This window comes from Stackebrandtia albiflava, assembly GCF_007994225.1.
GTDB lineage: Bacteria > Actinomycetota > Actinomycetes > Mycobacteriales > Micromonosporaceae > Stackebrandtia > Stackebrandtia albiflava.
On the sequence record NZ_VLLL01000006.1, the window covers coordinates 736,512 to 791,979 of the forward strand.

55 protein-coding genes and 1 pseudogene (1 of these 56 running past the window's edge) are annotated in these 55,468 nt (G+C 70.0%); 26 read left to right on the forward strand and 30 right to left on the reverse strand.

Annotation, left to right across the window (positions count from 1 at the left end):
* Positions 1 to 363: the 3' end of a PP2C family protein-serine/threonine phosphatase gene (locus LX16_RS14290; RefSeq protein WP_147139030.1), read on the forward strand. Its footprint begins 867 nt before the window's first position; only the last 363 of its 1,230 coding nucleotides appear in the window; its start codon lies off the left edge, out of view; its stop codon occupies positions 361 to 363.
* Between the two features lie 175 nt (positions 364 to 538).
* Positions 539 to 1,144 carry a hypothetical protein gene (locus LX16_RS14295; RefSeq protein ID WP_147139032.1) on the forward strand — a complete coding sequence of 202 codons (606 nt, stop codon included), beginning with the start codon at positions 539 to 541 and terminating at the stop codon, positions 1,142 to 1,144.
* Between the two features lie 37 nt (positions 1,145 to 1,181).
* Here the strand turns inward: LX16_RS14295 and LX16_RS14300 are convergent, their stop codons facing one another.
* From LX16_RS14300 to LX16_RS14320, 6 genes are all read right to left on the reverse strand, one after another.
* Positions 1,182 to 1,721, reverse strand: coding sequence for a GNAT family N-acetyltransferase (locus LX16_RS14300; protein WP_147139034.1), 540 nt, complete (start codon positions 1,719 to 1,721; stop codon positions 1,182 to 1,184).
* A 45-nt stretch (positions 1,722 to 1,766) separates the two neighbouring features.
* Positions 1,767 to 2,267 (reverse strand): hypothetical protein, encoded by a 501-nt coding sequence (locus LX16_RS14305; RefSeq protein WP_147139036.1) that lies wholly within the window; start codon positions 2,265 to 2,267, stop codon positions 1,767 to 1,769.
* A 77-nt stretch (positions 2,268 to 2,344) separates the two neighbouring features.
* Positions 2,345 to 2,545, reverse strand: a complete 201-nt coding sequence (locus LX16_RS26635) for a DUF397 domain-containing protein (protein WP_158645601.1) — start codon at positions 2,543 to 2,545, stop codon at positions 2,345 to 2,347.
* Positions 2,542 to 2,745, reverse strand: coding sequence for a DUF397 domain-containing protein (locus LX16_RS26640; RefSeq protein ID WP_158645602.1), 204 nt, complete (start codon positions 2,743 to 2,745; stop codon positions 2,542 to 2,544). The genes LX16_RS26635 and LX16_RS26640 overlap by 4 nt, the downstream gene beginning before the upstream one ends.
* Positions 2,742 to 3,590 (reverse strand): Scr1 family TA system antitoxin-like transcriptional regulator, encoded by an 849-nt coding sequence (locus LX16_RS14315; RefSeq protein ID WP_147139041.1) that lies wholly within the window; start codon positions 3,588 to 3,590, stop codon positions 2,742 to 2,744. The genes LX16_RS26640 and LX16_RS14315 overlap by 4 nt, the downstream gene beginning before the upstream one ends.
* Positions 3,591 to 3,745: 155 nt before the next feature.
* Positions 3,746 to 5,233 carry an MFS transporter gene (locus LX16_RS14320; RefSeq protein ID WP_147139043.1) on the reverse strand — a complete coding sequence of 496 codons (1,488 nt, stop codon included), beginning with the start codon at positions 5,231 to 5,233 and terminating at the stop codon, positions 3,746 to 3,748.
* Positions 5,234 to 5,318: 85 nt separating this feature from the next.
* Between LX16_RS14320 and LX16_RS14325 the strand changes: the two genes are divergently transcribed.
* Positions 5,319 to 5,726, forward strand: a complete 408-nt coding sequence (locus tag LX16_RS14325) for a MarR family winged helix-turn-helix transcriptional regulator (protein WP_147139045.1) — start codon at positions 5,319 to 5,321, stop codon at positions 5,724 to 5,726.
* Positions 5,727 to 5,754: 28 nt separating this feature from the next.
* Here the strand turns inward: LX16_RS14325 and LX16_RS14330 are convergent, their stop codons facing one another.
* Positions 5,755 to 6,309, reverse strand: coding sequence for a hemerythrin domain-containing protein (locus LX16_RS14330; RefSeq protein ID WP_147139048.1), 555 nt, complete (start codon positions 6,307 to 6,309; stop codon positions 5,755 to 5,757).
* A gap of 81 nt (positions 6,310 to 6,390) precedes the next feature.
* On the opposite strand from LX16_RS14330, the gene LX16_RS14335 reads away from it, so the two are divergent.
* The 3 genes from LX16_RS14335 (at position 6,391) to asnB (ending at position 10,390) form a co-directional block, all read left to right on the forward strand.
* Positions 6,391 to 6,858: a GNAT family N-acetyltransferase gene (locus LX16_RS14335; protein WP_147139050.1), complete on the forward strand. Its 468-nt coding sequence runs from the start codon at positions 6,391 to 6,393 to the stop codon at positions 6,856 to 6,858.
* Positions 6,859 to 6,946: 88 nt separating this feature from the next.
* Positions 6,947 to 7,279 (forward strand): hypothetical protein, encoded by a 333-nt coding sequence (locus tag LX16_RS14340; RefSeq protein WP_147139052.1) that lies wholly within the window; start codon positions 6,947 to 6,949, stop codon positions 7,277 to 7,279.
* Positions 7,280 to 7,456: 177 nt separating this feature from the next.
* On the forward strand, positions 7,457 to 10,390 hold the full coding sequence (gene asnB / locus LX16_RS14345) for an asparagine synthase (glutamine-hydrolyzing) (protein ID WP_147139054.1): 2,934 nt from the start codon (positions 7,457 to 7,459) through the stop codon (positions 10,388 to 10,390).
* Positions 10,391 to 10,429: 39 nt separating this feature from the next.
* Here asnB and cds1 read toward each other — a convergent pair whose 3' ends face one another.
* Both cds1 and LX16_RS14355 read right to left on the reverse strand, forming a co-directional pair.
* On the reverse strand, positions 10,430 to 11,539 hold the full coding sequence (cds1, locus tag LX16_RS14350) for an L-cysteine desulfhydrase Cds1 (protein WP_147139056.1): 1,110 nt from the start codon (positions 11,537 to 11,539) through the stop codon (positions 10,430 to 10,432).
* A gap of 80 nt (positions 11,540 to 11,619) precedes the next feature.
* Positions 11,620 to 12,087 (reverse strand): Lrp/AsnC family transcriptional regulator, encoded by a 468-nt coding sequence (locus tag LX16_RS14355; protein ID WP_147139058.1) that lies wholly within the window; start codon positions 12,085 to 12,087, stop codon positions 11,620 to 11,622.
* 126 nt (positions 12,088 to 12,213) lie between these two features.
* On the opposite strand from LX16_RS14355, the gene LX16_RS14360 reads away from it, so the two are divergent.
* Positions 12,214 to 12,411, forward strand: a complete 198-nt coding sequence (locus tag LX16_RS14360) for a BldC family transcriptional regulator (RefSeq protein ID WP_147139060.1) — start codon at positions 12,214 to 12,216, stop codon at positions 12,409 to 12,411.
* 21 nt (positions 12,412 to 12,432) lie between these two features.
* On the opposite strand, the gene LX16_RS14365 is transcribed toward LX16_RS14360, so the two are convergent.
* Genes LX16_RS14365 through LX16_RS14375 form a run of 3 tightly spaced genes read right to left on the reverse strand, consistent with a single transcriptional unit; the run spans position 12,433 to position 14,183 of the window.
* Complete coding sequence (locus tag LX16_RS14365) at positions 12,433 to 13,074, reverse strand: UbiX family flavin prenyltransferase (RefSeq protein ID WP_147139063.1); 642 nt, start codon at positions 13,072 to 13,074, stop codon at positions 12,433 to 12,435.
* A gap of 60 nt (positions 13,075 to 13,134) precedes the next feature.
* On the reverse strand, positions 13,135 to 13,647 hold the full coding sequence (locus tag LX16_RS14370) for a DUF6036 family nucleotidyltransferase (RefSeq protein WP_147139065.1): 513 nt from the start codon (positions 13,645 to 13,647) through the stop codon (positions 13,135 to 13,137).
* Positions 13,644 to 14,183, reverse strand: a complete 540-nt coding sequence (locus LX16_RS14375) for a helix-turn-helix domain-containing protein (protein WP_211354513.1) — start codon at positions 14,181 to 14,183, stop codon at positions 13,644 to 13,646. The genes LX16_RS14370 and LX16_RS14375 overlap by 4 nt, the downstream gene beginning before the upstream one ends.
* A 160-nt stretch (positions 14,184 to 14,343) precedes the next feature.
* Here LX16_RS14375 and LX16_RS14380 point away from each other — a divergent pair, with 160 nt between their 5' ends.
* Both LX16_RS14380 and mqnP read left to right on the forward strand, forming a co-directional pair.
* Positions 14,344 to 15,804, forward strand: a complete 1,461-nt coding sequence (locus tag LX16_RS14380) for a menaquinone biosynthesis decarboxylase (RefSeq protein WP_147139067.1) — start codon at positions 14,344 to 14,346, stop codon at positions 15,802 to 15,804.
* Positions 15,783 to 16,814, forward strand: a complete 1,032-nt coding sequence (gene mqnP, locus LX16_RS14385; RefSeq protein WP_147139070.1) for a menaquinone biosynthesis prenyltransferase MqnP — start codon at positions 15,783 to 15,785, stop codon at positions 16,812 to 16,814. The genes LX16_RS14380 and mqnP overlap by 22 nt, the downstream gene beginning before the upstream one ends.
* A gap of 57 nt (positions 16,815 to 16,871) precedes the next feature.
* On the opposite strand, the gene LX16_RS14390 is transcribed toward mqnP, so the two are convergent.
* The 7 genes from LX16_RS14390 to hemL all read right to left on the reverse strand — a co-directional run bounded on the left by LX16_RS14390 (position 16,872) and on the right by hemL (position 23,348).
* On the reverse strand, positions 16,872 to 17,255 hold the full coding sequence (locus LX16_RS14390; protein ID WP_147139072.1) for a hypothetical protein: 384 nt from the start codon (positions 17,253 to 17,255) through the stop codon (positions 16,872 to 16,874).
* Between the two features lie 111 nt (positions 17,256 to 17,366).
* Entirely contained in the window at positions 17,367 to 18,386 is a 1,020-nt protein-coding gene (ccsB, locus tag LX16_RS14395) for a c-type cytochrome biogenesis protein CcsB (RefSeq protein ID WP_211354514.1), read from the reverse strand.
* Positions 18,383 to 19,948 (reverse strand): cytochrome c biogenesis protein ResB, encoded by a 1,566-nt coding sequence (gene resB, locus LX16_RS14400; protein WP_147139074.1) that lies wholly within the window; start codon positions 19,946 to 19,948, stop codon positions 18,383 to 18,385. The genes ccsB and resB overlap by 4 nt, the downstream gene beginning before the upstream one ends.
* On the reverse strand, positions 19,945 to 20,694 hold the full coding sequence (locus LX16_RS14405) for a cytochrome c biogenesis CcdA family protein (RefSeq protein ID WP_147139076.1): 750 nt from the start codon (positions 20,692 to 20,694) through the stop codon (positions 19,945 to 19,947). The genes resB and LX16_RS14405 overlap by 4 nt, the downstream gene beginning before the upstream one ends.
* 157 nt (positions 20,695 to 20,851) lie before the next feature.
* Complete coding sequence (locus LX16_RS14410; protein WP_425304426.1) at positions 20,852 to 21,403, reverse strand: TlpA family protein disulfide reductase; 552 nt, start codon at positions 21,401 to 21,403, stop codon at positions 20,852 to 20,854.
* Complete coding sequence (locus tag LX16_RS14415) at positions 21,400 to 22,053, reverse strand: histidine phosphatase family protein (RefSeq protein ID WP_147139080.1); 654 nt, start codon at positions 22,051 to 22,053, stop codon at positions 21,400 to 21,402. Before LX16_RS14415 ends, LX16_RS14410 begins: the two co-directional genes overlap by 4 nt.
* Positions 22,050 to 23,348 carry a glutamate-1-semialdehyde 2,1-aminomutase gene (gene hemL, locus LX16_RS14420; RefSeq protein WP_147139082.1) on the reverse strand — a complete coding sequence of 433 codons (1,299 nt, stop codon included), beginning with the start codon at positions 23,346 to 23,348 and terminating at the stop codon, positions 22,050 to 22,052. Before hemL ends, LX16_RS14415 begins: the two co-directional genes overlap by 4 nt.
* Before the next feature lie 144 nt (positions 23,349 to 23,492).
* Between hemL and LX16_RS14425 the strand changes: the two genes are divergently transcribed.
* Together LX16_RS14425 and tilS are read left to right on the forward strand one after the other, a co-directional pair.
* On the forward strand, positions 23,493 to 24,527 hold the full coding sequence (locus LX16_RS14425; RefSeq protein ID WP_147139084.1) for a zinc-dependent metalloprotease: 1,035 nt from the start codon (positions 23,493 to 23,495) through the stop codon (positions 24,525 to 24,527).
* The gene (gene tilS, locus LX16_RS14430) at positions 24,527 to 25,507 is read left to right on the forward strand and encodes a tRNA lysidine(34) synthetase TilS (protein WP_147139086.1); all 981 of its coding nucleotides are present in this window, start codon (positions 24,527 to 24,529) and stop codon (positions 25,505 to 25,507) included. Before LX16_RS14425 ends, tilS begins: the two co-directional genes overlap by 1 nt.
* Positions 25,508 to 25,705: 198 nt before the next feature.
* Here the strand turns inward: tilS and hpt are convergent, their stop codons facing one another.
* On the reverse strand, positions 25,706 to 26,284 hold the full coding sequence (gene hpt / locus LX16_RS14435) for a hypoxanthine phosphoribosyltransferase (protein WP_147139088.1): 579 nt from the start codon (positions 26,282 to 26,284) through the stop codon (positions 25,706 to 25,708).
* A gap of 265 nt (positions 26,285 to 26,549) precedes the next feature.
* Here hpt and ftsH point away from each other — a divergent pair.
* Together ftsH and folE are read left to right on the forward strand one after the other, a co-directional pair.
* Positions 26,550 to 28,475 (forward strand): annotated as a pseudogene (gene ftsH, locus LX16_RS14440) (ATP-dependent zinc metalloprotease FtsH); the annotation flags it as partial.
* A gap of 191 nt (positions 28,476 to 28,666) precedes the next feature.
* On the forward strand, positions 28,667 to 29,305 hold the full coding sequence (gene folE, locus LX16_RS14445) for a GTP cyclohydrolase I FolE (RefSeq protein ID WP_147140785.1): 639 nt from the start codon (positions 28,667 to 28,669) through the stop codon (positions 29,303 to 29,305).
* Here the strand turns inward: folE and LX16_RS14450 are convergent.
* From LX16_RS14450 to LX16_RS14460, 3 genes are all read right to left on the reverse strand, one after another.
* Entirely contained in the window at positions 29,288 to 29,674 is a 387-nt protein-coding gene (locus LX16_RS14450) for an MmcQ/YjbR family DNA-binding protein (protein WP_147139092.1), read from the reverse strand. The genes folE and LX16_RS14450 overlap by 18 nt on opposite strands.
* A 146-nt stretch (positions 29,675 to 29,820) precedes the next feature.
* Positions 29,821 to 30,408, reverse strand: coding sequence for a hypothetical protein (locus tag LX16_RS14455; protein WP_147139094.1), 588 nt, complete (start codon positions 30,406 to 30,408; stop codon positions 29,821 to 29,823).
* Positions 30,409 to 30,438: 30 nt separating this feature from the next.
* Complete coding sequence (locus LX16_RS14460) at positions 30,439 to 32,046, reverse strand: peptide chain release factor 3 (RefSeq protein WP_147139096.1); 1,608 nt, start codon at positions 32,044 to 32,046, stop codon at positions 30,439 to 30,441.
* Between the two features lie 221 nt (positions 32,047 to 32,267).
* On the opposite strand from LX16_RS14460, the gene LX16_RS14465 reads away from it, so the two are divergent.
* The 3 genes from LX16_RS14465 (at position 32,268) to LX16_RS14475 (ending at position 36,778) form a co-directional block, all read left to right on the forward strand.
* Positions 32,268 to 33,659: a class II fumarate hydratase gene (locus LX16_RS14465; protein ID WP_147139098.1), complete on the forward strand. Its 1,392-nt coding sequence runs from the start codon at positions 32,268 to 32,270 to the stop codon at positions 33,657 to 33,659.
* A gap of 331 nt (positions 33,660 to 33,990) precedes the next feature.
* A complete protein-coding gene (locus LX16_RS14470) occupies positions 33,991 to 36,069 on the forward strand; it encodes an ABC1 kinase family protein (protein WP_147139100.1) in 2,079 nt (692 codons plus the stop codon).
* A gap of 7 nt (positions 36,070 to 36,076) precedes the next feature.
* Entirely contained in the window at positions 36,077 to 36,778 is a 702-nt protein-coding gene (locus LX16_RS14475) for a hypothetical protein (RefSeq protein WP_147139102.1), read from the forward strand.
* A gap of 17 nt (positions 36,779 to 36,795) precedes the next feature.
* On the opposite strand, the gene LX16_RS14480 is transcribed toward LX16_RS14475, so the two are convergent.
* The 4 genes from LX16_RS14480 to tmk all read right to left on the reverse strand — a co-directional run bounded on the left by LX16_RS14480 (position 36,796) and on the right by tmk (position 42,772).
* On the reverse strand, positions 36,796 to 37,404 hold the full coding sequence (locus tag LX16_RS14480; protein ID WP_147139104.1) for a TetR/AcrR family transcriptional regulator: 609 nt from the start codon (positions 37,402 to 37,404) through the stop codon (positions 36,796 to 36,798).
* On the reverse strand, positions 37,401 to 38,891 hold the full coding sequence (locus tag LX16_RS14485) for an FAD-dependent oxidoreductase (protein ID WP_147139106.1): 1,491 nt from the start codon (positions 38,889 to 38,891) through the stop codon (positions 37,401 to 37,403). Before LX16_RS14485 ends, LX16_RS14480 begins: the two co-directional genes overlap by 4 nt.
* Positions 38,892 to 39,096: 205 nt before the next feature.
* A complete protein-coding gene (locus LX16_RS14490; RefSeq protein WP_147139108.1) occupies positions 39,097 to 40,266 on the reverse strand; it encodes a DNA polymerase III subunit delta' in 1,170 nt (389 codons plus the stop codon).
* Between the two features lie 103 nt (positions 40,267 to 40,369).
* Positions 40,370 to 42,772 (reverse strand): dTMP kinase, encoded by a 2,403-nt coding sequence (gene tmk, locus LX16_RS14495; RefSeq protein WP_147139110.1) that lies wholly within the window; start codon positions 42,770 to 42,772, stop codon positions 40,370 to 40,372.
* A gap of 148 nt (positions 42,773 to 42,920) precedes the next feature.
* Here tmk and LX16_RS14500 point away from each other — a divergent pair, with 148 nt between their 5' ends.
* From LX16_RS14500 to LX16_RS14520, 5 genes are all read left to right on the forward strand, one after another.
* On the forward strand, positions 42,921 to 44,126 hold the full coding sequence (locus LX16_RS14500) for an alanine racemase (RefSeq protein ID WP_147139112.1): 1,206 nt from the start codon (positions 42,921 to 42,923) through the stop codon (positions 44,124 to 44,126).
* 66 nt (positions 44,127 to 44,192) lie between these two features.
* Entirely contained in the window at positions 44,193 to 45,362 is a 1,170-nt protein-coding gene (locus LX16_RS14505; RefSeq protein WP_147139114.1) for a VLRF1 family aeRF1-type release factor, read from the forward strand.
* Between the two features lie 49 nt (positions 45,363 to 45,411).
* Positions 45,412 to 45,816, forward strand: coding sequence for a DUF2795 domain-containing protein (locus tag LX16_RS14510; RefSeq protein ID WP_147139116.1), 405 nt, complete (start codon positions 45,412 to 45,414; stop codon positions 45,814 to 45,816).
* A gap of 269 nt (positions 45,817 to 46,085) precedes the next feature.
* On the forward strand, positions 46,086 to 46,325 hold the full coding sequence (locus LX16_RS14515) for a ribbon-helix-helix protein, CopG family (protein ID WP_147139119.1): 240 nt from the start codon (positions 46,086 to 46,088) through the stop codon (positions 46,323 to 46,325).
* The gene (locus LX16_RS14520) at positions 46,309 to 46,605 is read left to right on the forward strand and encodes a toxin (RefSeq protein ID WP_147139121.1); all 297 of its coding nucleotides are present in this window, start codon (positions 46,309 to 46,311) and stop codon (positions 46,603 to 46,605) included. Before LX16_RS14515 ends, LX16_RS14520 begins: the two co-directional genes overlap by 17 nt.
* 84 nt (positions 46,606 to 46,689) lie before the next feature.
* Here the strand turns inward: LX16_RS14520 and LX16_RS14525 are convergent, their stop codons facing one another.
* Positions 46,690 to 48,264, reverse strand: coding sequence for a carboxylesterase/lipase family protein (locus LX16_RS14525; RefSeq protein WP_211354515.1), 1,575 nt, complete (start codon positions 48,262 to 48,264; stop codon positions 46,690 to 46,692).
* 132 nt (positions 48,265 to 48,396) lie between these two features.
* Between LX16_RS14525 and LX16_RS14530 the strand changes: the two genes are divergently transcribed.
* Positions 48,397 to 48,966 (forward strand): TetR/AcrR family transcriptional regulator, encoded by a 570-nt coding sequence (locus LX16_RS14530; protein ID WP_147139123.1) that lies wholly within the window; start codon positions 48,397 to 48,399, stop codon positions 48,964 to 48,966.
* Positions 48,967 to 49,026: 60 nt separating this feature from the next.
* Here the strand turns inward: LX16_RS14530 and LX16_RS14535 are convergent, their stop codons facing one another.
* Positions 49,027 to 49,392: a nuclear transport factor 2 family protein gene (locus LX16_RS14535; RefSeq protein ID WP_147139125.1), complete on the reverse strand. Its 366-nt coding sequence runs from the start codon at positions 49,390 to 49,392 to the stop codon at positions 49,027 to 49,029.
* A 125-nt stretch (positions 49,393 to 49,517) separates the two neighbouring features.
* Between LX16_RS14535 and LX16_RS14540 the strand changes: the two genes are divergently transcribed.
* Positions 49,518 to 50,300, forward strand: coding sequence for a helix-turn-helix domain-containing protein (locus LX16_RS14540; protein WP_147139127.1), 783 nt, complete (start codon positions 49,518 to 49,520; stop codon positions 50,298 to 50,300).
* A 71-nt stretch (positions 50,301 to 50,371) separates the two neighbouring features.
* On the opposite strand, the gene LX16_RS14545 is transcribed toward LX16_RS14540, so the two are convergent.
* Positions 50,372 to 50,986, reverse strand: a complete 615-nt coding sequence (locus LX16_RS14545) for a TetR/AcrR family transcriptional regulator (protein WP_147139129.1) — start codon at positions 50,984 to 50,986, stop codon at positions 50,372 to 50,374.
* A 98-nt stretch (positions 50,987 to 51,084) separates the two neighbouring features.
* Between LX16_RS14545 and LX16_RS14550 the strand changes: the two genes are divergently transcribed.
* The 3 genes from LX16_RS14550 (at position 51,085) to LX16_RS14560 (ending at position 55,360) form a co-directional block, all read left to right on the forward strand.
* Positions 51,085 to 53,280 (forward strand): MMPL family transporter, encoded by a 2,196-nt coding sequence (locus LX16_RS14550; RefSeq protein WP_147139130.1) that lies wholly within the window; start codon positions 51,085 to 51,087, stop codon positions 53,278 to 53,280.
* A 65-nt stretch (positions 53,281 to 53,345) separates the two neighbouring features.
* Positions 53,346 to 53,894, forward strand: a complete 549-nt coding sequence (locus LX16_RS14555; RefSeq protein ID WP_211354516.1) for a DinB family protein — start codon at positions 53,346 to 53,348, stop codon at positions 53,892 to 53,894.
* 179 nt (positions 53,895 to 54,073) lie between these two features.
* Entirely contained in the window at positions 54,074 to 55,360 is a 1,287-nt protein-coding gene (locus LX16_RS14560; RefSeq protein WP_147139132.1) for a hemolysin family protein, read from the forward strand.
* Positions 55,361 to 55,468 lie beyond the last annotated feature (108 nt).

Genomic DNA, 55,468 nt, shown 5'->3' on the forward strand with positions numbered 1-55,468 from the left:
ACGATCCGGGAGCTGAGTTTCGAGGTGGATCCGCCGTTCGGTCTGCCGATGGCGGCGAGAAGGCCGTTCCGGGTGCAGGAGTTCACGTTGCGGCCCGGTGACCGGCTGGTCATGGTCACCGACGGGATGTTGGAGCGCGACGCGGCCACCGTGGACCTGGTTGCGCTGTTGAGGGACACCCGGCACCTCCATCCCCGGGAGACGGCGCTCGCTTTGACCACGGCGGTGTTGGAGGCGTCCGGTGGGAGACTCCAGGACGACGTGACCGCGATGTGCCTGGACTGGCACGGTGGCCACCGCACCGAGCGACGCGACGCCGAGACCGGCGCCGACACCGGCCGCGCCTCCGAAGGCCGCCGCTGACGGCCGTCTAGTAGGCGGCGCGTGGTCGATCACCTCGGTACAACGCCGCTTCCCGTGACGACAGGCCCCCGCCGGGATGGCGCGGCGTTCCTACAATCTCGGGCACCGGTGATGGCCGGTGTCCCCGCCGTTCCGCCCCCCGGCGGATCCGGCACGTGAGATTCGAGGTCCTTCCATGTCGAGTAGGCGATTCACACGCCTGGCCGTCGGCCTCGGAGTCGCCGTGCCGGTGGTCGTCCTGCTGTTCGTGGGGCTGACCGCCCTGGGGTTCCCGGGTTCGGGGTTCCTCGGTGCGGCCGGTTCTCCGGAGACGGTCGACATCACGGTCCGGGACGATGACGTGGCCTTCGTGTTGGAGGTTCCGGAGGGTGTCGGGATCGACTCGATCGCGGCCGGACCGGACTGGGACGGCTGTGAACGGATCGGATACGGCTTCGACGGCGCGGGTCTGGTCGTGGAGGCGGTGTCCCGGCATTGTGACCCCGATCCGTCGCAGCAGATCATCAACGGCGACCACGGAACGTATCGCACCGTTAGAGACGTGCCGGAACCGTTGGGGCTCACACGGGTCGACACGTACGCCGGACCCGCCGACGTGTTCACGCAGATCTACACCGAGTACACCAATACGACGACCGAGTACGAGGAACCGGTCGCCATCGTCACCTTCGACCTGCCGGTGAACCCGGACTATCCGACGCTGGTCATCCGCAGCAGCCAGGGTGGGATGGACATCGAGGAGTTCACCACCCTGGTCGAGAACCTCAGTATGCCGAGCTAGCCCCGTATCGGTCCGGCTTCCCGCACCGGGAGGCGGTTCAGTTCGCCGGTTCCGCGATGTAGATCCAGTCGTGGCCGTCGTATCCGTCGCAGTCGAGGTGCTCCGCCCGAGTCAGGCCGGCGCGGACCGCCACGCGTTGGGAGGCGATGTTGGCCGGCCGGACGCGGGCGATCAGCGGCAGGTCGGGAACATGGCGGGATGCCCAGGCGACCACCGCGGTGGCCGCTTCGCCGGCGTAGCCTTGGCCCCAGGCCGAGGTGGCGAAGCGGTAGAAGAGGTTGAGGACCTTCATGCCCTGAAGTTCCATGGGCTTCATCCCGCAGAAGCCCAACTGTCGATCGGAGTCGAGGCGCCGGGCGACCCAGTACCCGTATCCGTGTCGCTGCCACTGCTCGTTCCAGCGTCGATACAGCTCCCGGGCCTCGTCGGGCCGGGCGAGCGCGTCGGAGGGGTTGTGCAGGCAGGTCTCGGGATCATGATGGATCTCGAAGATGGCGTTGATGTCGGCTTCGGCCGGACGCCGTAGCGACAGCCGGGCCGTCCGCAGCGCCTCGGCCGCCGGGTTCCGGTCACTCATGTGAGGATCGTAGATCCGGCTCAGGCCGCCCCGGCGGGGCGGGACTCATTCGGGTCGACCGGATTCCAGCGCCGCGGTGAGGCCGTCGAGGACACCGATCAGTGCGGCGGCGGCGATCTCCACGACGAACACCGCGCCGTCGTGCTCGGGGTGGGCGCGCAGATGGTGTGCGCGCCAGAACCCGAAGGTCAGCGTCACGTGATCGCCGTCCCGGAACAGTAGCGCGGTCACATTGTCGGTCGTCGGTCCCCAGTGCATGGTGGCGAATCGTTGGTACAGCGCGGATCCGTCGTCGTGAGCCGCCATGCGGACCAGCCGTCGGTGGTTCCCCGCCGGGTCCTGCCCGGGGAACGGACGCGGAAGCCCGCTCCCGGAACGCAGCCGGTCGGCGGTGTCGGCCACGGAACGTCGGAACTGTGGGACGTAGACGGTGTTGTCGTCGCAGGTGAGCCGGATTCCGGCCGCCCACAGGTCTACTCGGCGCAGCTGATCGCCTTCACCGATCTCCGCACTGAAACCACGTCGGTCGCCGAACAGGGTGTCCATACCGCAACGGTGCCGTTCTCACCGGGGCGAGGCCATTGAATTTCCGCCGCCACACCGTTCCCAACGTGGACCGGCTGTCAGGCCAGGCCGGTGCAGACCGTCGTAAGTAGAGCGTGGTAGTCGGTGGGGTCGAGGTCGAGGATTGGGCGGGTGCCGGCGTGGCGGCTGTCGGACAGTTGCGGGTGCGTGCCGTGGAGGCGCGCTTCCACACACCCGTTGGATGCGTTCCCACCACTGCGACTCGACTTGCGCCACGGCGGATTCGGTATCCGTGTCACGTCCCGTCCCCCGTCCTCTGGACCGTCGTGAGTAGAGCGTGGTAGTCGGTGGGGTCGAGGTCGAGGATTGGGCGGGTGCCGGCGTGGCGGCTGTCGGACAGTTGCGGGTGCGTGCCGTGGAGACGGGCTTCCACACAGCCGTTGCTCTGGTTTCCGCCACTGCGACTCGACTTGCGCCACGGGCCGATTGCTTTCGTCATGACAGGAATTCTTCCACTGGAATGGACATGTCCCAAGCATCGCTGAACGCCTGCATGAAGAAGGTCGCGCGATGACTCCTCACCGGTAGGAAGCCGCTGCCCCGCGCGGATTTGATCTGGATCAACGGTTCGTCCCCATTGGTGAATTCCAATAGATTCAGTTCCCACCCCATGAGGTCGTATCGGCCCGCGTGAAACGGTACGACGCGAATGTCGGTGAACGGAAGCGCGGCCGATTGCAGCATCCGGTTGCGTAGGTCCTTGGAAGCGGCTTCGCCGAGGTCCACGGCGAATGCCATCTCTCCGATGAGGCACGTCATCGGACGTTGCGATCGCAGCCAGCGTTCCTGGCGGTCGATGCGGAATCGGGATGCGTGATGCCAATCGATCGCGGGTTGGTCGAAGTTGACCCGGGTCGTTCGCCGGATCATCTCTATGTAGGACTCCGGCTGGATCAGTGACGGGATGAAGTTGGAGTCGTGGAACTTCAGGCGGGCGGCCCGGTCTTCGCGTTGCTGGTACAGCCAACCGTCTCTGTCGACGGCTCCGGAGTACGCGTCGGTCCAGTCGTCCATATAGGTCGCGTCGGCGAGCGTGACGAGGTTCTCGATCAGGACCGCGTCGGTCTGGTAGAAGGCGCAGATGTCCCGTACGAGTCCGCGTCTGACCGTGCGTTTGCGGCCCTGTTCGATGTCGAGCAGGGTGCGGCCGCTGATGATGTTCCTCGGTATCTCGGCCTTGGAGTAGCCTCGCGGCAGGCCGGGGCGGGATCGTTCCCGTTCCGTCTTGAGCTGTAGGCCCAGCTCCACGGCCGGGGTGCTCGGTGATCGTGAGTTACCGGTCATGCACCGGAATCTTAACGGCGGTGGACGTCGGCCGGTCGTGCTCGGGTCGCTTGTGGAGGCGGAAGTCTCCGCCGGTCTGGATTTCCGGTCCCGGTTTCCGATCGTGGGTGCCGCGGCCCCGGCACGGTGTTCGTGCCGGGGCCGCCCCCGTACGGTCACCGGGAGGCGGTCTCCAGGACGCGCGCGGGTTCCGGTGTCGCCTCGGCCGGTGTGGCCCGGCGGCGTCGCAGGCCGCTCGCGGCGATCGCGACACCGGCGGCGCCGACGATCACCAACAGGATGAGTCCCGGACGGAACTGCCCGATTCCGCCGCCTTCCAACGCGTCCGCCGTGTGCCGGCCGGAGGTGACGAGCGCGGTGACGACGGCGAGGACCACCGCGCCGCCGATCTGGCCGGAGGTCTGGACGAGCCCGCTGGCGAGTCCCTGTTCGTCGTCGGAGACGCCGCTGGTCGCCTGCGACATGATCGAGGAGAAGCCCAGCATGAAGCCCACGCCCAGCAGGAGCACGCTGGGCAGCATCTCGGTGAGGTAGTCGGGTTCGGGTGAACCGCCCACCGCCAGGAAAAGCAGGTACCCGGAGGTGAGCGAGACGAGCGCCCCGACGATCAGCGGAGTACTGCCGACCCGGTCGATGAGTTTCCCGACGAACGGGGAACCGACGGCCACGATGATGCCCGCCGGGGCGAGCGCCAGCGCCATGACGAGCGGCGGCCAGTGCAGGACCGACTGGAGATAGATGGTCATGAGGAACTGGAAGCTCAGGTAGGTGCCGAACAGTGCCATGATGGCGAGGTTGGCGCGCACGATGGTGCCGATCCGCAGGAGGCCCAACCGGACCAGCGGGTGGGCCACGCGGCGTTCGGCGGCGACGAAGGCCGCCAGCAACGCGGCGGCGACCAGGAACGATCCCACGGTGAGCGGGTGTGTCCAGCCGTTCTCGGGTGCCGTGACGACGGTGTAGACGGCCAGCAGCATGCCGCCGGTGAGTGTCGCCGCGCCGACGAGGTCGTATCCGCCGGTGGCGGCGGGCCGGTCCTTCGGTACCAGGCGCCAGCCGACGATCAGCGCGATGATCGCGAGCGGTACCGGCATGAGGAAGGTCCAACGCCAGCCGAGGCCGGTGAGCAGTCCTCCGAAGATGAGGCCGGACGAGTATCCGGAGGCCCCGAACACCGCGAAGATCGACAGCGCCTTGTTGCGGGCGTGGCCTTCGGGGAAGGTCGTGGTGATGATGGACATCGCGGTGGGCGCGGTGAAGGCGGCGGCGACACCCTTGACGAGCCGGGTGGCGATCATCAGCGGCCCGTCGTCGACGAGTCCGCCGAGGAGTGACGCGACGGCGAAGACGGCGAGCGCGGCGAGGAACACCTTGCGGCGGCCGAGTAGGTCGGCGGTGCGGCCGCCGAGTAGGAGGAGTCCGCCGAAGCCGAGGACGTAGCCGTTGACGACCCATTGCAGTGCGGTGGTGGAGAGGTTCAGATCGGTGCCGATGGAGGGCAGGGCGACGCCGACCATGGAGACGTCCAGGCCGTCGAGGAAGACGACGAGGCACAGCACCGCCAGGACGCCCCAGAGTCGCAGGGGCCAGGGTCCGTCGGTGGGTGTGTGCGCGGATGTGGTCGAGGTGGATGGTGGGATCACTCGGGCGAGATTACATGCGCGTGCATCAGTTGTCTATGCATATTATTGTGACGCATTTAATTCGTGTGCATGTTATGCTCGGTCCATGACGTCACCCACCCACGGTGAACTCGTGGCCCGTTGGCGTGGTGTCCTCGAATGCCACAGCGACGTGTCCTGCGCCCTCGACCGGGCACTTCAGGAGTCGCACGGCATGGGCCTCAGCGAGTTCGAGGTCTTGGACAGGCTCGCCGACGTCGACACCGGGAAATGCCGCATGCAGGATCTCGGCGGCACGATGTACCTGAGTCAGAGCGCCCTGTCCCGTACCGTCGCGCGCCTGGAATCGGACGGCCTGCTCGAACGGGCCATGTGCCCCGACGACCGCCGGGCGCTCTTCGTGCGGCTGACCGACGCCGGTCGCGCCCGCCACGCCGACGCCCGCACCACCCACCGGCGGGTCCTCGCCGAACGCCTCCCCACCCACCTGGCGGACACCGCGACGGCCGGGTGACGGGACGCCACCCGGCCATCCCTGGAGATCACACGTCGCGCCCCGACAGCTTGTCCCGCAACCGGTCGATGAGCCCCGCTCCGGGCGCCAACAACATGTTCGCCGGAGGTGTGTCCGGCGCGCTCGGGTGCGGCCGGGTCGGCGCGATCTTCTTAGCCCGGATCACCTTCTCGCCCAACTCCTCCAACTGTTCACGGCTGCACGCCGCCGCCAGTTTCGGCAGCAGGTCGGACTCCTCCTCCTCGACGTGGTGCCGGATCGCCCCCGTCAGTTCGTTGAGCGTCGTCTCGAAGCCCGGGTCGGTCGCCGGAATGTCCTCCAGCCGCTTCATGATCCGCTCCGCCTCGGCGTGCTCCTCGATCTCGTGGTCGGCGATCTCACCGCCGCCCGGCACGTGTTCCCGCACGGCCGGATACATGTACATCTCCTCCGCCACCGAGTGCCGGACCAACTCCGCGATCACGTGATCGGCGAGGTCACGCCGGTGTTCGGGCGTGCCCAGCCGGCCCTCCAGCTCGGTGAACACCGCCTCGACCTCGCGGTGGTCCTTGGTGATGACGTCGATCAGGTTGTGGCCCGTCATGTCTCCTCCTGTTCGTGGATCCCCATCACGCCTACCCACTCAGGAGCATCCCGACACCGCCGTGCCCGCTACGCTGCCCGGATGCCGATCCGCCGTTACCGTGACACCGACGCCGCCGCCACCCTCGCCGTGTTCCGCCGGGCGGTGACGGTGACCGCCGCAGCCGACTACGCGCCCGACCAGATCCGGGCGTGGGCCGCCGCCGACGAGACCGAGTGGGGCCGCCGCCGCGCCGCCACCCACACCCTCGTCGCCGAGGTCGACGGCCGGGTCGCCGGATTCACCGACGTCGACGACCACGGCCTGGTGGACATGATGTTCGTCGATCCCGGCCACGCCCGCAGCGGCGTCGCGACCGCGCTGCTGGCCGCGGTCGTCGCCCACGCCACGGCGACCGGGCTGCCCGAGTTGACCACCCACGCCAGCCGCACCGCCCGGCCGTTCTTCGAGCGGCACGGTTTCACCGTCACGGAGCGGCGCCACCCGGTGGTACGCGGGGTGCGGCTGGAGAACTTCGCGATGCGCCGCGCGATCGATCCCGCCGGATAGCGGAAGACTTCCGTCGCCGCTCGCGCATACTCGGCGGCCCCGCCGGGTATGCGACGGGGGAGAGGACCCGAGGCGAGGCGGTGGAGTGATGACGCGGCACGGGAACCGCGTCGCGGAAGGCGGCGGGCCGCTCCACACGGCCTGGCCTCGTGAACCCCGTAACGGCCCGCGACGGTCCTCGCCCCGCGACCGGGCCGGCCTGCCCGGCTTCACCGTCGCCACCGTGGCCGTGATCCTGGTGGCGGTGCCGGTCGCCGCGCTGCTGGGTCCGGTCCTCGCCGGACTGTTCGCGGGATTGTTCTCCGGCGACGAGCCGGTCCTCATGCTGGGGACGGTGTTGGCGACGACTCTCCGACTGCTCGGCGCCTCCGCCGTGTTCGGGCTGGTGTGGTGGCTGGTTCGCGGCGTGTCCGCCGGTTGAACGGCCGCCTCCTGGAGCGGTTCGACGCCCGGCACGGCGACGGATCCCGCCAATCGGCTGCGTCGCGGCCCGGAATGGTGTCGGCTGGACTTCAGCATCACCGCGGTCCCGTCGTGGACCGCCACGGACATCGAGGACTGACCGGGATAGGGGCCAGAACCAGGGGGGACGTAAGGAATGTGCGGAATCGGGGGATATGTCGGCTTCATCGACGAGGACGCGATGCCGATGCTGCGGCGCATGGCCGACGCCATGGTGCATCGCGGCCCGGACGGTGAGGGATACGCCGTCGGAAGGGACTTCGGACTGGCCCACCGGCGACTGGCGGTCATCGACCGGGAGACCGGCGACCAGCCGATGTGGAGTCCGGACGGCCGGTACGCCATCGTCTACAACGGCGAGGTGTACAACTTCCGGGAGCTGCGGTACGAACTGACCACACTCGGATACGAGTTCACCACCAACAGCGACACCGAGGTGGTGCTCATCGCGTGGCGGCACTGGAACGACCTCGCCTTCGACAAGTTCAACGGCATGTTCGCGCTGGCCATCGCCGACACCGAGTCGGGGAAGGTCGTACTGGCGCGCGACCAGTTCGGCATCAAACCGCTGTACATCGCGCAACCCCGCACCGGCACCGTCGTGTTCGGCAGCGAGTTCCGGCCGATATTCGCCTCCCACCTGGTGCCACGTGAACCCGACGACGTCACCGTGTACCGGTACCTGCGGTTCCGGGTCCACGACGACACCGAGCGCACCTTCTTCCGGGGCGTCACCCGGCTGCTGCCCGGAGAACGCGCCGTCATCACACCCGACGGCGTCGTCCAGCGCGACACCTACACGCGGCTCTACTCCGACCTGGCGGCGCTCGCCTCGAAACGGGAACCGTACGAGGCGCGCACCGTCAGCCGGTTCGACGCCGAACTGCGCACCGCGATCCGCCGCCGCCTGGTCGCCGACGTGCCCGTCGGCACCGCCCTGTCCGGCGGCCTCGACTCCTCCACGGTCGTCGCCGTCACCAACCAGTTGTTGACCGACGCCGACCGGGACGCCGCCGCGGTCGGCAGCCGGCAACAGACATTCTCGGCGGTGTTCCCCGGCCAGCTCAACGACGAGGAACGGTACGTGGACGCGCTGGCGGCGCGCTGCCGCCACAACCTGCGGGTCCACAAGGTCAACCCGCACGCCGACCGGTTCCTCGCCGACATGAGCGACTTCATCCTCACGCAGGAGGAACCGGTCATCTCCACCGGCCCGTACGCGCAGTACTGCGTCATGCGGGAGGCGTCCCGGCACGTCACCGTCATGATCGACGGACAGGGCGCCGACGAGATGATGGCCGGATACGTCCCCTACCACCTGGTGTACCTGCGGCAGTTGTGGCGCCGCGGGCAACGCGGCCGGGCGCTGCGCGAACTCGCCGGGTCGCTCGACGTGCTGTGGCGGCTCGGCAGGTTCTCCGTAGCCGACCGGCTGCACCGCCGCTCCAGGGTGCCGGTGACCGGCCTGTTGAACCGGGCGTTCGCGCGGCGACACCACGACGAACGGTTCGACGTCATCGACGACGACCTCAAGGCACGCCTGCAGGACGACATCTTCCGGCACAGCCTGCAGTCGCTACTGCGCTACGAGGACCGCAACACCATGCGGTTCTCGGTCGAGGGCCGTGTGCCGTTCCTGGATGCCAACCTGCTGCGCCACCTGTGGCGGCACGACGACTCGATGATCATCAGGCGCGGCTGGAACAAGCGCGCGCTGCGCGACGCGACCCGTGCCCTGCTGCCACCGGTCATCAACCGCCGCCGCAACAAGATCGGCTTCACCACACCCGAGGAGGCGTGGTTCCTGCGGATGAAGAACTCGCTGCACGAGATCTTCACGTCGGAGTCGTTCGGCAGGCGCCGTTACTTCGACCAGGCGGCCGTGGTGCGGGCGTTCCGCGCGTACCTGGCGGGCCGGGCCAGCGCCGAGACCATGACGTTCTGGCGGCTGCTCAACGTGGAACTGTGGATGCGCACCTTCATCGACCAGGACCCGAACGCGATCCGCCACGACATCGAGAACATCATCACCGACGAGGGCTCCCAACCGGGCATGCACCCTCAGGCGCCGCCCAAGAGCGACTTCACCCCCAACGAGGGGAAGGACCTGGTCACCGCCGACGGAAGGTGGGTGCGTTACCCGCTGCGCTGCGACCTGGTCGGAAAGGGAGACAGCGTCACGGGACTCGCCGGGGTCAGGGTGGCGCGGTTCTTCGCGGGCCTGCCCACCGCCGACGCCGCGGCCGTGGCACCCATGACCACGGCGCAACGCTGGTACCTGTTCGTCAGCGAGAAGATCGTGGCGATATCGCAGGGCCGGTCCTACTTCACGTGGGAGATCCACCCCGGATGGTGGGCGCGGCGGCTCGCCCGGCACGTGGTGAAGACGCCGTACGGGATCGGGCTGGGCGACCCGACCACGATGCAACTCGCGATCGACGAGGTCGGGCTCGGCCGGATCCTGGTGGCGGCGGTGGCGTCGGCGGCCGGGAAGGCGATGGGGCGGCGCGGCCTGTTCTACGACATCGTGGGGCCGTCGGTCCGCGCGATCGACGGACCGACCGAGTACTCGGCGTACCCGGCGAACGTCTCGGCCAAGCTCGCGCCCGCCGACCCCTCCGGGGTGGCCCGGCGCATCTCCGCGGCGTTGCGGGCGACACTGCCCGACGACGTGATCGCCAGGTTCGGCGGGACCGTCGTCATCGACGCCAACGACATCGGACGGAACATCCTCGGCCACGACACCGGCCTGTCCGAACCGGCGTTGACGGCGGCGTTCGCCGACAACCCGCTCGGGCAGGGACGACAGCAGACACCGCTGGCGGTGGTGGCGACCGGGTTCACCTCGGAACAGGTACCCGCCGGGGTCGGCGCCCCGCTCACGAGCACCGCCGACCGGGACCGACAGGACTCGTCCGGTGTGGACACCAACCGGCGATACCGGGACGCCGGTGTCGCGGAACTGGACGCCTCGCGGGTGAACCCGCCCGAACGGGTCAACGGCGCGGGCGCGGAGGCCGCGGGATCACCACGCACGTCCGGCGGCGACGGCACCGCCGGGCAGGAATGACCACGACGGCGGCCGGCCCCGACGGGGCCGGCCGCCGTGTCACGTCGTGTGCGGGGCGGGTTCGCGCCAGGTGCCGGTGGCGAAGAACTCCCTGACCGTCGCGGTGTACGGCGCCAGGTCGAGCCCCTGTGCGGCCACCCACTCGTCACTGAAGTAACTGTTGGTGTACCGCTCACCCGAGTCGCACAGCAGGGTCACGATGCTCCCGGTGGCACCGGTCGCCCGCAGCTCCGAGATCAGTGAGAAGGCCGCGTAGAGATTGGTGCCGGTCGATCCGCCGAGGCGGCGTCCCAGGATGTTCGACGCCTCCCGCAGCACCGCCACCGAGGCGGCGTCGGGGACCTTCATCATCCTGTCGACGACACCGGCGATGAACGACGGCTCCACCCGGGGGCGTCCGATGCCCTCGATCCGGGAGCCGCCGGTCACGGCCGCGTCGGCGTCGGCGTCGCGCCAACCGGCGAAGAACGCGGAGTTCTCCGGGTCCACGACGCACAACCGGGTGCGGTGCCGCTGATACCGCACGTACCTGCCGATGGTGGCGCTGGTGCCGCCGGTTCCGGCTCCCACCACGATCCACGACGGGACGGGGTGCCGTTCCCGCGACATCTGCTGGAAGATCGACTCGGCGATGTTGTTGTTACCGCGCCAGTCGGTGGCGCGTTCGGCGTAGGTGAACTGGTCCATGTAGTGGCCGTCGCCGCGTGCGGCGAGTTCCCGCGCGGTACTCACCACCTGGGACGGGTCCTCCACCAGATGACACCGGCCGCCGTGGAACTCGATGAGGGCTATCTTCTCGGCGCTGGTGGTGGCGGGCATGACGGCCGTGAAAGGCAGGCCCAGCAGGGACGCGAAGTACGCCTCCGAGACGGCGGTCGAGCCGCTCGACGCCTCGACCACCGGCGTCCCCTCGGTGATCCACCCGTTGCACAACGCGTACAGGAACAGCGACCTGGCGAGCCGGTGCTTCAGGCTGCCCGTGGGATGTACCGACTCGTCCTTGAGGTAGAGGTCCACGCCCCAGTCCCCGCACAGCGGGAAGCGCAGCAGGTGCGTGTCCGCGCTGCGGTTGGCGTCGGCCTCGACGATGCCGACGGCCTCGCTGACCCAGTCACGCGTCGTCTCACAACAGCGGTCGAGTGTGTCCACGCCAGGAGCCTAACCGGGAGGGGCGCCGTGACCTCGCCCTCACCGGACCGCCGTGTGCGGAAGGGGCCTCGTCGGCCGGTTCACACCGGGTCGGGGACGTCGGGGTCGGTGGGTTGCGGGCGGCCCTCCCACTTCGTGGACAGCGCGATGGTGGTCCGGGTGCCGCCGACGCCCGGTAGCCGACTGAGCCGGGTCACGAGGTGTTCAAGTTGCGCCATGGTGCCCACCCGCACCTTCAACAGGTACGACTCCTGACCGGCCATGAAATAGCAGGACTCGACCTCGGATATCTCCTGGATCGCGTCGGCCACGTCGGAGTACTCGGCTCCCGCCGTCGTGACGATCCCGACGAGCGCCGTGATGCCCAGACCGATCGCCTCGGGGTTGATCTCGGCGCGGTATCCGGTGATGACCTCGTTGCGTTCCAGTTTGGCGACCCGCTCCTGGACCGAGGGTGACGTCAGCCCCACCCGGCGCGCCAGTTCCGCGTACGACATGCGGGCCTGGGATCGAAGTAGTTGCACGATGCGCCGGTCGATGTCGTCCATCTGGCGACTTTAACCTGACCGAAAGATGTTGATGATCACCTGGCAGATTGCCCCGATTGGTGTTGTAATGGGGTCATACGCGCCCGACCAGGGCATTCAGCACGGTTTATGAAGGGTGCTCAGGCCATGGACAACGATCGGCTGTTGACCCCCGGTGAGGTCGCCGCGCTGTTCCGAGTCGACCCCAAGACGGTCACCCGTTGGGCGGCGTCGGGGCGTATCGGCAGCATCCGGACCCCGGGCGGACACCGCCGGTTCCGTGAGTCCGAGGTACGTGCCCTCCTGCAGGGCGAACTGGGTGACGCCTCGCCGGTCGAGCAGTGATCTCGGTCTCCGATTGAGAGGCTACCCCGTCGCGGAATCCGCGGCGACACCGCCACCGAGTTCCCCCCGCCATCGCGTGTAGAGGGTGTGCGGGACGTCGACCGCGTCCAGCACCCGCCCGGCGACGAAGTCCACCAACTGCTGCAACCGCGACGCGCCCGCGTAGAACCCCGGCGACGCCGGAAGCACCACCGCGCCCGCGTCGTGCAGTGACAACAGGTGGAGCAGATGGCTCCGCGACACCGGAGTCTCCCGTGGCACCACCACCACCGGCCGGCGTTCCTTCAGGTTGACGTCGGCGGCCCGTTGCAGCAGGTCCTTGCTCAGGCCCTGGGCGATCCCGGCACAGGCGGCGGTGCTGGCCGGGACGACGAGCATCCCCTTCACCCGGTACGAACCGCTCGACGGCCCGGCCGCGAGGTCGCCCGCGGGCCAGTACCGCAGGTCGTCGCCGGTCACGTCCCGTTCCAGCCACGCCGCCAGGTCCTCACTCCAGTGGCCGTCCCGGAACGACAGGCCGGTCTCGTCGAGGATGGTGAGCCGGGCGGCACGCGACACCACGAGGTCGACGGCGGCGCCCGCGTCCAACAAGCCGGTCAACACCGCCTTGGCGTACGGCGTCCCCGACGCCCCCGACACCCCGACCACCCACGGTTCCCGCATCCCCCAAGAGTGCCCCATCGTCCGGGCCCCGACGCCATGGGTCGTGGCCCGACGCGATCGTCACCCCAGGAGTTCTCGCACCAGGAAGCCGGTGCGGGGCGATATCAGATGCGGCGGATAGTGGTCCGATATACAGTCCAGCGCCTCTTCCACCGAGGCGAAACCACACAACCGGTACAGCGCCAGCAGGTCGGTGGCGTCGCGTTCCACGCGGGCCGCCATCGCCTTCATGGCGAACAGATACGGGGGCGAGGCCACGCGGACGGTGATGCCCGGATGGTCGAGAAGCACGACGGCGTTCGGGTCTTCCCCCGGTAGGAAGCCCTTGACGCCATCGTTGAGCCAATCCTCCGGGAGATTCCGTGCGGCACCGATCCGTGCGGCGGCTCGGTACACGACCGATTTCGGTTCGAAGACGGCGGCCAGATCCCGGGTGGAACGACGAGTGTCGTATGCCAATGCCATGGCTGCGCCCCCCACGAGGAACAGTTCGGCGCGTCTTCCCTCCGTCACCAGTTCCGCGCCCAGCTCCTTCAGCAATCCGGTGATCTCGTCCTTGGTCAGGAGTCTCATACGCTCTCCAGGGAATGCCTGTCGAGGAACACTCCACGTGCGGCCAGTTCCTGGACCGGCGTGGTGTAGGCCATGGCGGCGAGGCCGGGAACCTCGCGTCCGAGGACGTCCTCGATCACGAACCAGAATCGGCGCAGGAAACGGCCGGGAGCACTGGGCCATCCCGGCATCGACATCCCGTGTCTCCGGCAGGCGTACTCGGCGACTCCGGCCAGCAAGGCGTCCCACCGGGGGTCTCCCGTGGTGACCGGCTCCTCGGAGAGCGCGGCGGGTCGTTGTACGGCCGGAACGTCACGAAGATCGTCCAGGAACTGGATCACGTGACGCAGCCGCTCATCCGCCGAGTCGGCCGATGCGATGTCATGTGCCACCCCGTCGAGCGTGGTGGGCGGTGCCAGCGTTATCGACATCTCGCTGCCGACCGCGGTGGCGTATCGATGAAGCGTGCTCCACCGGGGGTCCGTGCCGGCGGCCTCCATGCGGGCGACGGCCGACTGTGTGGTGCCGAGCAGTTCCGCGATCCGAGCCTGTGACATGCCGCGTGCCACTCGTATGGCGCGTAGTCGATCAATCAGCGACCCATCTTCGCTCACCCGGGAATGATAGCATATTCGCTATGCGGGTCGGTCGGGTGGTCAGGTCACTGCGGTCGGGCCGGGCGTGATCACCACGGGCGGCGTCGGGTTCAATGATGTCGTGTCTGCTGCCAAATTCCCGTACGCCGACCTCGGCGAGTTCATCACCGCGCTGGAACGCGACGGCGACCTCAAACGGGTCACCGCCCCCGTCGACCCCACCCTGGAGCTCTCCGAGATCACCCAGCGGGTGGTCAGGGCCAAGGGCCCCGCCCTGCTGTTCGAGAAGCCGACCCGTGGGGACATGCCGGTCGCCATCAACCTGTTCGGGACGCCGGAACGCACCGCGAAGGCGTTCGGGGTCCGAGACCTCGACGAGATCGGCGCCCGCATCGGGGAGCTGGTGAAGCTGGAACTCCCGGTCGGGTTCGGGGGCATCCGGGAGGGCATCGGGAAACTCCTGCAACTGAAGTCGGTGCCGCCGAAGAAGGTCAAGTCCGCGCCGTGCCAGCAGGTGGTCTACAAGGGAGACAAAGTGGACCTCAACCGGCTGCCCGGTCTGCAGACCTGGCCCGGTGACGGCGGGATCTTCCACAACTTCGGCCTCACCCACACCAAACACCCCGAGACCGGCAAACGCAACCTCGGCCTGTACCGGTTGCAGCAGCACGACCACCGCACCCTCGGCATGCACTGGCAGATCCACAAGGACTCCACCGCCCACCACGCCGTCGCCGAACGCCGCGGCGAGCGGCTGCCCGTCGCCGTCGCCATCGGCCCGGACCCGGTCGTCGCCTACGCCGCCGGTGCCCCGCTGCCCGGCGGCATAGACGAATACCTCTTCGCCGGATACCTGCGCGGCGAACGCGTCGAGATGGTCGACTGCCTCACCGTGCCGCTCCAGGTCCCCGCCAACGCGCAGGTCATCCTGGAGGGCTACATCGAACCGGGTGAACGCCGCCCGGAGGGACCGTTCGGCGACCACACCGGCTTCTACACCCCGGTCGAGCCGTTCCCCGTCATGCACGTCGAATGCATGACCACCCGCAAGAACCCGGTGTACCACTCGATCGTCACCTCCAAGCCGCCGCAGGAGGACTACGGCCTCGGCAAGGCGACCGAACGGATCTTCCTGCCACTGCTGAAACTGCTGATCGGTGACCTGGTGGACTACAACATGCCGGAGCCCGGCGTGTTCCACAACTGCCTCATCGTGTCCATCCGCAAGCGGTACCCCAAACACGCTCACCAGATCATGAACGCGATCTGGGGCGCTCACATGATCGGCATGAGCAAGCTGATAGTCGTCGTCGACGAGGACTGCGACGTCCACGACCTCAACGAGGTCGCCTGGCGCGCGTTCGGAAACGTCGACTACGGACACGACCTCGTCGTCAACACCGGCCCGGTCGACCACCTCGACCACGCCTCCTACCAGCAGTTCTGGGGAGGCAAGGCGGGCGTGGACGCCACCCGCAAACTGCCGGGCGAGGGATACCTGCGCGGCTGGCCGGACGAGGCGGTCATGCCGTCGTCGGTCAAGGCCACCGTGGACGGCCGCTGGCGGGAGTACGGCCTGTGAGTGGTGTGCTGGGGAGGACGCGGGCGTTCCTGCGCCTCGTCGCCATCGAACACTCGGTGTTCGCGCTCCCGTTCGCGTACCTGGCCACGCTGGCCGCCATGTACGACCAGGCCGTGAACCGGCGCGACGAGGCGTACCTGGAGTCGAAGCTCGGCCCCGACTTCACATGCCCCGGCGGTGCCGACAGCTGCGGCGTGTCGTTCGTCACCGTCGGCGACACCGGTGGGATACCGCCGGTGACCGGGTGGATCCAGTGGGACGTCCTGCTGCTGGTGACCGTGGCGATGGTCGCCGGCCGCACCTTCGCGATGGCCGCCAACCGGATCATCGACCGGCACATCGACGCGCGGAACCCCCGCACCGCCAACCGGGAACTCGTCACCGGCGCGGTCTCACTGCGCACCGCCTACATCGGCAGCGGCGTCTCACTGGTGGTGTTCTTCGCCGCGGCCGCCGCGCTGAACCCGTTGTGCCTGCTGCTCTCGCCGCTGGCGGTGATCCCGTTGGTCGTGTACCCGTACGGGAAGCGGTTCACCGACTTCCCGCACGCGATACTCGCGCTCGCGCAGCTCGTGGCACCGGTCGGCGGTTGGCTCGCGGTGACCGGCACCTTCGACGGCTTCCTGCCCTCGCTCGTGCTCGGCCTGGCGGTGGGACTGTGGATCGGCGGCTTCGACCTGATCTACGCCTGCCAGGACGTGGCTGCCGACCGCACCAACGGGGTACGGTCCTTCCCCGCCCGGTTCGGTATCAAGGCGGCACTGTGGACGTCCAGCGCGGTCCACGTCGTCACCTTCGGACTGTTCGCCTGGTTCGGTGTACTGATGGAGTTCCCGCTGCTGTACTGGATCGGCCTGCTCGTCACCGCGGCCGTGTTCGTGTACGAGCACCGGATCGTCAGGCCCGACGACCTGTCCCGCGTGAACCGGGCGTTCTTCACCGCCAACGGGGTCATCGGGATCGTGCTGTTCTGTTTCGCGCTGGGCGACCTGCTGTTCCTCATGGACTGACCCGATGCGAACGGGGTCCGCGCATCGCGCGGACCCCGTTTCACTGCGCGCGGGGGGTTACAGCACGTCCCCGCACTTGGCGTCGATGGTGTCGAACGAGGACGTGTCGGTACCCAGGGCCGCCATGGCCTCCTGGTCGCCGGACTTGAACGCCTCGATCATGGGCGGCAGCATCTCGCCGGCCGTCGTGACCGCGGTACCCAGTTCCTTGTCCTCGAAGCTGGGGCCGTTGTCGACCATCCACGCGCCGAGGTCCTCGATGTCGGCCTGGTCGACCGAACCGAGGTCGGCGTCGGCGGCGTAACCGTAGGAGTCGAACTGCGCCTTGAGGTCCTCACAGGTCAGCGACGCGCCGCCGAACAGCGAGCAGCCGGTCAGGGCCGCCCCGAGCACACCGGCGGTGGCGGTGGAGGCCAGGACACGGCGAAGAGAGATGGTCATCGGGTTCCTCGTCTGGTGAGCGATTGAAGAGGGCATGACAGTACACCGGTGCCGCCTCCGGCCCGGCGGGCGCCGGGGACTCCGGAACCGGCCGCTCGCCGTGGCCCGTCGTCAGACGCCCGCGTAGGAGTGCAGCCCGTCGATGAACAGGTTCACACCGAACAGGTTGAACAGCATGACCGCCCAGCCGACGACCGCGATCCACGGCGCCCAGCGCCTTCCCGCGCCTCCGGTCGCCCGGGAGTGCAGGTAGGCCGCGTACACGACCCACGCCACGAACGACCACACCTCCTTGGGATCCCAACCCCAGTAGCGGCCCCAGGACTCGCGCGCCCAGATGGCACCCGCGATGATCGCGAAGGTCCACAACGGGAACGCCATCACGTGGAGCCGCCACGTGATCCGGTCCAGCTTCTCGGCCAGTGGCAGCCGGGGACCGAGCGTCATCGGGAACCGGATCACGGCGTCCCGCGCGGACAGCTCGGCGTAGCGGCGGCTGATCAGCTGCAACACCACGGTCACGAAACCGACCATGAACACGCCGGTGGCGACGATCGCCGCGAAGACGTGGATGGCGATCCAGTACGAGTCGAGCGCCGGCACCAGCGGGGCGGCCTCGGTGTAGACCCGGGTCGCCGCGCCCAGCATCAACACGGTCGCCAGCATCGCGAACAGGCTGAGTCGCCTGGCGACCCATCCCTTGGCGACGACGGCGATCCAGGCGATGACGCCGACGAGGCTGACCGCCACGATGAACTCGTACATGTTGCCCCACGGCCACCGGCCGACCGCGGCGGCGCGCAGGCCGAGGGAGGCCGCGTGCGCCACCGCCCCCAGGACCATCGCGACCAGCGCGATCCGGCCCGCCAGCACGGCCTGCCGGAAACTCACCCCGGGTGTCACCGGTGGCGGCGCGTCGTCGTCCTCTTCGGACTCGTCGACGTGCTCCGGCGAGGCGGGCCCGGTGCCGCCTCCGGCGGTCACCAGTTCGCGGGCGGGGGCCGCCACCGTCTTCGCCCGCCGGGCGAAGGCGTACTCGACGGCGTAACCGAACATCGCCACCGCGTACAGCAGGATCATGGCCACGAACGCGGTGTTAGACGCGTCCGCCAGAGCCGGATCGGTTGTCATGACTCGATTCCAATCTTCGTCTTCGGTCGTTCACCACGTGCGTGCGACAACGCGTCGCCGATCCGGTCGAACTCCTCGGCGAAACCGTCGTACTCGGTGCGGGCGAGTCCGCCCATCTCGGTGCCCCCGTCGGTGACCCGTACCCACACCCGCCGCCGTTTGACGATCAACGCGGGCAGCAGCCCGGCCAGGATCGCCACCGCCGAACCCAGCACGAACAGTTCACCGGGATCCTCCCGCACCTGGAGGGTGGCGTAGGGGACGAGGTCCTCGAAGGTCACCGTCGTGCCGTCGTCCAGTTCCATCGACTCACCCAGCGACAGCACCTTCGGCTCGATGTCGACGACCTCCAGCGAACCGTCGGCGATCTGTTCGGCGTCCACCGAGTAGACCGACTGGGGCTGCCCGTCGTCCAGGCCGGTGTCACCCCGATAGGTCACCAGCATCAGGCCCGGGTTGTCGGCCTCGGGGCTGACGGAGGTCGTGAACGGCGGCTGCTCGGGCGTCGTCGGCATCAGGATCCCCTCGAACGCGACCTCGGCGTCGGGGTCGGCCTCGCCGGTCTCGGGATCGACGTTGGCGTCGGGGAACACGGCCGCGCCGGTGCTGGTCAACTGGGCGTCCTGAGCGAGGAAGGCCGTCGTGGAGACCTGCGTGACCCCGTAACGGTCGGTGTAGGAGATGACGGGGGCGTAGCCGTGCCCGAGCAGGAACACCGACGCGCCGTCCAGTTCCAGCGGGTGGTTCACCTCCAGCCGGTACGTGTCCTGCGGCGCCTCGCCGCCCTGGCCGTACCGGACGTCGGCGATGAAGTCGGTGGGTTGCCCGTTGTCCAGGAACTTCGCGGTGAAGTCGTCCAGTTGCAGGCAGAACGGCGGCAGGTCGGTGGAGTCGACGTTGGGTCCCAGCCCGTACTCGTCGTACTGCTGCAACGTGTTGCAGAACGCCCCGTCCTCGCCCGCGACCAGGATCCGGTTCCCGTACCAGCCGTACAGTGAGCCGTACGCCATGCCCACCAGCAGGCCCAGCAGCGAGAAGTGGAACAGCAGGTTCCCGGCCTCCCGCAGGTAGCCCTTCTCCGCGCTCAACGTGACGCCGGCGTCCGTCGTCCGGGTCGTGACCCGGAACCGGTTGTGCCGCAGCACCTTCGCGACCCGGTCGGGGTCGAGCCGTTCCGGCAGTTCCCGGTGCTGCGGCAGCAGGCTCATCCGGGCCGGTGCCTGCGGCGGCGGGGTGCGCAGCGACTTCACGTGGTCGCGGAGCCGGGGTACGAGGCAGCCGATCAGTGAGGTGAACAGCAGCAGGTACACCGCCGCGAACCACGGCGAGGCGTAGACGTCGAAGCCCCACAACCGGTCCACGACCGGGGCCAGGTCGGGGTTGGCCTCGTAGTAGGCGCGGACCTGTTCGATGTTGAGGCTGCGCTGCGGCAACAGGGAACCGGGCACGGCCGCCACGGCGAGGATCAGCAGCAGCACTAGGGCGGTGCGCATGCTGGTGAGCTGCCGCCACCAGCGGCGGAGGGTGGCGACGATCTTCCGGCGGGGGGCTGAACTGGTCATATTCCGATCACTCCGGTGCCTACGGTGGCGCGCAGCCAGTTCATCAGAACGGTCCAGTAGCCGGTGACCAGGGTCAGTCCGACCAGGATCAGCGCCACACCCCCGATGCGGGTGATGAGCCGGGAGTGACGCTTGAGGAAGCCGAACGCGGTCATGGACTTGCGGAAGCCCAGCCCGAACAGCAGGAACGGCAGCCCCAGCCCCAGGCAGTAGGCGACGCCGAGGGTGATGCCCCGCCCGGTGCCGTCCTGCACCATCGACAGGCCGAGGACCGCGGTCAGCGTCGGCGACAGGCACGGCGTCCAGGACAGCGCGAACACGATGCCCAGGATCGGCGCCGCCAGCAGCCCGGCGCGCGGCAGGTGCTGCACCCGTACGAGACGGTCGAAGCCGGGGATCACGCCGAGGAAGGCCAGGCCCATGACGATGATGAGGGCGCCGACTCCCCGCTCCAGCCACTCCTGGTGGGTGGCCAGCACCCTTCCCAGCGAGCTGAGGGCGAAGTTCAGCAGCACGAACACGAGGGTGAAACCGGCGATGAACAGGCTGCACCCGGCGAGGACCCTGCCGCGGCGGCCGGGGGACTGGAGGTCCGCTCCGGCGAGGCCCGTGACGTAGGAGAGGTAACCGGGGACCAGCGGGAGGATGCACGGCGACAGGAAGCTCACCAGCCCGGCCAGCGCCGCGACTCCGACGGCGACCAGCAGCGGGCCGTCGAACGCGATCGCGGCGAACGGGGTGTCCATAAGGCGGCCTTCACATCATCCATAGTGGGTTTTCCACAGTCGTCCGGTCATCCACAGGGGGGCGGTATCGAAACTGACAGCAGGATTCTACGGGGTGTAGAATCACAGGTATGGGGCGGAGGTTGGAGGCCCCCGCGACATGTCGGCGGGACCGGCCCTACCGCGGCTCGCCCGCCACGTCCTCCACCGCGTCGACCAGCACGTCCGCCGTCAACTCCTGACGGAACACCGCCGCGATCCGCTGCTCCCGGTCGATGATGATCGTCGCCGGGATCGTGTTCGGCGGCACGTCCTCGAACTGCAGCGCCAACCGCCCCGACGGGTCGAACAACGACGGATACGGCACCGCCAGGCCCGTCTCGAACGCCACCGCCTTGTCCCGGTCGTCACGGATGTTGATCCCCAGGAACGTCACACCCCTGTCGGCGGTCCGTTCCGCAGCCGTCACCAGCTCCGGGCCCTCCCGGCGGCACGGCGCGCACCACGACGCCCAGAAGTTCACCACCACGACCTGCCCGGCCAGCTCACCGCCGTCGAACGCCTCACCCGTCAGGTCCTCACCCGACAGGTCCGGCGCGGCGGGCCGGTCCGCCGGGTCCGTGTACAGCACCGTGCGACCGTCCCCGCCGGCGGCCGCCGAGTCGTCACCGCAGGCGGCCAGCAACAGGGCCGCCGGAACCAGCCCGAGTACCGCGCGTCGCCGCATCACGCCCCCTTGGCGCGCGCGGCCGTCGCCGACGTCGCGATCAGTGCGGCCGCGGGCTCGGTGTAACTGACGTTGACGACCCGGTGCCCGACGAAGTGGAACGACGTGAGACTCGCCAACGCGCACTGCCGGCGGCGCGGATCGTGCCACAGGCGCTTCCCCGTCATGAAGCAGCGCAGGATCCAGATCGGCAGTTGGTGTGACACGCACACGGCCTCGTGACCCTCGGCGGCCTCCCGCGCGGCCAGCAACGCGGCGGTCATGCGTCGCGCGATCTGGATGTACGGCTCGCCCCAGGAGGGCGTGAACGGGTCCCGCAGCACCCACCAGTGCCGGGGATTACGCAACGCGCCGTCACCGACGGAGACGCGCCGACCCTCGAAGTAGTTGAGCGACTCCAACAGCCGGTCGTCGGTGTGCACACCGGCCCCGGCCAGTTCCGCGAACGGTTCGGCGGTCTGCACCGCCCGCTCCAACGGGGACGACACGACGTGGGTGATGTCGTGACCGTCGAGGGACTTGGCGGCCATCTCCGCCATCTGCACTCCCAGCGAGGACAGCCGGAACCCGGGAATCCGGCCGTACAGGATCTTGCCGGGGTTGTGCACCTCACCATGCCGGAGCACGTGCACGACGGTCTGTGGTTCGCTCACGACTCGACCCTAGCCGCCGCCTCCGCGGCCGCGGGCAATGCGGCCGCGATCCGCGCGAACGCGTCGTCGTCGAGCACCGTGGAGACGAACCACGCCTCGAACGCGCTGGGTGGCAGATACACGCCCCGGGCGAGCATCGCCTGGAAGAAGGCCGCGTACGCGGCGGTGTCCTGTCGCGACGCGGTCGCGTAGTCGTACACGTCCTCGTCGGTGAAGAACACGCTGAACATGTTGCCCGCCGACGACACGCGGTGCGGGACACCCGCGGCGGTCAGCGCCTCGCCCGCCAGCTTCCGCAACCGGTCCGCGGCGGCGTCGAGCCGCCGGTACGCGTCGTCGTCCAGCCGCCGCAGTGTCGCCAGGCCGGCCGCGCACGCCAACGGGTTCCCCGACAGGGTCCCCGCCTGGTACACCGGTCCCGCCGGGGCGAGCCGTTCCATGACGTCGGCGCGCCCGCCGAACGCGGCGGCGGGCAGCCCGCCGCCCATCACCTTGCCGTACGTGTAGAGGTCGGCCCGGTCCGCGACACCCGCCGGGCCCACCCGGAAACCGGTCATGACCTCGTCGAGGATCAGTAGGGCGCCCGCCTCGCGGCATTCGCGGTACAGGGCGGCGTTGAAGTCGTCGCGGGGTGCGACCACGCCCATGTTCCCGGCGGCGGCTTCGGTGATGACGCACGCGATCCGGCCCGGGTGCGCCGCGAACGCGGCCCGGACCGCGTCGATGTCGTTGTACGGCAGGACGAGCGTGTCGGCGGTCGTCGCGGCCGGGACGCCGGGCGAGTCGGGCAGGCCCAGGGTCGCCACGCCGGAACCCGCCGAGGCGAGCAGTCCGTCGACGTGCCCGTGGTAGCAGCCGGCGAACTTCACGACCATGTCGCGCCCGGTGAAGCCGCGCGCGAGGCGCAGCGCGCTCATGGTGGCCTCGGTACCGGAGTTGACCAGCCGCACCGACTCCACGGGGGTGCGGCCGGTGATCTCCTCCGCCAACGCGACCTCACCAGGGGTGGGCGCGCCGAAACTGGTGCCCAGTGCCGCCGCCTCGGTCACGGCCGCCACGACGGTCGGGTCGGCGTGGCCGAGGATCAGCGGACCCCACGAACCGACCAGGTCCACGTACTCGCGGCCGTCGGCGTCGAAGACCCGACATCCTTTGCCGCGCACCATGAATCGCGGCACGCCGCCGACGCTTCGGAACGCCCGCACCGGCGAGTTGACTCCGCCGGGCACGACCTTGCGCGCCCGGTCGAACAGTTTTTCGGAGGCGGGAGCCGCCAGGTCGTACTGGTCCGTCACGACGACCAGACTGGCACATCGTCCGCACCGGGGGCTGCGACCCCGCCGTCACGACGCGGTCGGTCACTCCCGGCCCGGACTCCGGAGGGGTGCGTGGCACGCCGAAGCCGTTCACGGTCCGGCCGTATCGCATACCGTTGAGCCATGACGCAGTTCGTGGACTGGGAACTGGCCACCGCCACCGCCAGACGACTCGGCACCACCGGGCCGAGCATGGGCCTGGAGGAGGCCGTCGAAGAGGTACGCCGGCTGCGGGACGACGCCGAACGCGCCACCGTCCATGTGGCGGAATTCACCTCGTTGACGCCCCGGACGCCGCCGGTGGTGCGGGTCGTCGACCGCGCCGACTGGTCGGCGGCGAACGTGGTCGGGTTGCGCACCGTACTGGACCCGTTGGCGCACCGGGTGTCGGGTGAACCCGGACCGTTGGCGCGCAGTGTGGGCTCCCGGGTCGCGGGTGCCCAGATCGGCGCCGTGTTGGGTTACCTGTCGGGCAAGATCCTCGGCCAGTTCGAGATCTTCGGCGACTCCGGCGGCCAACTCCTGCTGGTGGTGCCGAACATCGTCACCACGCAGCGCGAACTCGACGCCGACCCGGCGGAGTTCCGGATGTGGGTGTGCCTCCACGAGGCCGCCCACGCCGCGCAGTTCGGCGCCGTGCCGTGGCTGCGGGACCACTTCCTCGCCGAGGTCGACAGGTTCGCCGCCGCCGAGTCCCAGGACGGACCGGACCTGCGCGAGCGGGTGCGCCGGGGGGCGGCACTGCTCGCGGAGTCCGTCAAGGACCCCGACTCCACCGCCAGCGTCATCGACCTGGTCGGTTCGCCGGTGCAACGCGAGGTCATGGAACGGTTGACGGCGTTCATGACGCTCCTGGAGGGACACGCCGACTACGTCATGGACTCGGTGGGGCCGCAGGTCATCCCGAACGCCGTGGCGTTGCGCCGCCGTATGGACCACCGGCGCCGGGAGGCCGGCGTGGCGCAGCGGCTCATCCGGCGCCTGCTGGGCATGGACGTGAAGCTGCGGCAGTACACCCAGGGCCGGGCGTTCGTGGACGCCGTCGTCGGGAGCGTCGGCATGGAGCGGTTCAACCGGGTGTGGGAGGCGTCGGAGCGGCTGCCGACGATGGCCGAGATCCTGTCACCGGACGACTGGGTGCGCAGGGTCGCCGACTGATGCCCCGACTGCATCCCGCCGTGGCCGCCGTCCGGTCGGCGGTGCGGACGGCACTGGCCGGCCTTCCCCCCGGTTCCCTCGTCCTGGTCGCCTGCTCCGGCGGCGCCGACTCGCTCGCACTGGCCGACGGCTGCGCCTGGGAGGCACCCCGGGCGGGGCTGCGGGCGGGACTGGTCACGGTCGACCACGGACTCCAGGCCGGATCCGACCGGCAGGCCGCCCGGGTCGCCGACTGGGCACGCGACACCGGTCTCACCCCGGTCGAGGTGTCGCGCGTCGAGGTGGACGTGCGCCGCGGCGGCCCCGAGGCGGCCGCCCGTACCGCCAGGTACGCCGCCCTGGAGGACGCCCGCAAGCGGCACGCGGCCGCGGCCGTACTGCTGGCGCACACCCTGGACGACCAGGCCGAGACGGTGCTGCTGGCGCTCGCGCGCGGCGGCGGCCCGCACGGCCTGGCGGGCATGCCGGCCCGGCGGGGCCGGCTGGTCAGGCCGCTGCTCGCGGTGTCCCGGTCGGAGACCGAGGCCGCGTGCGCGGCCCGGGAGCTGCCGGTGTGGCGGGATCCGCACAACGACGACACCGGGTACACGCGGGTGCGGGCGCGGCGGGCGATGCCGCTGCTCACCGAGGCGCTGGGGGAGCGGGTGGTGGCGAACCTGGCGAGGACGGCGTCGCTGGTCGCCGACGACAACGCGGTGCTGCAGGAACTCGCCGACGACCTCCTGGAACGCGCGATCGACGCCGGCGCACCGGGGGAACCCGCCGCCGTGGTCCTCGCCGACGCGCCCAAGGCGTTGCGGTCCCGGGCGATCCGGTTGTGGTTGCGTCGCGCCGGCGTCACCGGTGAACTGAACCACCGCCACCTGGCCGCCGTGGCCGCGTTGGTGACCGACTGGCGCGGGCAGCGCCCCGGCCGGGTGCCCGGCGGTCGCCGGGTGGGCCGCACGGCGGGGCGACTGTGGATCGACCCGCCGTCCTGAGGGCTCACCACACCGTTCCCCGTCGTCTCGCCTTGGGTGGGCGCAGGCCCATCGATATGCCTCGAATCGCACTGTTCGTCCGATTTCACGGGTGCCTCAGACCACCCAAGGCGGGCCTCAGACCACCCAAGGCGAACGGGGTGAGGTGGGGAAGGGGGCGGCGGGCGGTGTCGGGTCACACGCCGCCGGGCACGGAGGTCAGGCGCCGCCGTACACCGACGCCTTGAGCACGCCGACGAACGGCAGTTCCCGGTAGCGTTCGGCGTAGTCGAGTCCGTATCCGACGACGAACTCGTCGGGCACGTCGAATCCGACGTACTTGACCGGCAGGTTCGCCTCCAGGGCCTTGGGCTTGCGGAGCATCGACACCACCTCCACCGAGGCCGGGTACCGGCTGGGCAGGTACTTCAGCAGCCAGCTCAGCGTGAGGCCGGAGTCCACCACGTCCTCCACGACCAGCACGTGGCGGTCGCGGATGTCGGTGTCGAGGTCCTTCAGCACCCGCACCACGCCGGAGGAGGTGGCCCGCGCGCCGTACGAGGACAGGTCCATGAACTCCAGCTCGACGGGGATCGTCAACGCCCGCGCCAGATCGGCCATGAACATGACCGCGCCCTTGAACAGGCCCACCAGTAGGAGCCCGTCGGTCTCGGCGTAATCGGCGTCGATCCGCTCGGCCAGTTCGGCCGTCTTGGCGGCGATGTCGTCGGCGGACAGGATGACCCGTTCGATGTCGGCGTCGTACCACGGGGCTGAAGGCTCAGCGGAAGGCGTCATGGGGGTCAGCCTGCCAGTCCGTTCCCCGCAATCGGCGGCGACCCCGGCCGATGTGGCGTGACGATCCCGGTGACATGATGCTGAGATTCCGCTGAGAGTGCAGCCCACCACAACAACGGTTGGTGGGCCGGTACGGTGTACCTTCGAATACCACCAACGAACATCACCAAACTAATGGTCGTGCGGTCCGCCCTAGGTCGCACACTCACGGCCACACACGTCGAGTGCAGGAGGGGACGGGCGCGAAGGCCGCGCCTGCAACAGTATGGAGCGTACGCGATTGTTCCGCAGGCCACTGGTCTGGATCATCCTCATCATTCTCGGCGCCATCATCGCGGGGAGCCTGTTCACCGGCGGCAGTGACTACGCGGAGGTCGACACCGTCGTCTCCGATCAGCAGATCGCCGACGGCAACGTGGACAAGGCGCTGCTGAAGAACAAAGAGCAGATCGTCGAACTCGACCTCGCCGAGCCGATCCGGGTCAACGGCGAGGGCCAGGTCACCGACGACGGCGAGGCCACCGACAAGATCCAGGCGTACATCCCCGCCGAGGCCACCGACGAGGTGTGGCAGGCCATCAGGGAGAACGTCGACGACTACAACACCGAGGTGACCCAGGAGAACGTCCTGGTCGCCCTCCTGATCAACCTGCTGCCGATCGCGATCATCGTGATCCTGCTGCTGCTGTTCATGTCGCAGATGCAGGGCGGCGGCTCCCGGGTGCTCAACTTCGGCAAGTCCAAGGCCAAGCAGATCACCAAGGACACTCCCAAGACCACCTTCGACGACGTCGCCGGCGCCAACGAGGCCATCGAGGAACTGAAGGAGATCAAGGACTTCCTCCAGAACCCGGCCAAGTACCAGGCACTGGGCGCCAAGATCCCCAAGGGCGTTCTGCTGTTCGGGCCGCCCGGTACCGGTAAGACCCTGCTGGCGCGCGCCGTGGCGGGTGAGGCCGGTGTGCCGTTCTACTCCATCAGCGGCTCGGACTTCGTCGAGATGTTCGTCGGTGTGGGTGCCAGCCGGGTCCGGGACCTGTTCCAGCAGGCCAAGGAGAACGCTCCGGCCATCGTGTTCGTCGACGAGATCGACGCCGTCGGCCGTCACCGCGGTGCCGGCCTGGGCGGCGGCCACGACGAGCGCGAGCAGACCCTCAACCAGTTGCTCGTCGAGATGGACGGCTTCGACAACAAGGGCGGTGTGATCCTGATCGCCGCCACGAACCGGCCGGACATCCTCGACCCGGCGCTGCTGCGGCCGGGCCGTTTCGACCGGCAGATCCCGGTGGACGCCCCCGACATGGAGGGCCGGAAGGCGATCCTGCAGGTCCACGCCCGCGGTAAGCCGTTCGCGCCCAACGTCGACCTGGAGACGATCGCGCGCCGTACCCCCGGTTTCTCCGGTGCGGACCTGGCCAACGTCATCAACGAGGCGGCGCTGCTCACCGCGCGCAGCGACGGCAAGGCGATCGGCAACGAGTCGCTGGAGGAGTCCATCGACCGGGTCATCGCCGGGCCGGAACGCAAGTCCCGCCTGATGGGTGACAAAGAGAAGAAGATGACCGCCTACCACGAGGGCGGCCACGCCCTGGTGGCGTTGGCGTTGCCGCACGCGGCGCCGGTGCACAAGCTGACGATCCTGCCGCGCGGCCGGTCGCTGGGTCACACGCTGGTCCTCCCCACGGAGGACAAGTACTCCCAGACCCGCTCGGAGATGATCGACACGCTCGCGTACGCGCTGGGTGGCCGGGCCGCCGAGGAACTGGTCTACCACGACCCGGGAACCGGCGCCTCGGACGACATCAACAAGGCCACCGCGCTGGCGAGGGCCATGGTCACCGAGTACGGCATGAGCGCCAAGCTGGGCGCGGTGAAGTACGGGACGTCCAACTCGGAGCCGTTCCTGGGCCGCGACATGGGCCACCAGCGCGACTACTCCGACGAGGTCGCCGCGACCATCGACGAGGAGATCCGCGCGCTCATCGAGCTGGCGCACGACGAGGCGTACGAGATCCTGGACCAGTACCGTGACGTGCTGGACCAGATGGTCGTGGAGCTGCTCGACAAGGAGACCCTGACCCAGGAGGACCTGGAGCGGATCGCCAAGGACGTCGTGAAGCGCCCGCCGATGTCGCCGTTCAACGGCACCGGCAAGCGCCGCCCGTCCAGCCGCCCGCCGATCGAGCTGCCCGTACCGTCGCCCGACGCGATCGACCCGGAACCGCCGGTGCTCGACGAGTCCTGAGCGGATCACGCCGAACGGCCGCCCCGGAGCTCCGGGGCGGCCGTTCGGCGTATAAGTGGTACGTGATACGTCTCGCACCGTTCGGGTCGCTGCGGACCCGCCCGTCCGCATAGGCTGGTCCGGTGACAGAACTCGACATGGATCACGAGGCGGCACGGATCGTCAACGGGCGGCTCGGTGGCGGTCCCGTGGAGGACCGCGTCGACATCCCGCGCATCGAGGCGGCCGTCAGGGAGATCCTGATCGGTGTCGGCGAGGACCCCGACCGCGAGGGGCTGCGCCGCACTCCCGCCCGGGTGGCGCGCGCCTACGCGGAACTGTTCGCGGGTCTGCGCGTGGACCCTTCGGAGATCCTCACGACCAGCTTCGCCGAGGAGCACGAGGAGATGGTCGTGGTCCGGGACATCGAGGTCGCGAGCTTCTGCGAACACCACCTGCTGCCGTTCGTGGGTTACGCGCACATCGGATACATCCCCGGTGAGCACGGCCGGATCACCGGCCTGTCGAAGTTGGCGAGGCTCGTCGAGGCGTACGCGCGGCGGCCCCAGGTGCAGGAGCGGCTCACCTCGCAGATCGCCGACCGGCTGCTGGAGACGCTGGAGGCGCGGGGCGTCATCGTCGTCGTGGAGTGCGAGCACATGTGCATGTCGATGCGGGGCATCCGTAAGCCGGGCGCCAAGACGCTCACCTCCGCGGTCCGCGGAACGTTGCGGGACAACGCGAAGTCGCGCGCCGAGGCGATGAGCCTCATCCAGATGTCACGCGGCGACCGCTGACCCCGCTAAGCCGACCGGATCCCGTTGCGCGGCCAGGTCGAGCAGTCCGGGGGACGTGGTCATCCGGTGCGAGTCGCGCAGCAGCTCGGTGAGTTCCGTCCAATCGCACCCGTCGTCGAGCCAGGCTCCGAGCCAACCGTGTCTGCCCACATAGCGCGGTGCGAAGAACCCGGGCGCGGAGGTCAGGAGGCGTTCGCGGGTCTGGGGGGTGGCCTTGAACCACACGGCGTATCCGTCTCCCATGTGGTGGCCGGTGGCGAAGGTCTTCCCTTTGACACTGAAAATCGGATCGTCGGCGGCACCGGCCTCAGTGGTCTCGGGGAGCGCCAGGCAGATGTCGCGAAGGTGATCGAGGGGAGACGCATACATAAGGCGTCAAGTGTACCGCTTTCCCCGTATGGGCGCGACCACAGTTCGCAGTCGTCGCAGGCAGAACTGTTAGAAAGCCTTACCGAGGCCGGGCCGGAATCCCGCGCGTCCCCGACGTCCCGATGAGGACCGTCGAAAGGGGCCGGCTAGTGCTCCACCCACGCCAGGTGGATCAACGCCTCGTCGATCCGCGGCGCCTTACCGGTTCGCGCCCACCGGTACCAGTCCCGTTCCGCGCAGACGTTTATCGCGATGTCCCCTTCGGAGTTCTCGAACGCCTCGCACACACAACGCAGATCCGCCAGGAACTCGCCCGAACGCCACACCCAGACCCGGCGGCCGGTCAGGCCGTGAACGTCACTGGCGGGCACCGGATACCGGGTCGGCGGGGACTCGTTGTCCACCAGTCTCTCGAACAGGTGCGGCGGCGCGGTCCTGCGGTCCATGGCCGGATCCGCCTGCTCCACCCACACGGTCTCCACCGGATGGAGTGCCGCGATCGCCTCGTCGCCGTCGTCCTCGGACCGGTAGAACTCGCTCTCCGGCAGCACCGGGACCCACAGCTCGCCACCGCGCATGATCGGGTCGTCCGCGCGCAGATCCCCGCGCCAGCCCCGACCCGCCGCACCGACGATCACCCGCGCACCGCGCATGTCGAAGCACTGCACGGCGGGGACCGCCTTGGTGGGCGGGGGCGGATCCGGGAACTCGTAACGCGATCCGTCTGCGGCCAAAGGTCCCTCCTGCGAAGAATCGCGATCAGACTACCCGGCCGGTGTGGCCGCCTGATCGGTGTCGGCGAGCAACGGCTCCAACGGCACGTCCGGGTGGTCGTTGGCGACGGTCTGCAGGCGCCAACGGTTCGGGAAGGCCGCAAGGACCGCGCCGTCCCGCGCCCGGGTGAACGTCTCCACCCCGGGCGCCCCCCGCAGTGCCAGCGCGCCGTTCGCGTCGGTGCGCCGGGCCATCGAGAACGGTAGACTGTCGACGGTCACCGGAACCGAGAACTCCTGCTGCAGCCGGTGTGCGGCGACCTCGAACTGCATGGGACCGACCGCCGCCAGCACCGGCGCCTGTTCGCCGCGCAGATCCGAGTAGAGGACCTGGACGACGCCTTCGGCGTCGAGTTGCGCGATCCCCTTGCGGAACCGCTTGGCCTTGGAGGTGTCGGTGGTCCGGATCGCCGCGAAGTGTTCCGGCGCGTACGAGGGGAGCGGCGGGAACGTCACCTTGCGATCGACGTAGAGGGCGTCGCCGATCGACAGGTTGGTGGCGTTGACGAGCCCGATGACGTCACCCGGGTACGCCTCGTCGATGGTGTCGCGGGACGACCCGAACATCGCCTGGGCGTACTTGGTGGTGAACGGCCGCCCGGACGGGCCGTGCGTGACGACCATCCCCCGTTCGAACCGGCCCGAGCAGACCCGCAGGAACGCGACCTGGTCGCGGTGGGCGGGGTTCATGTTGGCCTGCATCTTGAACACGAAACCCGAGAACGGCGCCTCGATCGGCCGCGGCTCACCCGACACGTCGGGGGTCGGCGAAGGCGGCGGACCGAGTTCGATGAGGACGTCGAGGAGTTGCCGGACACCGAAGTTGGCGACCGCCGCACCGAACAGGACCGGTGTGGTGACCGCCTCCAGGAACAGCTTCTGATCGTGCGCCTGATCGGAGGCGGCGAGCAGTTCGATCTCCTCGACCGCCGTGCCGTAGTCGTCCCCGTAGCGTGCGGCGGCCTCCGGGGCGGCCACCACCTCCTCGATCGCGGCGCGGCTGCCGCCCGGCGTCCGTTCGAAGTGGACCATGTGGTCGGCGCGCAGGTCGATCACACCGTGGAAGTCCCCGGCGATGCCGACCGGCCAGGTGAGCGGCGTGGGACGCACCCCGATGCGGGTCTCTATCTCGTCGAGCAGTTCCAGCGCGGCCATGCCGGGACGGTCCCACTTGTTGATGAACGTGATCACCGGGATCCGGCGGTGGCGGCACACCTCGAACAGCTTGAGCGTCTGCGGTTCCAGGCCCTTGGCGGCGTCGAGCAGCATGACGGCGCAGTCGACGGCGGTCAGGACCCGGTAGGTGTCCTCGGAGAAGTCGGCGTGACCGGGGGTGTCGAGCAGGTTCACCACGCAGTCGCGGTAGGCGAACTGCAGTACCGCCGAGGTGATCGAGATGCCCCGCTGCTGCTCCATGGCCATCCAGTCGCTGACCACGCCCTTGCGGCCGCCCTTGCCGTGGACGGCGCCGGCCTCCCCGATCACCTGCGCGTGCAGCGCCAGCGCCTCGGTGATCGTGGACTTGCCGGCGTCCGGATGCGAGATCACCGCGAACGTACGCCGCCGCCGCGCCTCGGTCACCACCGCGTTATCGGACATGTCCACCCTCTCTGCGTGAAACCCGGCACACCGCCCCTGCGCCCGCCGGACCGGTACCGGGCTCCGGTCTCCGGGCACGCCGTACCCGGCACCGTGGGCAGGCGGCACAGCGACCCTAACGCAGCGCGTCGCGTGCCCCGTCCTCGGACGAGCCGGGGCGCGGTGACCGCCGCCACCGCCGAATGCCGGTGACCGTGCCGCACGTGAGAGAGGATGGCGACATGACTGAATCGGGTGATGTGCGAATCGAACACGACACCATGGGCGAGGTCCGGGTGCCCGCCTGGGCGGCCTGGCGGGCCCAGACCCAACGCGCGGTGGAGAACTTCCCCATCTCGGGCGTGCGGCTGGAACGCGGCCACATCCGGGCGCTGGCGTTGATCAAGGCCGCCGCCGCCGAGGTCAACGGCGAACTGGGGGTGATCGACGCGGAGTTGGCCGGGGCCATCGCCTCCGCCGCGCGGGAGGTGGCCGAGGGCACCTACGACGAGCACTTCCCGGTGGACGTGTTCCAGACCGGTTCGGGCACGTCCTCGAACATGAACGCCAACGAGGTGATAGCGACGCTGGCCGGGGCCGGTGGGCTCGCCGTGCATCCGAACGACCACGTCAACGCGTCGCAGTCGTCGAACGACGTGTTCCCCTCCTCGGTGCACATCGCCGCCACCGAGGCGGTCGTGTCGTCGCTGGCGCCCGCACTGGAGACGCTGGCCGGGACCCTCGGTGAGAAGAGCCGCGAGTTCACCGACGTGGTCAAGGCCGGCCGGACGCACCTGATGGACGCGACACCGGTGACCCTCGGGCAGGAGTTCTCCGGATACTCCGCCCAGATGCGGTACGGCCTGGAACGGCTGCAGTCGGTGTTGCCGCGGCTCGCGGAGCTGCCGCTGGGCGGCACCGCGGTCGGGACCGGCGTCAACACGCCGCCCGGGTTCGCGGCGGCGGTGATCAGCCGGCTCGCCGAATGGACCGGCCTGCCGCTGTCGGAGGCCCGCGACCACTTCGAGGCACAGGGCTCCCGGGATTCCCTTGTGGAGCTCTCCGGGCAGTTGCGCACCGTCGCCGTCGGGATGTCGAAGATCGCCAACGACATCCGCTGGATGGGTTCGGGGCCCCGCGCCGGACTCGCCGAACTGCGGTTGCCGGACCTGCAACCGGGATCGTCCATCATGCCCGGAAAGGTGAACCCGGTGCTGTGCGAGGCGGTACGGATGGTGGCGGCACAGGTGATCGGCAACGACGCCGCGATCGCCCACGCCGGCGCGAGCGGCGACTTCGAGCTGAACGTCATGATGCCGGTCATGGCGCGCAACCTGCTGGAGTCGATCCGGCTGCTCGCCAACGTCGCGGAGGTCTTCGCGGAGCGTTGCGTGGCGGGCCTGACGGCCGACGTCGACCGGTGCCGCGAGTACGCGGAGGGCTCACCCTCCATCGTCACGCCGCTCAACCGGTACATCGGGTACGAGGAGGCGGCGGCGGTCGCCAAGCAGGCGTTGGCGGAGCGCAGGTCGATCCGGGAGGTCGTGGTGGAACGCGGCCACCTCGACAACGGCAACCTCACGGAGGAGCAACTGGACCGGGCACTGGACGTGCGCCGCATGACCGGCGGCTGAGCCCACCCCCGAGCCCCCCCGGACGGGTCGTAGACCCGCTCTGCCCGTGGCATTCCGCGTTCCGGAGTCGCCGGGGGCCTCCAACCTCCGCCCCATATCTCGAGCGTAGACCGTGAACGGGGCCGCTGTACAGCGCGAACGACGGGGCCTGTGGATAACCGGTTGCCTGTGGATGACCGGTGGGTCCGGGCGGCGGGTGCTTGCGTGAACGGCGCCCGCCGCCCTGTGCCGCCGTGCCGGCGTGGCCACCCGCCGAGCGGTACCCGTCGGGTCGCGCCACCCGCCCGCAGTCCCCGATCCGGGTGCGTCGCAACCCGGTACGGTGGGCGGAATGTGGGAGGAACCCGAGGTGCTGCAGTCCGATGTCGAATGGCTGCTGGGCATGATCATGTTCTTCGGAATGATGCTGGTCGTCGTGCTCCTGATCAAGGCGATGGCGCGGGTGATGGGGCTCCGGGTCGGGCTGGTCCGGGCCGGTATCGCCGGTTTCGTGGGCGTCGCGATCGGCGGCATGACGGTGGGGCCGCGACTGGTCGACCCGGATACGCGCGGCTCCTACTTCGCGATCTTCCTCGGCGTCATCTTCGTGTCGATCCTGGTGGTGTTGGCGATCGGCGAGGTCGTCACCCCGGGCGCGGGCGGCGTGGTGGGCCGGGCGCGTTCGCTGTACCGGCGGGGCAGGCGCGGTTGGCGGTACTGGCAGATCAGTTCGATCCTGGTCCGGCACGGGCTCGGCGGTTATCTCGCCGGACGGGCCGGCAGCGCGGGGCCGGCGGCGCTCGCCAGGTCGGCCCGGCTGGCGATGGAGCAGGCCGGGGCGACCTTCGTGAAGCTCGGCCAGGTGTTGTCCACCCGGCGGGACCTGTTCGGGCCGGAGGTGATCGCGGAGCTCTCCCGGTTGCAGGACCAGGTCGCCCCCGCCACCTGGGAGGCGATCGAGCCCCAGTTGACCGCCCACTACGGTCGGCCGGTGTCGGAGGTGTTCGCGGAGTTCGACACCGTGCCGTTGGCGGCGGCCTCCATCGCGCAGGTGTACCGGGCGCGGTTGCGCGACGGCCGCGACGTGGTCGTGAAGGTCCGCCGGCCGGGCGTCACCGGACAGGTCGAACGCGACCTGGACATAGTCGACAGGTTGGCGCGCACCCTGCACCGGCGGGCGGAGTGGGCGCGCCGCATCGGTGTGCGAGACCTCGCGGAGGGTTTCGCCATCGCCCTGCGGGAGGAACTCGACTTCCGGGTGGAGGCGCGCAACATCGCCACCGTCGCCTCGGCCGCGCCCGCCGACGCGGAGTCCGAGAGCGCGGTGGTGCTTCCCACCGTGCACCACCGGTACAGCGGCGAGCAGGTGCTCGTGATGCAGTTCCTCGAAGGCCGGACGCTCTCGGAAGGCGTGCCGAAGGGGCCGCGCGCCGACCGGCTGGCGGGTGCGCTGCTCGACTGCCTGCTGCGGCAGATCCTCATCGAGGGCGTCTTCCACGCCGATCCGCACCCGGGCAACATCATGCTGCTGCCGGGGGATCGCCTGGCACTCATCGACTACGGCTCGGTGGGGCGCATCGACACCGGGCTGCAGGGCTCCCTGCGGCAGGTGTTGCTCGCCGTCGACCAGCGGGATCCGGCCGCGTTGCACGACGGTCTCATGGAGATCATGGAACGGACCGACGAGGTCGACACCGATCGGCTGGAGCGGGCCCTCGGCCGGTTCATGGCCCGGCATCTCACCGCCGGGCAGGCGCCGGACGCCGAGATGTTCACCGACCTGTTCAAGTTGGTGTCCACGCACGGTGTGGCGCTGCCGAGGGAGATCGCCGCGGTCTTCCGCGCATTGGCTACCGTGGAGGGTACGTTGAGCGCGCTCGCTCCGGGCTTCCACATCGTGGAGGAGGCGCGGGCGTTCGCGCAACGCGAGTTCGCGGCGATGCTGGCGCCGACGTCGTTGCGGGACGCCGCGGTGGAGGAACTGCACCGCATGTTGCCGACGCTGCGCCGGATCCCCCGCCGCATCGAGCGGATCGGCGCCGCCCTCGAACACGGCAGGTTGTCGGCCAACATCAGGTTGTTCGCCGACTCCCGGGATCGCGCGGTCATGGCGGGTTTCCTCGGTCAGGCGGTGTTGACGGTCCTGGCCGCCACCACTGGCATCATGGCGGTGCTGCTGTTGGACAGTCAGGCGGGACCGCTGGTGACCAGTGAGATCCGGTTGTACCAGGTGTTCGGTTACCTGCTGCTGGTGGTGTCGACGATCCTCATGGTCCGGGTCGTGGTGTCGGTGTTCCCCTCGTCCCGATTACCCGCGCCGCTGCCGAGCGTGACCGGTGGACGCCGTTTCGAACACCGGAATTCGCCCGGATGTCGTATTCGCCGGATACCTTCGGCCGCAATGGTTACCCCCTCGCCATTGTGGAGGTGAAGTCGGCGTGTTGCTCAGACGCGTGTTCCTGTCGGCATACGGGCATTCACGGTCGGACGCGTTGTGGCCGTTGCGGCCCGAGAGCCTGTGGTGGTTGCGCACCCGTGGTGTGACGTTGACCGGTCCCCTGACGTTCCTCACCGCCGCCCGGCAGTCGTCGGGATCGGCGCTGCTGTCGGCGATCGGCCGCGCCCACGGGCTGCCGGTCCGCGACGCCCGGTTCGCCGCCGAGCCCCGGTTGGCGGAGGCGGTGCGACTGGAGTACACCGGTCACCGCTCGGCACGGCAACGGTTGACACCGCAGGGTTTCCTGCTGTCCGGTTCCTCGGTGGCGGGACTGCTGGCGAGACCGCCCCGCACCGCCCGCCGCACCGGACACGGTGACTTCCTGACCGTGTTCGAGGAACTGTTCCAGGAGCCGGAGCTGTACCTGATCGACACGCCGGAACGTGGGCTGCCCGAGCCCGAACTCGTCCGGTTGGCCGCGCGGCTGCGCGAGTTGGCGGACTCCGGCGCACAGGTGGTGTGCGCGACGGCGTCCCCGGTGTTGTCGGCGACGCCGGGTGCGCGGCTGATCGACCTGGACCGCTGCGAACCGCCCGCCGGTGTGGGCGCCGAATCGGCCCGGGTCACGGTGTCCCGGGTGTCCGACCGGTGGCACCGCACTACCCGTCGTTCCGTGCCACTCGTCCACCCGCAGGCCGCCTGAAAGCCCGAGAAGCCCGGTCACGGCCGCCGGTACAGACCGGCCTGGGTGAGCAGCCGGCGCAGGTAGTCCTCGATCTCGGCGGCGTCCGGTTCGGTCGGTTCCATGAGCAGGTACTGGATCACCGCGCCGGAGATCATGTCCACCAGCATCTCGACGTCGGTGTCCTCCGGCAACAGCCCGGCGGCCACCGCCCCGGCCAGCATGGCCGTGGAGCGCCGGCGGCGGGGCAGCACGTGGTGCTCCCGGTAGGCGGCCAACAGCTCGGGGTGTTCCGGTCCGGCGCCGACCAGGCGCGCGGTCAACAACCGGTAGCGGGGATCGGTGAGCAGCGCGCCCCAACGTGGTAGCAGTTCGTCGATGGTGACCGGAAGCTCCCCGGCGGGTCGCCCGGTGCTCTCCACATCCGGGATCTCCTCACGCAGGCTCTCCACGGCGTGGGCGAGGAGCGCGCTCTTCGACTTCCACCGCCGGTACACCGACACCTTCGCCACCCCGGCGCGTTGGGCGATCTGTTCGATCCCGGCACCGGGTACGCCGCGTTCGATGAGGAGTTCCACGGCGGCCCGGAGGATCGCCGCGTCGACGGCGGGGTCGCGGGGCCTGCCGGGTCCGTTGGGCGTGGTCATGAGCCTCCCGTCACGTGCAGCGCCTCGTCGAGCCACTGTGCCATCCCGGCGGCACGGTCACCGCGCCAGGCCAGGTGTCCGTCGGGCCGGATCAGCATCGCAGGTTCCGGGGTGACGGGTCGCCGTATCCGGACCCGGTCTCCCAGCCGCGCGACGGCGACGGGTGACAACTCGTCGGCCGCCTGCGGGGTCGCCGACAACACCCACGCGTCGCCGAGGGCGTCGTGGAGCCGTACCCGTTCGCCGTCGTGGAGGCAGTCGCGGTCGGGGACCCGGTCACCCGGGCGGATTCCGGCGCCGGATGCCCGGCCGCCGAGTGGCCCGCCCCGGTACGTCGTCCACAACTGGGAGGCGACCTTGGTGCCCTGCCGCTGTACGGCGGGCAGGTTCATCAGCGGAACGATGACACGGTCGCGGAGCAGCCGGCCCGCCGCCGACTCACCGACCAGGAGACGGGTGTTCCCGGTGGTGCGGCGCAGGACCTCCTCCGCGATCGGGCGGCGTTCGGCCTGGTAGGTGTCGAGCAGTCCCGGGCCGGCGGTGCCGTCCAGGACGAGTGCCAGTTTCCACGCGAGGTTCTCGGCGTCGCCGATTCCGGTGAGCATTCCCTGGCCGCCCATCGGGCTGTGGATGTGGGCGGCGTCGCCCGCCAACAGGACCCGCCCCCGCCGGTAGGTCTCGGCGAGCCGCCGATGGATCTGGAACACCGACGTCCACACCGGATCGTGCAGCCGGAAGTCGGTGTGCCCGGCGCGTTCCCGCATCATCGCGTCGAATCCGGCGATGATGTCGGCGTCGCTCCACCGCCGGTCGTCGGCGGGGACGTCGCCCATCAGCCGCCACAGCCGTCCAGTCTCGTCGGGCATCGGCATGGCCAGCAGGATGCCGTCGCGGTGGAACCAGCCCGCGGAGTTCTCGCGGGTCTGCGCCCAGTCGGCGTGCACGTCGGCCAGCAGGAAGCGTTCCACGACGGAGGTGCCGGGGAAGTCGATGCCGGCCTTCGCCCGGACCGTGCTGTGGGATCCGTCGGCGCCGATCAGGTACCGGGCGCGGAGGTGTTCGCCGTCTGCGGTGGTGATCGCGACCTCGTCGGAGCCGGGTGTCAGGGACACCAGTTCGCGTCCCCATTCGACGGTGCCGCCGAGCGCGGCGAACCGGTCGCGGAGGGCGGTCTCCACGTCGGCCTGGGAGACGAACAACGCCTGTACCGATTCGCCCTCGATGGGGTTGAACCGCATGGTCGATATCGGCCGTTCCTTGACGTACATGGTCATGCCCATGGGCGCGACGGACCGTCGCGGGAGGTCGCCCAGCGCGCCGAGCCGACGCAGCACCTCGGTGCCCCGGGCGTGGAGGATGTTGGCACGCGAGGTCGCGGCCGGACCGTCCGCGCGGTCGATGAGCCGCACGGCGACGCCCTGGGCGGCCAGCGATACCGCGGCGGTCAGGCCGACCGGACCGGCTCCGACGACGAGTACAGCCGTCATGTCGCACTCCATTCATATACGCAAACGCCTACGTATACAAAATACCCCACCCCGCACCCTCCCGCCACCTCGAAAACGCCTTGGGTGGCGGCAGGCCCGCCCTGGGTGGGCGTAGGCCCGTGAAAAATCGGACATCAGGGCCTATTCGAGGCACGTCGATGGGCCTCAGACCACCCAAGGCGAGAGAAAGGGGAGCCGGGCGGGGTCAGCCCTTCCACAGGGCGAGCATCATCGCCTCCACGGCGATCCGGGGCCGGACGTTCGCGGCGATGGCCTCCCGGCAGGCGAGCACCGCGTCGATGCGTCGCAGGATGCTTTCCGGAGTCCAGCTCGCCGCCGCCGCCCGCGCGGTCTCCACCGCGTCCAGGTGTACGGCCGGGACGGGCGCGCCCAGCCTCGTCACCAGCACGTCCCGGTAGAACGCCGCCAGGTCCACCAGCGCCAGGTCCAGGGTGTCCCGCTGAGTCCTGGTCATCCGGCTCTTCTGCCGCCGCTCCAGGTCCTTGAGTTGACCCGCGCTGCCCCGGGCGGCCTTGGTCGCGCCCTTGCCGGTGCCGCCCTTGCCCAGCGCGGTCTCCAGTTCCGCCTTCTCCCGCTCGGCGAGCCCCTCGTTGGCGGCCTCCGCCTCGGACTCGGCGGCCGAGATGAGCGCGTCGGCGGCCGCGAAGCACGCCGAGACCCCGGTCAACCGGCGCGGCACCGACAGGATCGCGTCCCGGCGCTCCCGTGCCTGCGGGTCGGTCGCGAGCCGCCTCGCCCGGCCGATGTGCCCCTGCGCCGCCGACGCCGAGAGCCGGGAGAGGCCCACGTCGATCCGGTCCCGCTCCACGAGCAACCGGGTCACCGCGTCGACCGACGGTTGGCGCAACGCCACGTGACGGCACCGCGACTTGATGGTGACCGATATCTCGGCCGGGTTGGCCGAGGGCGCGCACAGCAGGAAGACGGTGCGTTCGGGGGGTTCCTCGATCGACTTCAACAGGGCGTTGCCGGCCGCCTCGGTCAACCGGTCGGCGTCCTCGATGACCAGGATCTGCCAGGCCCCGGTGCTGGGCGCCCGGCCTGCCGCCAGCACCAGGTCGCGCATGGTCGCCACGCCGATGCTCAAACCGTCGGGGACGACGTGGGTGACGTCGCCGTGGCTGCCCGCCAGCGTGGTCCGGCAGGCGGAACAGTCTCCGCAGCCGCCCCGGTCGCACTGCAACGCGGCGGCGAACGCACGCGCCGCCACCGACCGGCCGGAACCGGGCGGTCCCGTGAACAGCCACGCGTGGGTCATGCCGCTGCGGCCTTCGGCGGCGGCGGCCACGGCGGCGGCCAGCACCGCGACGGTGTCGGGCTGCCCGATGAGCCGATCGAAGACTTTGCCGGTCATTGCCCGACCCTAACCGTCGCCGCCGACACCCGGTCCCCGCCCCGTCGCCGCCGACACCCGGTCCCCGCCCCGTCGGCGCGGTGACCGCGGTGGTCGGGCGAGGTCAGGGCGTGGCCCGGCCGGTCTTGAACTTGACCGGTGGCGGGCCGGGGTCGTCGTCGGGGCCGCCGGGGTGTTCCCGCTTGCCTCCCGACTTGGGCAGCGGGGTGGTCGGGTCCACGGCGGGTCGTTCCGGCCGCGCGATCACGGCGGTGGCCTCGGGGTCGATGACCGTGGTGGCGTCGTCGTCCCGGTCGGCCTTCGGTATGACGGTGGTGGCGTCGTCGTCCCGGTCGGCCTTCGGCATGACCGTGGTCGGTTCGGGCGCGTCGGCCACCGGTCCCGGCTCGGGCGTATCGCCGCCGGGTTCGGGATCGGAGCCCGGACTCCCGGCGGAACCGCCGCCGAACTCGGGCCAGCCGGATTCGTTGCGGCCGTCGGTGGGGGCGGCCAGTCGTTGCCCGACGTGCGCGTTGATCCGCTCCGAGATCTCCTCCGGCGTCTGGGAGGCGTCCACGACGAGGTAGCGGTTTGGGTCGGCGGCCGCGATGTCGCGGAACTTGTCGCGGACCTTCTCGTGGAACTCCACGGACTCCTGTTCCAGTCGGTCGGCCTTGCCGCCCTCGGTGGCGCGGCGCAGCCCGGTGACGGGGTCGATGTCCAGCAGCACCACGAGGTCGGGTTTGAGGCCGTCGGTGGCCCAGTTGGACAGCCAGGCGACCTCGTCGTCGGGGAGTTGGCGTCCGCTGCCCTGGTAAGCCCGTGACGAGTCGATGTAGCGGTCGGAGACGACGACCGCGCCGCGTGACAGGGCGGGCCGCAGCACCTTGTCGACGTGTTGCGCCCGGTCGGCGGCGTACAGCAGCGCCTCGGCGCGTGGACTGGGGGCGCCGCCGGACTGCGGTTCCAGGACGAGCGACCGGATGCGGTTGCCCAGGTCGGTGGCGCCGGGTTCCCGGGTGAGCACGACCTCGTGCCCGCGCACCCGGAGCCACGCGGCCAGTTTCACCGCCTGGGTGGACTTGCCGGAGCCCTCGCCGCCCTCGAACACGACGAACATGCCGCCCGCGGCGGTGCCCGGCAGCAGCGGCCGTCCCCGGATCGAGCCCCACAGGTCGGCCAGGACCGGGACGCCGGGTTTGTCGTCCATCTGCCGGAACGCCAGGACGCCCGCGAACACGCTCAACGCCGCCGCGACCAGCAGCAGCAGTCGGCTGAACGACAGGTCGATCGAGAACAGCCACAGATCGACCCGCCGGGCGGAACCGTAACCGGCTACCACGCCGGCGCCGGCGACGCTTCCCATGAGCACGACCCGCGCACCGGTGTTGATGAACGCGAAGATGCGGCCGCGTACCGCGTCGTCGACCTCCCGGCCGAGGAGGGTGATGCCGGCCAGGAAGGCCATGCCCGCGCCGGTGCCGACGATGAGGGTGCCCAGCACGGCGATCCACAGCAGCGGGGCGATCGCGTTGAGCAGCAGGCCGATGCCCGCCAGCACGATGCTCATTCCGAACCACCGGCGGCGGGACAGGTCGCGCACCGCGATCGGGCCGACGACGAGGCCGATGCCGAGGCCGATGAAGATGGTCGCGAAAAGCACCGTGAACGTCGCGCCGCCGCCGCCCAGCGAGCCGGCGTAGAACGGGCCGGTGCCGATGACGACGCCCGCGCCCCCGAACGCGCCCATGATGCCGAAGACCAGGCCGCGGATGGTGTGGTTACGTCCGACGTAGCGCCAGCCCTCGGTGAACTGGCGGATCATGCCCTGGCTCTCGCCCTTGTTGACGGCGTCGGCGCCGCGCCGGATGCTGATCTCGGGGATGAAGAAGAAGACGGTGACCGAGGCGGTGAGCCAGGCGAGGGCGTTGATGTAGAGCCCGATCGCGGAGGGTTGCGCCCAGTCGCCGAACCCGGCGAGCCATTCCGACACGGCGACCGATTCGAGGATCGACATGACGCCGGAGGCGACGACGGGCGCTATCCCGTAGGTCGTGAGCAGGGAGAGCTGGTTGGCGGATTCGAGCCGGCTCTTCGGGAGCAGGTTGGGGACGGCCGCCTCCTTGGCGGGCATCCACATCATGCTGACGGCCTCGATCATGAACTGCGCGATGACGATCCAGGTGGCGGCGCGGATGCCGCCGCCCACCCACACCGCGACCAGCGGCATCGACAGGTAGAGCGCGAACCGCAGGAAGTCGCACACGGCCATGGTGATGCGGCGGTCGAACCGGTCGGCGAAGACGCCCGCGATGGGGCCGAGGACCAGTGAGGGCAGCAGCCGCATGATGATGACGGAGCTGAACGCGGCGCCCTGCGCGGTGGGGTTGTCGAACTGGGAGGCGGCGAACAGTGTGGCGGCCAGCAGGCCGAGCCAGTCGCCGGTGGCGGTCAGGCCGAGGACCGTCCATAGTCGCCGGAACGGACGGATCCGCAGAATCGCCTTGAGATCCGCCACGCCTGCCATTGGCCGTCCGCCTTTTCGAAGTGTGAACCGTGTGCAACCTTCGACAGAGTATCGGCGTCGAACGTGGTGACCGGACACCCCTGTCGGTAACGGCGCTGCCTCACACGACGTGTTGTGAGCGCCGTAACGACGGGGCTATGCTGCGAACATGAATACCTCTCACGATAGTCGGGGACTGCGGGAGCGATACGACGCCGCCACCGCCCGGATCGCGCCGCCCCTGGCCATCGTCGACATGGACGCCTTCGATGCCAACGCCGCGGCCATGGCCGCCGCCGCGCGAGGACTGCCGATCCGGGTCGCCAGCAAGTCGGTGCGCTGCCGCGCCCTGCTGGAGCGCGTCCTGGCGATGCCCGGATACGCCGGCGTCCTCGCGTTCAGCCTCGCCGAGGCCAACTGGCTGGTCGAGAACGGCGTGACCGGCGACGCGGTCGTGGGCTACCCCACCGCCGACCACACCGCCCTGGCCGCCCTGGTCGCCGACCCCCGCCTCGCCGAGGCGGTCACGCTGATGGTCGACGACGTCGCCCAACTCGACTGGATCGACCACCACCAGCCCGCCGCCGGACGGCCCGTCCTGCGGGTTTGCATCGACCTCGACGCCTCCTGGCGGCCGTTCGGCGGGCGCGCCCACGTCGGCGTCCGGCGTTCGCCCGTCCACCGGCCCGTCGACGCCGTCCGGCTCGCCAAGGCGATAGCCGCCCGGCCGGGCTTCCGGCTCGTCGGAGTCATGAGCTACGAGGCCCAGATCGCGGGGGTGCAGCAGGGTGAGGGGATGCGCGCCGGGGTCATCAGGCTCATGCAGCGCCGGTCGTTCACCGAACTGCGCCGTCGCCGGGGCCTGGCGGTCACCGCGATCCGCCGGGTCGCCCCACTGGAGTTCGTCAACGCCGGCGGCACCGGGAGCCTCAGCCTCACCGCCACCGACGCCGCCGTCACCGAACTCACCGCCGGAAGCGGCCTGTACGCGCCGACCCTGTTCGACGGATACGACTCGTTCCGGCCCCGCCCGGCCGCCGCGTTCGCCGTGTCGGTCGTGCGCAGGCCCGGCCCCGGGATCGCCACCGTCCACGGCGGCGGCTGGCCCGCGTCCGGTGAGGCCGGCACCAGCCGGTTGCCGACCCCCTGGTTGCCCGCCGGACTGCGCCTGACCGGGATGGAGGCCGCCGGAGAGGTGCAGACCCCGCTCACCGGGGACGCCGCCGACTCGCTGCACGTCGGCGACCGGGTGTGGTTCCGGCACGCCAAGGCCGGTGAACTGTGCGAACGTGTCGACCGGCTCCACCTGGTGCGCGGCGACGTCGTCGAGGCCGAGGCCGCCACGTACCGGGGCGACGGGAGGGCTTTTTTGTAGGTTTGGGTGCGCACCGCCTCGGTAAGCAGCACGATGTAAACCATCCTCGACGAAGGCGGTGACGTGATGAACCTGGACCGCTCCAGCCTGCGGGAACTCGCCGGACTCTCCGACCCACTCGGGGTCCTGTCCATCTACGTGACGGCCGACCCGACCGAGGAGGCCTCCGACCGGCCCGCCTGGGAGCTGCGGCTGCGGAACGCCCTGGACGAACTGTCGGCGGCGGCGAAGGACTCCGGGGACCGGGAGTTCGACCAGACGATGCGCCGGAAGCTCCCCGCCCTGGAACCCGACCTGGACTGGTTGACCGCCGGCTCCACACCGGGACTCGGCCGGGCGCTGTTCGCGCCGCTGAGCGCCGACGAGGTCTACCGGATCTCGGTGCAACAGGACCTCGGCGACCGCGTGGTGTGCGACGACACCGGTTACGTCCGGCCGCTGTTGAGCGCCTGGGCGGCCGGCGCGCCCGCCGGTGTCGCGGTCGCGGCCGGTGAGGGCCTCCGCATCCTGGAGGTCGAGTTCGGCCGTGGCGAGGAACTGGCCACCCTGGAGTACGACGACCCGTCCGGCGAGTGGCGGGAGATGCGCGGACCCGCCCGCAACAATCCGATGCGTTCGCAGCAGTCGTCGTCGCAGACCGACCTGTTCGACAGCAAACGCGCCGCCCACCTGAAGCGGTTCCTGGCGACCGGGCACGAGAGTCTGCGCCGGTTCGCGGAGGAACGCGACTGGGGGTTCCTGGTGCTGGCGGGCGAACCGCAGTTGCGTGACGCCGTGGTCGAACGCCTGGCATCGGGCTTCGGTCCGCAGATCGTCATCAGTACCCAGGTGCTCGGGCAGACGACGCCCGCGCAGGTCGCCGACATGGTCGCCGACGACCTCGCCACCGCGCGGCGGGACCGCGACCTCGGCCTGGTGAACCGGATCGAGGAGACCAAGTTGTCGACGCGGGGCCTGGACCAGACCCTCGCCGCGGTGCAGGACGGCCGGGCGGAACTCGTCGTGATGGACACCGAGGGGCAGTGGCACGGCCGCCGCACCCCGGACGGGTTGTTCGTCGGCGGTGACACTCTGCCGCCCGACACCGACCCGGACCGCATGCAGGACGAACCGGACCTGGGGGAACGGCTCATCGAGCTCGCCCTGCGCAACAGCACCGAGGTGGCCATGGTGCCGCCCGAGGTCGCGGAGCGGCTGAACGGTGCGGACGGGCTGGCGGCCGTCCTGCGTTGGTGAGTTTCCGTCGACCCGGCACCGGGTAGGCCGACAACAGGAGGTGGTAGTCGTGGTTCGACGCGACTCGCAACACGGAAAGGCGGTCGACGACTCGCTGGCCGCCAACGCCAAGGACCTCAGGCCCGGCGGGTCCTCCCGCAGTGGGCACTGGCGGGACGCCGAATCGCCGACCGAGGACGAGCCCGGTGGCGAGGCGTCACCGGGACGGGGCGGTACGCCGGTGGGCATGACCGGCCTCGACGTCGAGGGACGGTTCGAGGTCGCCAGGTTCCTCGACACCGGGCGATTCCCCGCCGACGCCGACGAGATCCGCCGGATGGCGGCGGACCACAACGCACCCGACAGCGTGCAGGGCGCGTTGCGTCGCCTGTTGCCGGACGGCCGGTACGAGACCGTCAACGAGGTGTGGGAGGCGATGGGCGGCGGCACCGAGGTGCCGCGCACCGACATGTGACACGACGACTCGGCCCGGGTTCCGCGTGTGTGCGGGACCCGGGCCGAGTCGTGTCCGACGGTCAGCGCCCCGCCCGGTGGACGCCGCCCCGCCCGGCGTGTCGAAGGGACGTGGATCCCGTGCCCGTGCGGCACCCGAGGCGACCCACGGCCGTGCGACGACGGGACCGGTGGCCGTTCGTGGAGCCCGCGTGTGTTCGTCGCGACGCCTGCGCGTGCCGTCCCCATTGCGGGCGCCGAAACGGCGCCATATGACGGTATGGTGATCGTATGGCGAAAGAGAAGGTCACCATCACACTCACCGAGGGCCTCGCCGCGCTGGTCGACCGCCGCGCCGGTGACAAGGGCATGAACCGGTCCCAGTACATCGAGGATCTGATCTCCCGCGACGACGACGCCCGCGTGTGGGCCGAGTACGCCGAGAAGACCGTCCCCGCGCTGGGTCTGGACGAGTACGCCGCGACGCTCGCCGCGAGCATGAAGAGGAACTACGGTGCTTCGGACCGGTGACGTCTGCACCAATCTCGACAACCCCGCCCTGAGGCTGTGCGTCATCTCCAACCGGATGCACCTGGACACCGGTACCGGTCGGGTCATGGTCTGTCCGGTCGTTCCCGGCCGACCGCCACTGGACGAACTCGTCGGGATCGTGCCGTGTTCCGGCGACCGGGCGCTCCTGCCCGAGATGACCCACTGGCTTCCCACCGTGGTCCTGGAACCGACCGGCGAACGGGTCGGCTCCGGTGAGGTCGCCGAAGCGGTCCGGTTGCTGTACAGCCTCATCCGGTGACGGGTGGAACGGGCGACATGTGACACGACGACTCGGCCCGGGTTCCGCGTGTGTGCGGGACCCGGGCCGAGTCGTGTCCGACGGTCAGCGCCCCGCCCAGAACTCCAGGTGGTGGTACTCGGCGAAGCCGGACTCGCCGATGCCGTGGGCGTCGGCGGCCAGGCCCTGCGTGTAGGGCGCGGTCGCGGTGAAGTGGTCCCATCGCGGGGCGCCCCGGTGGTTGGGGTCGCCCGCGGCGGCGAACGCCGTCCAGTAGTCGATCATGTCTCGGGAGAGCCGCCGCTGTGACGCGTCGAGGTCTTCGAGCTGCGGGTACTCGAACAGGTAGGCCATCTCCGCCATGTGCCCGGTTCCCAGCGGGAAGCTCGGCCGGTCCATGCCGCGCCACCACGGCGACTCCGACTGGGTGATCTCGAACGCGTACACGGGGGTGTACTCCGACAGGGTCTCGGCGGTCCGCCAGGCGTGGCGCGACCAGTTCGCGTCGGTGAGGACGGCGGTCAACGCCTCACCGGGCGAGGCGTAGTCGGACGGCGGGTACTCCGCGAGCACGGCCGGGGCGTCGTCGCCGAAGGTGGCGGTGACCTGGTCGAGGTAGCCCTGCGCGTCCAGCGGGGTACCGGTGGCGATCTCGATGCCGCCGAGCCGGCCCGACTCCTCGTGCCGGTTCGATCCGTACAGCACCGGGACACGGTGGAACTCACCGGTCGAGAACGCCTCGGTCAGGTCGGTGGGCAGCACGTCTCCGTCCACGACGGGCCGGAAGTCGGAGTGCCCGCCACCGGCCGCCGCGATCAACGCCTCGGTGTCGGCCGCCCGCAGGCAGGTCGCGGGGTCGGCGCCGTCGCACTCGGCGGCGGTGGCGATGGCGACGCCGTTCGCCCGGGCCGTGTCGAGGTCCATGGTGGCGTCGGCCGAGCCGACACACCCGGCGCTGTGGACGATCGCCCGGTCGAACAGTCCGGCGGAGCCGGGGGAGGCGAGTTGGGCGCAGACGCTGTAACCGCCGCCGGACTGGCCCATGGCGGTGACGTTGCCCGCGTCGCCGCCGAACGCGGTCGCGTTGGCGCGCACCCATTCGAAGGCGGCACGCTGGTCGAGTAGGCCGAGGTTCGCGGTGTGGCCGGGCAGGTCGGGGTGTGACAGGAAGCCGAACACGCCGAGCCGGTAGTTGACCGTCACGACCACGACGTCGCCCTGTTCGGCCAGGCGGGCGGCTCCGTAACCGGCGCCGTCGCCGTAGGTGAGGCTGCCGCCGTGGATCCACACGATCACCGGCAGGTCGTCACCGGGACGGGCGTCGGCGGGTGTGGTGACGTTCAGGTAGAGGCAGTCCTCGTCGGTGGGGGACATCGAGATGGGCAGGTCCGCCGGTTGTGGGCACGCGGCGCCGGGGGTGGTGGCGTCCCGTTCGCCGTCCCAGTCGGCGGCCGGCGCGGGCGGTTCCCACCGGAGCGCGTCCACCGGTGGCGCGGCGTAGGGGATGCCCTGGAAGGTGCGGACCTCGTCGGTCACCGTGCCGCGTAGGTCGCCCGTCGCGGTGTGGGCGACGGCGGGATCGGGCCGGTCGGCGGGTGCGGCGACGATGGCGGCTCCGGCGGCGACGGTGAGGGCGACGCCGATTCCGGCGCCGATCAGGCCGCGTGCGAGAGGGGACACGGTTTCTCCTTCGTGTGGGGTGTGCCGACCACGCTAGACCCGATTTGGGCAAATGCGCAAGGCGCTTGCCTGAGACGTATGCCTCACTCGTTCGTCTCATGCGCATGCGCCAAGGCGGGGTACGATGCCGGGATGGGAAACCGTGAAGCGTTGCTCGGCGCCGCGAAGAAGTGCCTGTTCGAGAAGGGTTTCGACCGGACCACGGTCCGGGACCTCGCATCCGCCGCCGGAGTGTCCATGGCCGCCATCGGCTACCACTTCGGCTCGAAGGAGGCGCTGCTCAACGAGGCGTTGTTCGACATGCTGGGCTCCGGCGACGCCATAGGCAGGTCCGTGGCGGCCGCCGGCGAGGCCGACGCGGAGGACTCGTTCCGGGCACTGTGGGCGGGACTGATCGAGTCCTTCTCGCACAACCGGACGTTCTGGCTGGCGAACCTGGAGGCCGTCATGCGCGGCCTACGCGATCCGGAACTGGGAGTCCAGCTCAACGAGGGCCAACGCCAGGGCCGCAGCGGCATGGCGGCGCTCGTCACCCGCACGCCCGAGGACGACCTACCGGACTCCACCGTGCGCACCGTGGGCGCGGTGCAGATGGCGTTGATCGCCGGGATGATGATCCACGCCCTGTCGGACCCCGACACCGTCCCCGACGTCGACGAGTTCCTCGCCGGCCTGCGCGAGCTGGGCCGCCACGCGGGCTGACCGGCGTCGGCCGGGCTTGAGACGTTTCGGGGGCGGGCCGACGGCCCACCCCCGTGGCGGTCAGGCGGACGGCGCCCGGTCGATGAAGCCCAGCACCCGGTCGATCCGGCCGTCACCGTCGAGGGTGACGACGTCGAAACCCTGCACGGGAGCGTCCCCGGTCTCGGGGCCGAGAGTCCAGGTGAAGCGGGCCTGGTCGCCGTGTCCGTCCACCGGGCCGGCCAGTGAGAACACCCAGCCTGGGAACTGCGCGTGAGCTCCGGCGATGAAGGCGTTCACACCGTCGTGGCCGGAGACGGTGGCCAGCGGGTCGCGGTACTCGACGTCGGCGGCGAAGAGACCGGCGATCAGTGCCGCGCGGTCGGCCGGGTCGGAGGTGTTGAAGGCGTCGATGTAACGGGAGGCGATGGCGGTGTAGTCGGTCATGTCGTTTCCCTCGTTCGTCGTCCCGCCGGGTTGCGGGAACGACGCCAGCCTCTCCCGACCGGGCGGCTCCGTCGATTACCTCCGAGGTAATCCCGCGCGTTACCCGGCCGGTTAGGCTCGCGACCATGACCACCACCGAGGTGCCGACCGCCCGCCACACCGCCGGAGACCTGATCCGGGACTGGCGCCGGCGCCGCCACATGACGCAACAGGACCTGTCCGTCCGGTGCAGGGTCTCGGCGCGACACCTGAGCTTCATCGAGACGGGCCGATCCCGTCCCACCCCCTCGATGGTCCTCAAGGTGTGTGAACAGCTCGACGTTCCACTTCGCCACCGCAACGACATCCTGCTCGCGGCGGGACACGCCCCGGCGTACGGCGAGTCGCCGCTGGAACGGCCGTCGATGCGGACCGTCAGCGATGCCCTCATCCGGATCCTGGACGGCCACATGCCCTATCCGGCCGTGGTCGTCGATCGACTGTGGAACATGGTGGACGCGAACGCCGCCGTCGACACCCTCGTCGCCGGAAGCGCGCCCGAACTGCGCGAACCGCCGGTCAACGTGTTGCGGCTGAGCCTGCATCCGGACGGCGTGGCGCCCCGCATCCGCAACCTTCCACAGTGGCGTGGGCACGTGCTGAGCCGGCTCGACCACCAGATCCGGGTCACCGGAGACCCCGAGCTCGAACGGTTGCGCGTGGAGTTGGCCGGTTATCCCGGTGGCGTCGACCGCGCCCCCGACCACAGCCTGGTGGTGCCGCTGCGGATCGACGTCGGGGACACGGTGTTGTCGTTCTTCAGCACGACCACGGTGTTCGGCACCCCGATGGACGTCACCGTCGCGGAACTGGCCATCGAGTCGTTCTTCCCCGCCGACCCGGAGACAGCCGCCGCCCTGCACCGGTGACCGGTGAGGCACCGTGCGTGCGGCCGCACCACGGAACCATGCGAAGGCGGCCGGGCGTGGCGGCGGGGGTCTCAGCGCAGGGTGTCGAGGTAGCCGACCAGGACGTTGCGGAGGTCGGTGACCAGGGCGGGCCTGGCCGCCGGGTCGGCCGCGACGATCAGCGGCATCATCCCCCGCACCAACTGGATGGCGACCGAGGTGGCGCGTTCGAGGTCTTTCGTGGACAGCTCCGGGAGGAGCACCGCGAGCAGCCCGCCGACCTTCCCGTGGATGACGGCGTGGATCGGTGCGACCGCCTCGGCCAGTTCGGCGGGCATGTCGGTGCGGGCGAACAGCGCCTTGAACCCGGGGTGCGCGATGTTGAACTCCACGAGCGGCCCGATCACGGCCGCGACGACGTCCGGCACCGGCAGCCCGGCAAGGTCCTCACGGGTGAACGCGGCGGACTGGGCGGCGTCGAGCTGTTCCCGGTAAAGCCCGGCCAGCGCGCGGGCGATGTCGGCCTTGCCGGAGAAGAACTGGTAGAGCGAGCCGGGTGAGATGCCGGCGGCCGCGGCGATGCCGTTGGTGGTGGCGGCCTCGTAGCCGAGCCGGGCGAACTCGTCCGCCGCCGCGTGGAGGATCTGCTCCATGCGGCGTCTGCCCCGTTCCTGGCGGCGGGGCGTTCCGGTGTCGGTCGGTGTCATCGTCTCGGATCCTACTCACCCGGTCAGAGAATACGAGCGTTTACTCGTGTTATTGTCGGTCGAAAACACGATTCATTACTCGCATTCTAAGGCTGGGCATGATCGGAAACCTCGTCACCCGCTTCCCCCGCTGGATCATCGGCGTCTCCATCGGACTCTTCGCCGTGCTCGCCGCACTCGCCGCCGGTGCCGTGGACTCATTGGCGCTCAACCGCTACGAGGCACCCGGCTCGGAGTCACTGGCCGCCCGGGAACTGTTGGCCGAACGGTTCGGCACCGGCAGCCCCAACCTCGCGATCCTAGTCAGCGCCGAAGAAGGCGTCGACTCCGCCGCCGTCGTCGAGTTCGGCCGCCTGCTCACCGAACGCGTCGCCGACCACCCGGGAGTCGGCGACGCCTGGTCCTACTGGAACGACTCCGCCCCGGCGACGCTCGCCTCCGAGGACGGACGACACGCCCTCCTACTCGCCTGGCTGCCCGGTGACGCCGACCTGGTCCGCACCGGGACGCTCCCCGGGATCGAGGCGGACGTCCTCGCGGAGACCGAGCCACCACCCGGCGTCCAGGTGAGCCTCGGCGGCGGCGACCAGATCTTCCGCACCGTCGCCGGGCAGGCCCGCGCCGACTTCATGACCGCCGAGCTGATCGTCCTGCCGTTGGTGCTGCTGCTGTTGTGGGCGGTGTACCGCAGGATCGCTCCCGCACTGATCACGCTGGGGATCGGCTTGTTCTCGGTCGTGGGGACGCTCGCCATCCTCCGGCTGGTCACCTCGTTCACCGAGGTGTCCACCTTCGCCGCCAACATCGCGCTCGTCATGGGCATCGGCCTCGGCGTCGACTACGGACTGTTCGTCACGTACCGGTTCCGGGAGGAACTGGCGCACCGGACACCCCGGGACGCCGCCCGCCGCGCCGTCGCCACCGCCGGCCGGACCGTCCTGTTCAGTGGCCTGACGGTCGCGGCCTCGCTGGCGGTCCTGTTCGTCTTCCCGTTCCCGTTCCTGTCCTCGTTCGCGTACGCGGGAATCGCCGTGGTGCTCACCGCCCTGATCGGCGCGGTGGTGATCCTGCCGCCCGTCCTGATGCTGCTGGGGGACCGGGTCACCCGCCGCCGCCCGGCCGACGCCTCGGTGAACCGATGGCACCGGTTCACCAGTGCGGTCACCCGCCGCCCGGTGGCCGCGGCACTGGCCGGACTCGTCGCACTGTTGGCCCTCGGCGCCCCCGCCGTCGGCGTGAACTTCGGGTCGCCCGACGACCGGGTGCTTCCGGCCGGCGAGACCGTCCGGGACATGTACGACGTCATCCGTGACGAGTTCCGCACCGAGGACGCCGACGCGCTGTACGTGGTCGGCACCGGCTGGGACGCCACGGCCACCGCCGACTACGCCGCCCGGCTGTCGCGCATCGACGGCGTCGAACGTGTCGACTCCTCGCACGGAAGCCACGTCGCGGGCGAGCCCGCCGGGGACGCGCCCGGCCGGTTCCTGGCGGCCGACACCGGGCGGATCGTCGTGGTGCCCACCGGGGAACGGCTCGCCGACGACCCGCTCGGCCTGGTCGCCGACGTCCGTGCGGAACCCGCGCCCTTCGCCGTGTCGGTCGGCGGATACCCGGCCGAACTCGCCGACTACCGGGACGGCGTGGTGGAGCGGCTGCCGCTGGTGGCGGGACTGATCCTGCTGGTCACGTTCCTCGTCCTGTTCCTCATGACCGGAAGCCTGGTCGCGCCGTTGAAGGCGTCGATCCTCAACATGCTGTCGCTGACCGTGATGTTCGGCGTGCTGGTGTGGGGCTTCCAGGACGGCGGGCTCGCCTGGCTGCTCGGATTCACACCCACCGGCAGCATCGAACCGAGCATCCCCTTGCTGATGTTCTGCATCGCCTACGGCCTGTCGATGGACTACGAGGTGTTCCTACTCGCCAGGATCAAGGAGGACTACGACCGCACCGGTGACCCGGTCGGCTCGGTCCCACGCGGCATCGCCCGGTCGGCGCCGCTGGTCACCGCCGCCGCACTGATCCTCGCGGTCTCGTTCGCGGTCTACGCGACCAGCCGGGTGTCGTTCCTGCAGCAGCTCGGCATCGGCATGGCCCTGGCCGTCCTCGTGGACGCCACGATCATCCGCGCGGTCATGGTGCCCGCGCTCATGCGGCTCGCCGGACGCGCCAACTGGTGGGCACCCGCGCCACTGCGGAGACTCCACGCCCGTATCGGGTTCAGCGAATCGGAACCGGCGCCCCTCCCCGACCCGGAGGTCCGTGAACCGGTCGGCTCCCGGGCCGGGGTGTGACGGTGAACGCGCCGGAGGCGGATACCCCCTCGCCTCCGGCGCGTTCACCGGTCAGAATCTCCGTCATGACCGAACGCAGATACCCCGACATGTGGGTCGACCCCGAAGACGACCCGCGTGAAGGCGGCTCCGAACCCACCGACGAGAAGAGCAACTACCAGGAGTACCTGCGGATCTACCGCCTCACGCTCCGGATGAAGTGCGACGGACTCGACCCCGAACAGATGGCCCGGCGATCCGTCGAACCGTCCACCATGTCGCTGCTGGGCCTGATCAGGCACATGGCCGAGGTGGAACGCGGCTGGTTCCGGCGGGTGCTGGCGGGCCTGGACGCGCCCAAGCTGTACTGCACGCCCGAGGATCCCGACGCCGACTGGGACGGTGCCGTCGCCGACGCCGACGTGATCGCCCGGGCGTGGCGGGACTGGGAGGCGGAGGTCCGGTTCGCGGAGGAGTTCCTGGCGGCGCAGACCGACATGGGCATGCGGGTCCAGAACCGCGGCAAGGACGTCACCCTGCGGGACGTCGTCGTCCACATGATCGAGGAGTACGCCAGGCACTGCGGCCACGCCGACCTGTTGCGGGAACGCATCGACGGCCGCACCGGCCAGTGACCCCGCTCATCCTTTGACCCGATCCACCGCCGAGCGCGGCTCGGTGGGCCGTATGACGGCCGAAATCCGGACATTCGGCATGATTCGAGGCATGCCGATCGTCGTACGGCCGACCAAGCCGATATCCGGGGCCTTACCATGTGAGCTCACCATCCTCGGATCGAAAGGGTCGCCCCGCCATGAGCGGCTATACCGGCCAGCTGCTGCTGGTCCTCGTACTCGTCCTCGTCAACGCGCTGTTCGCCGGAAGTGAGATGGCGCTGGTGACACTCAGGGACAGTCAACTGCAGCGGCTGGAGCGCACCTCGCGCGGCGGGAGGGTGCTGGCCCGGCTCGCCCGCGACCCCAACCGGTTCCTCGCCACCATCCAGATCGGCATCACGATGGCGGGTTTCCTGGCCTCCGCGACGGCGGCCGTGTCACTCGCGCAACCGCTCGTCGAACCGCTCGGCTTCTTCGGTACCGCCGCCGAACCACTGTCGATCGTGTTGGTCACCATCGTCCTGACCTTCTTCACCCTCGTGCTGGGGGAACTGGCGCCCAAGCGGATCGCGATGCAGCGGGCCGAGGGCTGGGCGGTCATGGTGGCGCGCCCCCTCGACATGCTCGCCACCCTTTCCAGGCCCGTGGTGTGGCTGCTCGGCAAGTCCACCGACCTCGTCGTCCGGTTGACCGGGAACGACCCGGCGCTGGGTCGTGAGGAGGTCAGCCCGGAGGAGATCCGGGAACTCGTCACCGCGCAGCAGGGGTTCACCGCCCAGCAGCGCACCATCATCTCCGGGGCCTTCGAGATCGCCGACCGGCTGGTGCGGGAGATCCTGGTGCCGCGCCGTGACGTGGTCTCCATCCCCGCCAACAGCGACGTCGCGGCGGGTCTGCGGATACTCGTCGACTCGGGACACTCCCGCGCGCCCGTGGTCGGCGCCAACGGCCTGGACGACGTCGTGGGTGTCGTCCACCTGCGCGACCTCATCGGGGCGTCCGGCCAGGTGGCCGTGCTGGCGCGTACCTGCATGGTCGTCCCCGAGAGCCTGAAGGTCTCCGACGCGCTGCGCCAGATGCGCGACCAGCGCGAGCAGTTCGCCACCGTGGTGGACGAGTACGGCTCGATCGACGGGATCATCACCATGGAGGACCTGGTCGAGGAGATCGTCGGGGAGATCTACGACGAGACCGACCGCGACCTCGCCTCGGTGGTGTCCGAACCGGACGGTGCGTTCCTCACCCCGGGGAGTTTCCCGCTGCACGACCTGCCGGACCTGGGAATCGACCTGTCCGATGTGTCCGGTGACTACACGACCGTGGCCGGTCTGGTGCTGGACCACCTCGGGCACATCCCCACCACACCCGGCGAGACCGTGCGGGTGGACGGCATCACCGCGCAGGTCGTGGAGATCCACGAACGCGCCATCACCAAGGTCCGGTTGCGGATCGAACCACGTCCGACGGCGAACTCCGACGACTGAGGCACCGCCCCGCCCGATACACGTCCCGGCCACCACCGCCGGGACGACTCCCGGTTCGCCTTCAGGATAACGGAGCGACCGCGCCGGACCGCACACACCGGGTCGTCG

What these genes read in the sequence shown, in the direction of transcription:
- LX16_RS14295 (WP_147139032.1), top strand. Translation starts at nt 539, where the DNA reads ATGTCGAGTAGGCGATTCACACGCCTGGCCGTCGGCCTCGGAGTCGCC.
- LX16_RS14300 (WP_147139034.1), bottom strand. Translation starts at nt 1,721, where the DNA reads ATGAGTGACCGGAACCCGGCGGCCGAGGCGCTGCGGACGGCCCGGCTG.
- LX16_RS14305 (WP_147139036.1), bottom strand. Translation starts at nt 2,267, where the DNA reads ATGGACACCCTGTTCGGCGACCGACGTGGTTTCAGTGCGGAGATCGGT.
- LX16_RS26640 (WP_158645602.1), bottom strand. Translation starts at nt 2,745, where the DNA reads ATGACGAAAGCAATCGGCCCGTGGCGCAAGTCGAGTCGCAGTGGCGGA.
- LX16_RS14315 (WP_147139041.1), bottom strand. Translation starts at nt 3,590, where the DNA reads ATGACCGGTAACTCACGATCACCGAGCACCCCGGCCGTGGAGCTGGGC.
- LX16_RS14325 (WP_147139045.1), top strand. Translation starts at nt 5,319, where the DNA reads ATGACGTCACCCACCCACGGTGAACTCGTGGCCCGTTGGCGTGGTGTC.
- LX16_RS14330 (WP_147139048.1), bottom strand. Translation starts at nt 6,309, where the DNA reads ATGACGGGCCACAACCTGATCGACGTCATCACCAAGGACCACCGCGAG.
- LX16_RS14335 (WP_147139050.1), top strand. Translation starts at nt 6,391, where the DNA reads ATGCCGATCCGCCGTTACCGTGACACCGACGCCGCCGCCACCCTCGCC.
- LX16_RS14340 (WP_147139052.1), top strand. Translation starts at nt 6,947, where the DNA reads ATGACGCGGCACGGGAACCGCGTCGCGGAAGGCGGCGGGCCGCTCCAC.
- asnB (WP_147139054.1), top strand. Translation starts at nt 7,457, where the DNA reads ATGTGCGGAATCGGGGGATATGTCGGCTTCATCGACGAGGACGCGATG.
- LX16_RS14355 (WP_147139058.1), bottom strand. Translation starts at nt 12,087, where the DNA reads ATGGACGACATCGACCGGCGCATCGTGCAACTACTTCGATCCCAGGCC.
- LX16_RS14360 (WP_147139060.1), top strand. Translation starts at nt 12,214, where the DNA reads ATGGACAACGATCGGCTGTTGACCCCCGGTGAGGTCGCCGCGCTGTTC.
- LX16_RS14365 (WP_147139063.1), bottom strand. Translation starts at nt 13,074, where the DNA reads ATGCGGGAACCGTGGGTGGTCGGGGTGTCGGGGGCGTCGGGGACGCCG.
- LX16_RS14370 (WP_147139065.1), bottom strand. Translation starts at nt 13,647, where the DNA reads ATGAGACTCCTGACCAAGGACGAGATCACCGGATTGCTGAAGGAGCTG.
- LX16_RS14375 (WP_211354513.1), bottom strand. Translation starts at nt 14,183, where the DNA reads ATGTCACAGGCTCGGATCGCGGAACTGCTCGGCACCACACAGTCGGCC.
- LX16_RS14390 (WP_147139072.1), bottom strand. Translation starts at nt 17,255, where the DNA reads ATGACCATCTCTCTTCGCCGTGTCCTGGCCTCCACCGCCACCGCCGGT.
- ccsB (WP_211354514.1), bottom strand. Translation starts at nt 18,386, where the DNA reads ATGACAACCGATCCGGCTCTGGCGGACGCGTCTAACACCGCGTTCGTG.
- resB (WP_147139074.1), bottom strand. Translation starts at nt 19,948, where the DNA reads ATGACCAGTTCAGCCCCCCGCCGGAAGATCGTCGCCACCCTCCGCCGC.
- LX16_RS14405 (WP_147139076.1), bottom strand. Translation starts at nt 20,694, where the DNA reads ATGGACACCCCGTTCGCCGCGATCGCGTTCGACGGCCCGCTGCTGGTC.
- LX16_RS14425 (WP_147139084.1), top strand. Translation starts at nt 23,493, where the DNA reads ATGACGCAGTTCGTGGACTGGGAACTGGCCACCGCCACCGCCAGACGA.
- tilS (WP_147139086.1), top strand. Translation starts at nt 24,527, where the DNA reads ATGCCCCGACTGCATCCCGCCGTGGCCGCCGTCCGGTCGGCGGTGCGG.
- hpt (WP_147139088.1), bottom strand. Translation starts at nt 26,284, where the DNA reads ATGACGCCTTCCGCTGAGCCTTCAGCCCCGTGGTACGACGCCGACATC.
- folE (WP_147140785.1), top strand. Translation starts at nt 28,667, where the DNA reads ATGGATCACGAGGCGGCACGGATCGTCAACGGGCGGCTCGGTGGCGGT.
- LX16_RS14450 (WP_147139092.1), bottom strand. Translation starts at nt 29,674, where the DNA reads ATGTATGCGTCTCCCCTCGATCACCTTCGCGACATCTGCCTGGCGCTC.
- LX16_RS14460 (WP_147139096.1), bottom strand. Translation starts at nt 32,046, where the DNA reads ATGTCCGATAACGCGGTGGTGACCGAGGCGCGGCGGCGGCGTACGTTC.
- LX16_RS14465 (WP_147139098.1), top strand. Translation starts at nt 32,268, where the DNA reads ATGACTGAATCGGGTGATGTGCGAATCGAACACGACACCATGGGCGAG.
- LX16_RS14470 (WP_147139100.1), top strand. Translation starts at nt 33,991, where the DNA reads ATGTGGGAGGAACCCGAGGTGCTGCAGTCCGATGTCGAATGGCTGCTG.
- LX16_RS14480 (WP_147139104.1), bottom strand. Translation starts at nt 37,404, where the DNA reads ATGACCACGCCCAACGGACCCGGCAGGCCCCGCGACCCCGCCGTCGAC.
- LX16_RS14485 (WP_147139106.1), bottom strand. Translation starts at nt 38,891, where the DNA reads ATGACGGCTGTACTCGTCGTCGGAGCCGGTCCGGTCGGCCTGACCGCC.
- LX16_RS14490 (WP_147139108.1), bottom strand. Translation starts at nt 40,266, where the DNA reads ATGACCGGCAAAGTCTTCGATCGGCTCATCGGGCAGCCCGACACCGTC.
- tmk (WP_147139110.1), bottom strand. Translation starts at nt 42,772, where the DNA reads ATGGCAGGCGTGGCGGATCTCAAGGCGATTCTGCGGATCCGTCCGTTC.
- LX16_RS14500 (WP_147139112.1), top strand. Translation starts at nt 42,921, where the DNA reads ATGAATACCTCTCACGATAGTCGGGGACTGCGGGAGCGATACGACGCC.
- LX16_RS14505 (WP_147139114.1), top strand. Translation starts at nt 44,193, where the DNA reads ATGAACCTGGACCGCTCCAGCCTGCGGGAACTCGCCGGACTCTCCGAC.
- LX16_RS14515 (WP_147139119.1), top strand. Translation starts at nt 46,086, where the DNA reads ATGGCGAAAGAGAAGGTCACCATCACACTCACCGAGGGCCTCGCCGCG.
- LX16_RS14530 (WP_147139123.1), top strand. Translation starts at nt 48,397, where the DNA reads ATGGGAAACCGTGAAGCGTTGCTCGGCGCCGCGAAGAAGTGCCTGTTC.
- LX16_RS14535 (WP_147139125.1), bottom strand. Translation starts at nt 49,392, where the DNA reads ATGACCGACTACACCGCCATCGCCTCCCGTTACATCGACGCCTTCAAC.
- LX16_RS14540 (WP_147139127.1), top strand. Translation starts at nt 49,518, where the DNA reads ATGACCACCACCGAGGTGCCGACCGCCCGCCACACCGCCGGAGACCTG.
- LX16_RS14545 (WP_147139129.1), bottom strand. Translation starts at nt 50,986, where the DNA reads ATGACACCGACCGACACCGGAACGCCCCGCCGCCAGGAACGGGGCAGA.
- LX16_RS14550 (WP_147139130.1), top strand. Translation starts at nt 51,085, where the DNA reads ATGATCGGAAACCTCGTCACCCGCTTCCCCCGCTGGATCATCGGCGTC.
- LX16_RS14555 (WP_211354516.1), top strand. Translation starts at nt 53,346, where the DNA reads ATGACCGAACGCAGATACCCCGACATGTGGGTCGACCCCGAAGACGAC.
- LX16_RS14560 (WP_147139132.1), top strand. Translation starts at nt 54,074, where the DNA reads ATGAGCGGCTATACCGGCCAGCTGCTGCTGGTCCTCGTACTCGTCCTC.